This window comes from Spirosoma aerophilum (assembly GCF_054782495.1).
The window spans coordinates 1-57,671 of record NZ_BAAGSJ010000038.1 but is presented as its reverse complement, the minus strand read 5'-3'; the positions used below and the strand labels follow the sequence as shown (position 1 = coordinate 57,671).

Sequence of the window (57,671 nt, the reverse complement as noted above, 5' to 3'; positions counted from 1 at the left end):
AATGCACCCAGCAGGGTTCCCGTCATGGTGCCGGTGCCGCCCGAGGTGCTGGTGCCGCCAATAATAGCCGCAGCAATGGCATCCAGTTCGAATCCCGTTCCGGCATTGGGCTGGCCGGTTGTGATGCGCGATGTTAGCAGAATGCCCGCTAAAGCCGCCAGCCCGCCACAAAGTGTGTAAACGACCATTTTAACCTTGTTCAGTTGAATACCGGATGCGTTGGCCGCCAGTTCGTTGCCGCCAACGGCGTAGATATAGCGACCCAAAACGGTTCGTTTGAGGATAATGGAACAGACGATAAACAGCATAATCAGAATAAGGATCAGTGTTGGTACGCCCAGGATTTTACCACCCCCCAGGAAATTGAACGAGTCGGATAAGTTGGATACCGGACGGCCTTTGCTCAAAATTAACGCCAGCCCCCGGCCAATGGTCATGGTACCGAGGGTGACAATGAAAGGCGGTACTTTGCTGCGCGTGATGATGAAGCCGTTAAACGCCCCGAACAGCAGTCCGGCGGCCAGACCCGCGAGCACAGGAACCACAACCGGGTAAGTGTCCGGGTGGGCGAAGGAAGCCGCCACGACGCCCGTAACCGCCACCATGGAGCCAATGGACAAATCGATGCCGCCAGCTATGATAACGAACGTGACACCAAAGGCCAGCAGGGCATTGATGGACACCTGCGTCACGATGATCATGAGGTTCTGGACTGTCAGAAACTTAGGGGTGACGAGTGTAAGCACCAGACAGATCACTATAAACGCAATAAAAAGGCCGTACTGACCAAGGCGTCGGATGCCTGACGGGTAAGAGGTTGCGGTGTTTGGGAAAAATGGCGTACTACGCTTCTTCATCGATAGTGGGTAATGAGGTAATGTAATCAGGCTGTATTGAATACTCAGAAACTAGTGTATTGGTCAGGGTTGCATGGCATATTGCAGAATGGTTTCCTGCGTGGCATCGGCCCGTGACAGCATGGCGGTTTGCTTTCCCTTCGACAACACCATCACCCGGTCGCTCATGCCGAGTATTTCGGGTAGTTCCGATGAGATCATGATGACTGCCAGGCCTTTATCGGTCAATTGGTGAATCAATTTATAAATTTCCGCCTTAGCCCCCACGTCGATGCCCCGCGTGGGTTCATCAAGGATGATCAGGTCTGGCTGCGAAAGAAGCACTTTGCCGATAATTACTTTTTGCTGGTTGCCTCCGCTCAGAAACGTCACGGGCTGATCGGGGCTGGACGCTTTTATACGCAGGTCAGCCATCATTGTCTCGGTGGTAGCGATCTCGCTTTGAGGTTGGATAAACCCGCCTTTAACATGACGGGCTAAACTGGCCAGGGTCATGTTGTGGCTAACCGATAAGCGGGGAATAAAGCCAAACACTTTCCGGTCTTCGCTCACATACCCAATACCTTGCCGAATGGCCTCGTGCGGAGACCGGATGGCAATCTTTTTGCCTCTCAGATAGAGGTCACCCCCGCTGATCTTATCCAGACCGAAAATAGCGCGGGCGATCTCCGTTCGTCCGGCACCCATCAGCCCCGCAATGCCCAGCACTTCTCCGGCATGAACCTGGAAGGTAATGTCTGTAAATTTGCCTTCGCTGCTGAGGTTGTTAACGGAGAAGACTTCTTCTCGCATTGGGCTGGCTTTTTCCGGAAATAAGGTGTCTATTTCCCGGCCAACCATAAGCGTTATCAACGAATCGGCGTCGAGTTCGGCGGCTGGTTTGGTCACGATGTACTTGCCGTCCCGCAACACGGTAATGGTATCGGCGATGGCGAAGATCTCATCCATCTTGTGGGAGATGTAGATGATGGCGACGCCCTGAGCCGTCAGTTCGCCGATGATGCGGAACAGCGTCGCCACTTCGTGGTCGGTCAGTGCCGAAGTGGGTTCATCCATGATAATGACTCTGGCGTTGTTGGAAATGGCTTTGGCAATTTCGACCATCTGCATTTCGGCCACGCTCAGGTACTTCATTTTCAGGTTGGGCCGGATGGTGAGGCCCATTTGTTTCAGCAACTCATCGGCCTGTTGGGTAATTCGGCGGTCGTCCAGCCAGCTAAAGAGGCTACCACTGGTTTCGCGGCCCAGAAAGATGTTCTGGGCAACGGTCAGTTCGGGAACGGCCAGAATTTCCTGATGGATCATGGACAATCCTTTTTTGAGGGCATCACTAACGTTGCTGGTGTCCAGCACCTGTCCGTCAAAGATAATTTCGCCGTCGTCCGGTGTTAATAGGCCAATCAGCACTTTCATGAAAGTCGACTTCCCCGCGCCGTTTTCGCCCATCAACGCATGAACTTCGCCCGCCCGAACGCTCAGTTGGACATTATCCAGCGCTTTCACCCCCGAAAATGTTTTCGTAAGTCCAGATACCTTAAGAATGTACTCGTGATGGGTTGACATAGTGACTAATGGCGGCTCTAAAGCCTACAAGACAGTTTATGCCAAATTTTACCCGAAAAATGGGCTTTGGGGTTTTATTTCAAGCTTGTCGCTGCCGGGGGGCTACCATCGGTTAAGTCGCGGCAGGCCGATAGCGGTACTCCTTCTATGATTGCCGAATGGCTAAAACAATCCCTAAAAAGCTGTTTATTTGTAGTATTATGGAATTGTTTTTTACCTCATTAAACTCAGGCAGCAACGGTAATTGCTATTACGTTGGAAATGAACGGGAAGCTGTTTTGATCGACGCTGGAATTTCCTGCCGGGAAACCGAACGTCGGATGGAGCGGCTCGGCTTATCGCTGCAAACCGTAAAAGCCATTTTTGTTTCCCACGAACACGGCGACCATATCCGGGGTATTCCGCAACTGGCCAAAAAATACCAGATTCCTGTTTTTATCACACCGGGTACGCTGAACAATTCAGGCTTACCGCAAACCGGTTTCCCCCTTCGGCCCCTGCGCGGTTACGAGCCGGTCTGGATTGGCGAACTCTGCATTACGGCTTTCCCAAAGCTGCACGATGCCTCCGATCCGCATAGCTTTCTGGTGGCCGGACGCGATACCAAAGTGGGCGTCTTTACCGATATTGGCGCCCCCTGCGAACACCTTATTCATCATTTTAAGCAGTGTCATGCCGCTTTCCTGGAAGCGAATTATGACGAGGACATGCTGGAAAAAGGCCGGTATCCGTACTTCCTCAAAAATAGAATTCGCGGGGGGAAGGGACATCTTTCCAACCAGCAGGCGCTGGACCTCTTTCGAACGCACAAGCCCTCCTTCATGAGTCATGTGCTGTTGTCGCACTTATCGAAAGACAACAACTGCCCCCAACTCTCAAAAGATCTGTTTACCCAATATCAGGAGGGTACTGAGGTTATCGTTGCCTCCCGCTTTGAAGAAACGCCGGTGTTCTCTGTCAGTGCCACCGCCAGTCTGGCGCGGTTGAATTAGACCAATTCAGATCGTTCGCTGCCGGTAGCTGGCGCGGGTATTTACCGCACAGGGCCCCTGTCGTACCTTCTCATAATGCAAGCCGGTCCGGCGTCCCGGTTAGTTTACGCCAGTAAATACGGACGAGATAACTGGCACGGGTAAATACCCGTGCCAGTTACTCTATACCTTTTCATACTCCACAAAATCAAAGGCAGCGGCATGGCGCTCATCGGTGGGGTGCGGTTGTCGGCTGACCTCGGTCCACTCGCTTTTGTCGAAGGTTGGGAAATAGGCGTCGCCTTCGTAATTCCGGTGAATTTCAGTCAGATATAGCGTTGTGGCTATGGGCAAGGCCATTTTGTAGATCTCGGCCCCGCCAATCACGAAAATCTCGTCGGTGGCTCCATCTGCTTTTTTCGCTTCTGCAAGGGCATCCTCAAGGGTGTGTACAACGAGGGTACCCGCTGCGGTGAAGTTCGTGTTTCGGGTAATAACGATGTTGGTACGGTTGGGCAGCGGCTTGCCGAGCGCATCCAGCGATTTACGACCCATGATAATGGGGTGATGGCTGGTTTTGCGTTTGAAAAACGCGTAGTCGTCGGGCAAATGCCAGGGCATATCGTTATTACGACCGATAACGCCGTTTTGTGCAACCGCAGAGATTAGACTGATCTTCATAAATCAAAAGAGTGAAAGAGCGAATGCGCGAAAGAGTGAAAGAGTGGTTAGCCGGCGGAATCGCGCTTTCACTCTTTCATTCTTTCGCTCTTTTTTTTACGTCGTTCCATTAACTCGCGCCAAGTGGTGACGATGATGCCTTCTTTTTGAACAAAGGCTTTCAGAGCCGGGTCCATCATGGCCAGCATATCGCCTTTGCGCGATTGCCCTGAGTTACTGATTTGTTCGAATGTGGCGCTGGGGGCTGTGCAGTGCATGATAATGTACGTTAAGCCCGGTTTTGCTGAGTTCAACAGTTCGATGAACTTCTGTGTTTTATATTTCTGTAACGCTTCGTCCGTTTTTGGCGAGCCAGCCGGTAAATTCCAGCCGTAGCTTGTGCCATCAAGATCGTCCATAACGGGTAGGCCCGCATCCCAGAGTTGTTTGCCGATTTGCTGAACCATCTGCTGCATAGGAGCCGGTATGTTGTTGGCCTTGAAGATCAGCGATGCGTGCCCGGCCGGAAAAAGAATCGGGATTTTTTCTTCGATGGCTACTTTCGCATAGCGCATGATGAATTTAGGATCGAAGAGCGTTCCCATATGCGAATCCATGTGGGTGGGTTCCAGCCCAAACGACCGATAGCGAGCCAGTTGGGCCCGAACCTCGGCTTCTACCTCGTCGGCCGATGCGTGTTCAGCTACCTGAGCCACTGAGTGCCAGAATGCACCCTGCTCATCATATAAGCCGGGCGCTTTTGCCTTCCCCACCAATGGCGACCACCGGTAGCCGTTCCATTCCGACGTCAACGTCAGGTGAACACCTGCATCCATGTTTGGATGGGTTTTCAGGTAGTCGAAATAATGGGGCACCCAACTACAGGGCATCATAATGCTGGTTGAACTGGCAATGCCTTTATCCATCGCATTCATCGTCCCCACGTTCGATTCGTAGCTCATTCCGGCGTCATCGACGTGGAAAATGACAACCTTCTTCCCTTTCGGGAAGCCCAGTTTCTCGGCGTAGGTTTCATTCTGGGCGTTGGCGGTCAACTGGTTGAGCATGGTAAGCAAAAGACAGTAAAGAAGTCGTTTCATGCTGGAATGGTTTAGGAGTACGGAAGGCAAAGACATATAGCGCATAGGTCTTACTAATGGCTTACATCCTTCGCGACAATATCAAGGTTTGGCCCCTTACTAAATTCTAAACTACACGAACGCTCGATCATGCTAGTTCGATAAATCAGCCAGGTTTGGCGAAACCCCGCTTGTCAGTTTTAAGAAACTGCCAGCTCACCACCATAAAACACAGACCCTAACATTGAGCCAATCAAAGGAATCAGTAGAATCCTGCGAATTCGGTTCACAATTTATTGCCCCGCAAAAACTCTTCGGCGGTCATGCGTCGTTTGCCTTCGGCCTGGAGAGCATCGATCTGAAGCCAGCCATCTGCCGCTTTTACAAGAATAAGCTTCTTGTTATCCGAATACGCTTCGCCGACTTCAGCCGCAAAGGGTGACTCGTTGGCTATCGACGCGTCATAAATTTTGTAAACCTTTCCGTTGATCTTTGTCCAGGCCGTCGGGTAGGGCGAGAGGCCCCGCACGAAGTTTCGGATTTGGGTAGCCGGTTGGTTCCAGTTGATCTCGGTGGTTTCGCGGCTTAATTTGGGCGCGGGTTTCAGATTCTCCGCAACAGGCTGGGGCGTGCGCGGATAGCTTCCCGTTTCAATGGCCTGTACCGTTTTTACGACCAGACTGGCCCCCCGTTCCATCAGGCGGTCATGCACCGTTCCGGCCGAATCGTCGGGGTAAATAGGTTCGTAATCCTGAAAGATCATCTGACCCGTGTCGATCTCTTTTTCGATAAAAAAAGTGGTGACACCGGTTTCGGTTTCGCCGTTGATGATAGCCCAGTTGATAGGCGCGGCCCCCCGGTATTGCGGCAATAAGGAGCCATGTAAATTAAATGTCCCGATCGTAGGCATGGCCCAGACAACCTCCGGCAGCATCCGAAAGGCAACCACAACCTGAAGGTCGGCCTGGTAACTGGCCAGTTGCTCAAGAAAGAGAGGGTCTCGTAACTTTTCGGGTTGAAGGACCGGTAAATTGGCGGCTTCGGCCGCTTTCTTGACGGGCGAGGGCGTTAGTTGTAAACCCCGTCCCGAGGGGCGGTCGGGTGCCGTTACGACGGCTACAACCTGACAGCCTGCCCCCAGGAGTCGTTGCAGACTGGCAACGGCAAAGTCGGGGGTACCCATAAATATGATGCGAAGCGGTTGCGACATGGATCAGTAAATCGTTTTTTGATCAGACCACGGGCTATTTGTTGATATAGCCGTGAAGTATTTTTACTTTTGTAACACAAGACGCGTTGCGAAGAATGCGTTTTATTGGAATATGACCGGCCAATCAGTGGCTTTGCAGATGCAGCGAACAAATTATCACATCCCCAAACCGAGCGCTTCGGAAACCCGACGGCGACTCTGATGCGTCTGCAAAGAAAACCAATTTGGTTGCAGAACGGTCAGTGTACCGTTCTTTTTGTTTTTAAGGAGCTTGACAAACTAAGGCGAATAACGAGTAAGTATTAATAGATTATGGCAAAGATTTCATATTACACCGAAGAAGGACTGAATCGGCTCAAGGCCGAGCTGGTTGAACTAAAAACGAAAGGACGGACTGCTATTGCCCATCAAATTGCCGAAGCACGCGACAAAGGAGACCTCAGCGAAAATGCGGAGTACGATGCGGCAAAAGATGCGCAGGGGTTGCACGAACTGAAAATATCGAAACTCGAAGAAGTTCTGTCCAATGCCCGCGTGCTGGACGAGTCGACCATTGATACGTCGCTGGTGTCGATCCTGTCGAAGGTTAAAATAAAGAACGTTAAAAGCGGAGCCGAAATGCTCTACACACTCGTTTCTGAGGAGGAAGCCGACCTGAAAGCGGGCCGTATTTCGGTAGGTTCTCCCATTGGTAAAGGGCTGCTCGGTAAACGCGTTGGCGAAACGGCAGAGATCAAAGTGCCCGCTGGCGTTCTGGAGTTTAAAGTCATTGACATCGCCCGGTAATTTTAAGGAAGATTATAACGTGAAGAATGTAGAATAAGGGGTTGCACAAACATATTCTTCAGTCTAAAATCTTCACTCTTCATTTACGTATGGCCTCTATCTTCTCCCGAATTGTTGCTGGTGAGATACCTGCGCACAAAATCGCCGAAACCGACGACTACCTCGCTTTTCTGGACGTTATGCCTACCACCACGGGGCATACGCTTGTCATTCCCAAAAAAGAGGTCGATTACCTGTTCGATCTGGACGATGATCTGTACCTGGGCCTGATGGCATTTGCCAAGAAAATAGCCCCGGCTATCGAGAAGGCGGTTCCGTGTCTGCGCATCGGTGTGGCTGTTGTTGGACTGGAAGTGCCACATGCCCACGTTCATCTGATTCCGCTCAATTCCATGGCCGATATGAACTTTCATCACAAAATGAAGCCAACGCAAGACGAACTGGCTGCCACCGCTGAAAAAATACGTACGTTTTTATAGGTGTTTGGTGCATAAGAAAGCCGCTCCGGTACAGATTGATCTGCGCCGGAGCGGCTTTCTTATGTTTTGTCCGGAAACTAGGCAACGGCCCCTTCCAACGTCTTGACGACACCGATGGTCAGGAGCGAATTCAGGTTTTGAGCAACGGCCTCGCTGAAACCGGGCAAGGCTGTCAGGTCCGTTTGCCAGAGAGTCAGATCCGAAAGAACGCTCTTGACAAACTCCTGCACCGTTGCCGGATCGCCCTCCTTCACCGTTTTCCAGTCGCCATAGAAGTATCCGGCTTTATCGTCCCGAATAGGGTAATTGAGTTTGCCGCCACTCGCCAGAGCAATCTCGCCGAAGAACTCACCGCCTTCTTCCCGAACGACTTTCATGAACAGCAGATAGGCCGCAAATCCGAGCGCCATCAATTTCGGCACCTCGTTGAACTGCTCATAATACCGTTGCAGCGTGGCTACATTTCTAGCCTGCATTTTAGCCGTTTGCTGAAGCGAAATATTGAGCAGCAAATGGTCGAGGTGGGGGTTTCGGAATCGGTCGAGCACGTCATGGGCAAACTGCGCCACAGCGGCTTTATCCATCCCCGGAATGTCGTAGTCGGGTACTGTCGGAACAATTTCGTTCAGCATCAGCGATTCAACGAACTTGCTCATGGCAGGGTGGAGCATTTCGTCGGCTACCGTTTCGAGCCCCAGTACGTAACCCAGCGGCATGGTGAGCGTATGGGTGCCGTTCAACACCCGGAGTTTACGCTCTTTGTAGAAGTTAATGTCTTCATCAATAATGATCTGCGGAGTCGATGGGCCAGCAAAGGAAAGTGTTTCCCGAACGCGGTCATCGCCTTCAATGGCCCAAAGGTGGTAGGGCTCTGTGAAGGTAACCAGATCATCTTCATAGCCCACTTCTTCCTGCAAAGCCTGCTGAGCATCGTCGGTGGGGCGGGTAACGATCCGGTCAACCAGCGAGTTGCAGAACCGGACGTGGAATTTGAGCCACTTGGTGAACAGCTTGCCTAATTCGTTAAATTTCGCCAGCTGCTCGACCGCATCCCGTAGTTTGAGTCCATTATCGGTTACCAGCTCTGTTGGGATCACAACAAGTCCCTTTGCCTTGGAGCCGCCCACGCTCCGAAACCGCTCATATAAGAACGCCGTCAGTTTAGCGGGGAAGGATTGTGGAGGATGTTGGAAAATACTTTCTTCAACATAATTCAACCCAATCTCCGTAGTGTTGGAGATGATGATTTGTAGCTTGGGGTTCCGGGCCAGCATCAGTATCTCCTTCCACTGGGTCTGAGCCGCCATCACCCGGCTAATGGCCGAAACAATCGTGTTTTCTGCAACCTCTTCGCCCTGCTGAAGGCCCCGCACGGCAACTGTGTACAGATTATCCTGCTCTGAAAAGTCATCCGTATGATTATCCGTGGATTTTACGACAACGATAGAGCCTTCAAAACGACCTTCGTTATTTGCTTTCTGGATGAGAAAATCGGGTAAGCCTCGTAACAGAACGCCTGTGCCGAATTGAAGTACCTTTTCAGGAAAAACGGGAGCAGGGTGGGTAGAACGGGTTAATTTAGCCATGGTAGGGTGTGCATCAAACGGGTCTGCAGTCATCGGTCAGACAGGTTTACTATTAACTTAATTGGAAAGTTTGTGATGTACTGTTCATAATTCAGCAATAATACGAACTACATCTCGAACCGTAGCGGCTATTTTATCCAAAGAGACAGAATGAGGATATACCCGTCACAAAATGAGCACTGGGTAGTCTGTATACAGATCGTTTGCTATTATCGCTTCAGCTTTCCGGAACTGTCGCCATTGGCAAGCATGTCGACTTCGGCAATGGTGGCCAGGTTAACATCGCCGGCAATGGTATGTTTCAGGGCCGAAGCGGCTGCCCCGAATTCAATGGCCCGCAGCAGGTCGTTGAAGGTTAACAGACCATAAATTAACCCCGCCATGTACGCGTCACCGGTACCGATACGGTCGGTGATCGGGTTGATGTCGTGCATGCGTGATTTGTAGACCGTATCCCCATCGAATAATTTGGCCGACAACTGGTTGTGCGATGCACTGATGGATCGTCGTTTGGTGTCGGTGACGTAACGAACGTTAGGAAATCGTTTCATCAAGGCCCGGCCCGACTCCTGAAAGGTGCTGCCAACAACACCATAGAGCTCCGAAAACAGGTTTTTACTGCCCAGTACAAGGGTGCATCCTTCCGTCAGGGCGGGCATGATCTCCTGTGGAGACCGGCCATACTGCCATAAGTTGCTTCGGTACACAATATCGCTCGACACCGGAACGCCCAGCCGATTGGCGGTTTGAATACCGGCCAGCAAACAATCGGCAGCCCCCTGCGAAAGCGCTGGTGTAATGCCCGTCCAGTGAAACCAGGAAGCGCCCTGTAACACCCTATCCCAGTTGACTTCATCGGGGCGTATGCGCGAAAACGCTGAGTCGACCCGGTCGTAAATAATCTGACTGGCACGGCTTCCGGCACCTGTTTCCAGAAAATAGAGACCCATTCGTCCGTCGCCCTGGACAATGTGGCTGGTGTCAACACCATACCGGCGAAGATAGCCCGACGCTGACCGACCCAGCGCATGGTCCGGGAAGCGGGTAACATGTGCTGCTTCCATGCCAAACTGTGCCAGCGACACAGCGACATTAGCTTCTGTGCCCCCAAAGTGCATATCCAGGGTGTCTGTCTGCGCAAATCGTTGAACACCGGGGGGGCTCAGTCGAAGCATCACTTCGCCGAAGGTGACAATTTTCATAAGTAAGTTTTTCGTTTAACAGCCAGCTGATTTGTGTTATGACAGTTTACCCGATGTGCTAAAGCGGTTCATCAGCTCTTCTGTCCGTACGGGTTCCATTTTAGGTAAAACCAGATGAATAATAACCAGGGCTATCAAATACGAACAGCTGGCGATGATGAACATCGGCAAATAGCCGAAGGCGGTGATGATCCGGCCCGACAGTAATGCCAGCAGGATTCCGCCAACGGCCCCAAACATACCACCAATTCCGGTAACGGAGGCTACTACGTTTCTGGGAAATAAATCCGATGCGAAGGTGTACATATTAGCCGCCCAACCCTGGTGGGCCGCCGTAGCCAGGGCAATCAGGGCAATGGCAATCGTCAGGCTATTGGTTTGAGCGGCAAAGAAAATAGGCACTACAGACAGCGCACAAATGAGCATCGTTGTTTTACGGGCCCTGTTGGCCGACCAGCCCCAACGCATAAATTGCGTCGTTAGCCAACCGAAAAAGACACTGCCTGCATCGGAAACAACGTAGATGATGAGAAAGGGCACACCAAAACTTTTGAGGTCTAGGTTCTCATTCAGTGCATCGTTCGAATTAAAGAAATCCGGGAGCCAGGTCATATAAAACCACCAGATCGGATCAGCCATAAACTTCCCGACGGCAAACGCCCAGGTTTGTTTGTAGCCCAGTAACTGGCCCCAGGATACTTTGAGGGGCGGAATTTTTTCGTCGTCTTTCCGTATATACGCCAACTCTCTGGGGGAGAGCTGGCGACTTCGTTCGGGCTTGCTGTATATCTGCCACCAGAATATAAGCAGGAAAAACCCGAGTACGCCCGTTACTAAAAAAGAACTTCGCCAGCCAAATTGAAGAATCAGATAGGGAACGACAAGGGCTGTCAGGATAATGCCGACATTAGCACCCGCGTTAAATACACCATTGGCAAAGGAACGTTCCCGTCGGGGAAACCATTCGGCAATGGTCTTGATGGACGAGGGAAAGTTGGCCGATTCGCCCAGGCCTAAAAAGGCCCGTGCCCATCGTAGTCCGGAGATGGAATTGACAAAGGCTGTCAGTACCGCAGCAATACTCCAGACAAAAATACCCAGCGAGAAACCCCGCCGGGTTCCGATCTTGTCGATCAACCAGCCTGCCAGCAGAAAGCCGATGGTATAGGCAAATTTAAAGGCTGCATCCACATCACCATAAAGCACTTTAAACCGGTCTGTCGCTTCTTTGGTGAGTACGGCATTGGGGGCCATTTCGAGCATTTCCTTCCGAAAAAGTTCATCTGTCATCGTGAACGACAGGACCTGGCGATCTATGTAATTAATGGTCGTTGCCAGAAAGAGCAAGGCAACAATCCGCCACCGAAAGCGTCCGGAAGGGGTGGGCATGTTGAAAACAAATAGAAGTTTCGGAAAGGAAAGGCAACATAAGCACTTTTTTACCTTATTTCGTGGTAAGTCAGTCAGCGGCTTCGCCCGCTGACTGACTTACCTGATCAAAAAAAATAACTCAAAAACCGAAAGAAACCACCCGGCTTTTGCTTTAATCAACTATGTATACCCTCGCTCCCGCTCCTACGTTCCTTTCCGACGACTTTCTGCTTCAAACCGAAACAGCGCGTCGGCTTTATCATGAATATGCCCGGCAAATGCCGATAATAGACTACCATTGCCACCTGCCCCCTGACCAGATCGCGGCCGATCGGCAGTTTGAGAACATGAGTCAGCTCTGGTTGCATGGCGACCATTATAAATGGCGGGCCATGCGTACTCACGGTATTTCTGAAAAGTACTGTACCGGCGATGCCTCGGATTGGGAGAAGTTTGAAAAGTGGGCAGAAACTATTCCCTATACCCTTCGAAATCCGCTTTACCACTGGTCGCATCTGGAATTGAAAAATCCATTTGGTATCAATGAGGTTCTGAATCCTGCATCAGCCCGGTCTATTTATGATGCATGTAATGAGCAACTACCAAATTTATCTACCCGTGCGCTGCTCAACCACTTCGACGTGCGCGTGGTGTGTACAACAGATGACCCGCTCGATTCCCTGGAACACCACAGAACGATAGCCCAGAGTGGTTTTGGTGTTAAAGTCCTGCCCACGTTCCGGCCCGATAAAGCGATGGCAGCTGAAGACCCGGCTTCTTTGCGGAGCTATATTCAGAAGCTGGCTGCCGTAACGAACCATGACATTCAAAACCTGACGCATTACCTCGACGCGCTCAAATCCCGCCATGATTATTTTGGAGCGATGGGCTGCCGACTGTCAGACCACGGTCTGGAGATGGTCTATGCTGAACCGTATAAAGAAGGTGATGTGCAGCGGATTTTCGACCATTTGCTGCGTGGAGTCGATGTTTCGCCGATTGATGTGCTTAAATTCAAGTCGTTCATGCTGGTGCAGTTTGCGGAATGGGACCACGCCAAAGGCTGGACACAGCAGTTTCACCTGGGTGCCCTTCGCAATAACAATGTCCGCCGACTGCGCGATTTAGGACCGGACACCGGCTGGGATAGCATCGGCGATTTCCAACAGGCGGCATCACTATCTCGCTTCCTGGGTGGTCTTGATGATCGGAATCAACTGGCAAAAACCATTTTGTACAACCTCAATCCGGCAGATAACGAAGTGATGGCAACGATGGTTGGTAACTTCAATGATGGTTCCGTACGGGGTAAGGTACAGTTTGGTTCCGGCTGGTGGTTCCTGGATCAGAAAGACGGGATGGAAAAGCAGATCAACACCCTGTCGAACATGGGCCTCATCAGCGCTTTTGTTGGTATGCTCACCGATTCGCGCAGTTTTGTGTCCTACAGCCGTCATGAATACTTCCGGCGCATTCTCTGCAATATTTTCGGGAACGATATCGAAAATGGCGAATTGCCAAACGATGTTGATTGGGTGGGCCAGATCGTGCAGGACATTTGTTACCGCAACGCTGAGCAGTATTTTGGCTTTTAAGAATCGTCAATGACGCACACGTTTGTCGACATCAACAGTGCCTCGCCGGTCCGCCTGCATGTGGTGCAGGCCGGGCCGGACGATGGTCCGCTCATCATTCTGCTGCATGGCTTTCCGGAATTCTGGTATGGCTGGAAAAATCAGATCGATGCGCTGGCCGAAGCGGGCTACTGTGTCTGGGTACCCGACCAGCGCGGCTATAACCTGAGCGACAAACCAAACGGCATCGACGCTTACAGTCTTGATACATTAGTGGCCGATGTGATCGGTTTGATAGATGCGGCTGGACGACAAAAAGCGGTGGTTGTCGGACATGATTGGGGAGCCGCCGTGGCCTGGTGGACCGCCGTTTCGTACCCTGAGCGCGTCGAACGGCTCGTGGTGCTGAATGTGCCGCATCCTATTGTGATGAAGAAATATGCCAGCAGCAACCTCGGCCAGATGATGCGGAGCTGGTACATTGGTTTTTTTCAACTACCCTGGCTACCTGAAACGCTGTCGAGCGCCGGAAACTGGTCTATGTTTGTCCGTACCTTGCTGAGCAGCAGTCGTCCGGGAACATTCCGGCGTGCAGATCTACAGCAGTATAAAGCCGCCTGGTCGCAACCGGGAGCCGTTACGGCCATGATCAACTGGTATCGGGCCTCTCTCCGCAAACCTCCGGCCCGTCGTTCCTCCATCCGGGTCACCATCCCGACCTTGCTCATCTGGGGCACCCGCGACAAGTTCCTGAAGCGGGAAATGGCTCAACCCAGTATCGACCTTTGCGATAACGGCCGTCTGGTCTTCCTCGAAAATGCATCCCACTGGGTCCAGCACGAAGAAGCCAGGCGCGTCATTGAATTGATAATCAGTCGGTAAGTCAGTAAGCGGCTACGCCTAAGTCGGTAAGTGGCTGACGCATTATCACTTTTCTTGCGTCAGCCACTTGCCGACTTAGGCGTAGCCGCTTACTGACTTACCGACTAAAATTTCACTGCTTATACACCTTCCCGTCTTTCATGACGAACTGGACGGCTTGCAGGGTTTTGATATTCTGGATGGGGTTATCGCTAACGGCAATGATATCGGCCATTTTACCAGTTTCGATAGAGCCAATCTGTGTATCCATGCCTAACAGTTTGGCGTTGGTCATCAGGGCCGCTTTGATTGCTTCGAGTGGCGGCATACCTGCTTCAACCATGTATTCGAACTCTTTGGCGTTATAGCCGTGAATGTAAACGCCGGCATCTGTACCAAACGCAATCTTAACCCCCGCTTTGTACGCTTTGGCAAACGTGGCCTGAATTTTTGGGCCGATGGCCAGAGCTTTGGGCGTTACCAGTGCCGGGTAATAACCAAAATGCCGCGCTGAATCGGCGGCTGTTTTACCGGCAATGATAGTTGGAACGTAGTAGGTACCGTATTTTTTGAATAATTCGATTGCTTCATCATCCATGAGCGTCCCGTGCTCAATGGTCTGGACACCCGCCCGGATAGCGCGTTTCATGCCTTCGGCACCGTGGGCGTGGGCCGCTACCGGAAAGCCGTAATCCTTGGCGGCATCGACAACCGCTTTCACTTCTTCTTCGGTAAACTGAGCGCCGGAACCGTCTTTGGCATTGCTCAAAACGCCACCGGTTGCCGTAATCTTGATTAGGTCGGAGCCATCTTTGTACCGCTGCCGCACCGCTTTACGGGCATCTTCAGGACCATTGATGACGCCTTCCATTGGACCGGGATCGCCCATCAGGTCTTTGCGGTAGCCGTTCGTTGGATCGGCATGGCCACCCGTGGTAGCAATGGATTTGCCGACGGTCAATACGCGTGGGCCATCCACCAGTCCGGCATTGATGGCATTGCGAAGGGACACGTTCACGCCCGACCCACCCAGATCGCGAACAGTAGTGAAACCGGCCATTAGCGTTGTCTTGGCATATTGAGCCGCCTGATAGGCCACATCAGCCTGATTTTTGGTAAATCCATCAATAGCACCACCCCGACGGGTCTGGCTTTCGAGGTGAACGTGCATGTCGATGAGGCCGGGCAGAACGGTTTTTGATTTCATGTCCAGCACCCGATCCTGCCCGGCGGGCGTCGTGTACCCTTTCTGAACAGCCGAAATTTTGTTGCCTTCAACCACAACGGTCATTTGTGGTTGAAGGTTGTTGTTTACACCATCGAACAGGTTTCCGCAGTGGATTAAGGTGCGTTGGGCAAATAGGGGAGCGGCCAGCAGCGAGAGGCCAGCCAGCAGGTACATTTTCTTCATAAATAAGTTAGTAGGGTACAAAAAAAGCTGCAACGGTAAGTTGCAGCCCTTAAAGTACGAAAAGCCTTTGAAGAACGTCTAGATTTTTGTCACCTGAACAATGGCTGTCTGGGGCTGAGTAGACGAGGTCGTGCCCGGAAATGGATTTACCTCGCGTAAAATCACTTTATAGTTTTCACTTTTAAGTGAAACCGTTGTGGAGTCGGGCCGCTTGTTGGAACTACCGGGATCAGCTCCCAGAGACAGCCGAACCGCGGTTGAATCCGAATCCTTTTTTAGTAATAACTTAACTTTTGCCTGGCCTGCCCAGATGCAGTATGCATTTACCGGACACCGGCTATCCTGAATTGAATCAACGCGAACAATAACGTCGGAGCCTAGCCGACCGGATTGGTGTACGCCCAGCGAAACAGAATCCGTTGGGTTTGTTTCATTGGATTTGCAGGCAGCAAAGAGAATGGTTCCGGCGATGAGAAAACCGGAAAGCTGTTTCATTGAGTAAAGCATATTCCTTGTATTTTTCAACAAAGACACCCTGCTCAAAAAAAGGGTTGGAAACAGCTCCCTATTTTTTTACAATCACGCCGTCAGCTACAAATGTCAGGGCTGTTTCTGGCTCGGTGATTTTTTCGATTTCCTCTTTCGTTTTTCCGGCATCTTCGGCATAGTGACGCAGTTTGGCTACCGTGGTGGTTGTGTTCTCCGCGTTTCCTTCCACAACGACCGTCTTCCCAACGATGTCTTTGGGTACAAAGAAGCCGTAATCTTTAAAGGTCACGCGCATCGTTTGGCCATCGCCGGTTTTAACTTTCATCCAGCAACCTTTTACTTTGCAAACCGACTCGACCGTGCCTTCTACCTTGGCAGGCATCTCATTTTTGTCGGCCATTTTCGTCGCTAACTGGGTTGCCGGAATAGCGCCTGATGCGGTAATTTTCTTGCCATAATGACCGTCTCCTGTTTGAGCAAATACGCCAAAAGAGGCTGCGACAAGTAGACTGGTGAGCAGAATGTTCTTCATGGTTTGTTCGTTGGTTACGAGTGTGTTATTGATGAACGTATGTATTTGCGTTGGCCAATGGAGTTGCCTGTTCCTTATCCTTATATTTACTCTCAAAATTACCATTTATCCTTCATTTACAAACCCTGTATGAACCACAATACAAAAAAACTGCTCATGGTGCTCGCCGTTGTAGCGGTAGCCTCGTGCCAGCAAAAAGAAGAAGCCGCCAACCGAACCGAGTTTTTCGATAAGTCCGGGATGGATACAACCGTTAGCCCCGGCGATGATTTTTTTACCTATGCCAACGGTAAATGGGTCAAGGAAACCAAGATTCCAGATGATCAGACGGGTTGGGGCTCCTTCAACACCCTCTACGAAGAGAATCTGCAAAAGACCAAAACGATCCTTATCGACGCGGCTGCGTCGAAAGCCGCAGCGGGTAGCATTGAGCAGAAAGTAGGGGATTTTTATGCCAGTGGCCTCGATACAGCAACGATTGACAAACTCGGGTACGAACCACTAAAAGCTGAACTGGCCAAAATTGAGGCTCTTAAAGATTATAAAGACGTACTAACCTACCTGGCATCCAGCCCGAGCAATCCGGGGGGGAAGTTCATTGGCTACTATGTGGGTGCCGACGATCGCCAGAGTGACATGAACCGGATCAACTTTAATCAGGCCGGGCTGTCGTTGCCGGAGAAAGACTATTACACAAAAACGGATGAGTCGACAAAGAAAATTCGGTCGGCATTCGTCAGCTATGCGGCAAAACTATTTACCCTTGTGGGGGGCGATTCGCTTTCGGCCAAAACGAAAGCTAACAAAATTCTAGCCCTCGAAACGACCCTTGCCCAGTCGCATAAAGCACAGGCCGATTTGCGTGACCCGGTGGCTAACTACAACAAGGTAGCCGTTGCTGATTTGACAAAGCAAATGCCGAATCTAAATTGGCGGACACTGCTGAATGATATGAAGCTGACGGCCATTGATACGGTGCTGATGGGACAGCCCGGCTACTATAAAGCGCTGGATAAAGCCCTACCAACGCTGCCCATCAGTGAATTGAAAGACAAATTGGTTTTTGATTTACTGGACGAAAATGCCAGACTGCTCAGTCAGCCATTCGAACAGGCCCGGTACGAATTTTACGGCCGAACGCTATACGGACAGCCAAAACAGGCTGATCGCTGGAAACGGGTTACCCAATTTGTTGACCGTGGGTTGGGCGAAGCGCTGGGGCAGTTGTGGGTAAAAAAGTACTTCCCGGCCGAAGCCAAAGAGCGTATGCTGACACTGGTAAACAACCTGCAGAAAGTGTATCGGGAACGGATCGAGAAGCTGGACTGGATGGCACCGGAAACTAAAAAAGTGGCACTTGTCAAGCTGGACCGGTTTGTTAAGAAGATCGGTTACCCGGACAAATGGAAGGACTATTCTGACGTAACAATAAAGCGTGACGATTTTTATGGTAACGTCATGCAAACGTACATCCACCATGTAAAGGAAGATTTTGCCAAAATCAATAAACCCGTCGACCGGGCCGAGTGGATGATGACACCGCCAACGGTGAACGCCTACGCCAATCCAACGAATAACGAGATCGTTTTTCCGGCGGGTATTTTACAATTCCCTTTCTTCGATAAAGACGCTGATGACGCCATCAACTACGGCGCTATCGGGATGGTGATCGGCCATGAAATGACTCACCTTTTCGACGATCAGGGGCGCCAGTACGATGCCAATGGCAACTTGCGCGACTGGTGGACAAAAGCGGATGCAGAGCGATTCAATACCAAAACACAAGCTGTTGTCAATCAATACAACAACTTTACGGTGCTGGATAATCTGCACCTGAACGGCCGCCTGACGCTGGGCGAGAACCTCGCCGACCTGGGCGGCATTACGCTGGCCTATCAGGCGTTCAAACTGACAAAGCAAGGCCAGGGTACCGAAAAAATCGACGGCTTCACACCTGACCAGCGGTTCTTCCTGGGGTTTGCACAGGTCTGGCGTACCAAAGTACGTGACGAGTCATTGCGCGTCCGGGTAGCTACCGATCCGCACTCGCCGGATAAGTTTCGGGTGAATGGCCCGCTTACGAACTTTGCCCCGTTCTACGCGGCTTTCGACGTAAAGCCGGGACAGAAGTTATACAAGCCGGAAGTGCAGCAGGCCAAAGTGTGGTAAGACAGGGTAGAGGAGCTGGTTTTAGACGCCATATTTTTAAGATATGGCGTCTAAAACCAGCTCCTCTACTTTCAATAATCAGGTCCAGTACAGGATCGGTGCTTTCGGAAAGCGCTTTGTCCATTCGGCATAGAAAAAGGCTTTCATTTCCTTCATCTCTTCCGGACGATATACATACTTGGTGCCCCCGAATTTGTTGCGTTTTTCGGAGCGTGTTGCCTCGTCCATATCGAGTGAGGTGTTCGGATACCATTGCAACAGAATGTCTTTGGAGCCGGGGGTGAAGCGATGGCTGATGAACTCAACATTCATATCGACCGCTTCGCCACCCCGTGCGAAGTCCAGTACTTCGGCCATTCGGTCGAGTAGCGCGGTGTAGTGTTCACGCCAGCCCGGAATGGGCATAATGGGCGCTATGACTAACCCAATCGGGTAGCCGCCACCACCCATTTCTTTCGGCATCGCCAGCTTGCGAATACCCTGAAGCCGGGCTTCAACAGAAGCCGTGCCTCCTTCGAGACGGCGGGCAATGGCGTCGGCGTTGAGGCTGACACGGGCGCGGGTGTGGCCGTTATGGGGCAGGTTCAGTAAACTATCAACCTGGTCATATTTTGTCACAAAACGCAATTCGGCCATTTCCCGCGTACCGTAATACCGGATGCACTCGGCCATGCTCCCCGTCAGGTGTTCGATGCCTAACACGTCGGTGTAACAGCTCACCTCAAAGGTCGTCGGGCGGTTTACGCCATCGGAGCCCGTAGCTGAACTCTGCCAGGTACGATTTGGCGGATAGGTACCCTCGTACGTGGCCGTATGGGCCAGCATTTTAGGCAAATTGGCGTAGGCCCGCACAACCGGCGGCCCGGAAAGGCTGCCGGCCAGATAACAATACTGACAGTGAGCCGGACAACCCTCTGCCAGATTCATCTGCCAGTCGGCGGAGGGGGGAATGGGCTGAAGCTTGAATGCACCGGGAGGAGCGTTCACAATGGCAAGAGTATTTTTAGCGTTCCGGTAGGTCTCGCGCTCATCGGCACCGCGCAAACCCGTAATGCGATTATTTTTAGCAATCTCAATGGGTAGGTCAAGAGCAGAGATCCGCTCGTACATCGCCTGACCGAAAGGTTCATTTAGAGCATCGGCCGTGAAAATAACCCGCTTGGGCATCCAAATGCGGGCCGATTTTGTCAGCGGTTCAGGAACGGATGTTGCGGTTAGTTCAGGTATCATAACGGAGTAGAAAGGGTAAAATGGCGCGTTTTAAACAGGCTTATCCATCTGTATTTATAACACTCAAAATGGCTATATGAATCCCTGATGAGTGAAATAATGTTAACGTTAAATTACTGATTGTCAGAATGTTTATTAATTATTTTGGCGTGGTTGATAACATGTATTTGTTCGTGTTTAGACTGAACGTAACAATCGGTTCAACAAAGACCTGACCACATAGGCGTAGAGGTTTAATAGAATACTTCATTCCCAGCAGACCTCTGTGCACTTTGTGCCTATGTGGTTAAACTTATTTTATTTAACCTGCTATGCACCTTCACTATTCACGTTTTATTTAATCGTATGAAAGCACAGGAAATCAGTATTCTGGATCAATTACGACGGGATTGCCGGGAGTTTACAGAATGGTCGGATACCCGCTCCAACGAGCAGTTTATGACACAGGTGAACGGAAAATGGTCGGTGGCTGAGGTCATGCAGCACTTGTTTCTGTCGGCCCGTCCGGTCGCACGCTTGCTGGCGGGTCCGCATGATGTGCTCAAACAGTGGGGAAGGTCGGAAACACGTCCCAGGGGATATGATGAAGTTGCGTCGGCTTACAAACGTGTGTTAGGAACGGGGGTAAAAGCGCCCGCCAGTATGTCGCCACGCCCGGAAGATATACAGATCGGACGCAGTGAGATGGCGAAACGATTTGAGAACGTTTATGACGACCTTATTAACGCCGGGGCAAGCTGGTCCTCTGAGGAACTGGATACGTACTGCATCCCACACCCCGTACTTGGGAAACTATCGGTGCGCGAAATGCTTTATTTTACGAGTATTCATACGCAGCATCATCTGCGACTGCTGCAAATGGAAATGGCTAACTAAGTATGGGTTGCTCAATGTCCTGACGACAATAGCAAATCAAACTTAGTTAGCCATGCCTGACCAACTCGTAGCCGGCCGTTCGCAGCGTTACTGATGTGACTTACCGCGCAAGCCGAACGCCCTTACCACCAACCTGACCAAAGTAATAGTTGACACCAACTTTTAGTCGGCCACCCTTGCCCCGGCTAACAGTCGGGTCTATTTTGTTATAGAAGCTATTCTCGTAAGATAATTCTGCTCCCAGACGGTGCAGAATCCAGGCCATCACGCCAATTTCAAGCCCTACGCTGGTGTATTTGTATTTGGTGTCGGCAGGTACATTTTCGGAAAATTCCCGGCCACTATTTAAGCTGGCGCCTACAAAGCTGCTGATCCGGGTCCGAAATGGATAGTAGCGCGCAAAGGCACCAACCTGACGAGCGTGGTACTTATTGCCTACTAATCGGTCGGCATCATAGCGTAGACCGGCCGCAAAGCCCGGCTGAAAAAAGTAACCGATTCGGGAGTTGAAAGCCAGGTAAACCTTTCCATCGGTAGCGCCCATACCCAGGCCACCGCCCACGAACAGATTGTTTGGCTGAAACCAGCTCAACTGATTAGCCTGCTGATAACTAATGGACTTGTCAATTTCTTCTTCCATTTTGTCACTGGCTTCGGTTGCTTTCTGGCGAACTTCCTGCTTTGTTTTCTCGTCGATAAGCGGCTTGTCCTCCCTGGATGAGTCGGTTCTATTTTGAGCCATGCCTGTTATCATCAGGCTCATCAAGAGTGTTGAGGTTGTAAGTAATTTCTTCATCGTCGTTGAGTTTATGCAATAAAAACACTGTTCTATTAACCAGGAAGCCTACATAAGGTTTGTTACCAATGCCTAGTATCTGGCAACGGGTCAAAAAATAACGCCCTCCCGGGTTACGGGAAGGGCGTCGTTGACAAACGTGTATGGACGTCTTCTCTATTTCTGGAGTTGGTCGATCAGGTTACTTACCTGCTCCATCGAAACGGCCGGGAAATTGGCTATTCGAATCTGCGACTCTTTGAATTTACCATAGCCGCTACCAACGATCATATTGGCCGTCTTAGCCGCTGAGATTACATCGGCCGACGATTTTGGCTGATCCGACGAACCAACATTGGCCACGATAACCGTTTGCGAGCGGTGGCGTTCCTGTTTCACAAAAGGCGAAAAGCTTTCGGAACTGTCCAGGAACTTGTACAACATCCGGGCTTTCTCTTCGGTCTGTTTCCGAATGGTATCGATGCCAATCCGGTTGAAATCTTCTGCCAGCTTGCCCAATATGTAAATGTAAAGAACGTTAGGGGTAGCGGGTGTTTCAAACGTTTTATAGTGTTTCCAGAGTGTTGGCAGGGTGTGATGCGCACCAATGGTCAGCGTATCGTTTTTGGCTAACCGCTCGGCTTTGGCGAGGCAGGCTTGATTGGCAATCCAAACCCCCAGACCAGCGGGCATGCCAAAGGCCTTCTGGACGGAGAAAAATGCCGAATCAATCAAACTGAAGTCGAGGTCAGGGTAGGGCGACGAGGAGACGGTATCAACACAAAACAGCTTTTTGGGGTATTTGCGCTTAAGCTTATGCATTTCGCCGGGCTTCATCTGCACGCCCGACGAGGTTTCGTTATGGGTCAGGCAGACCAGTTCAGCATAAGCGGGGACCTCAATGTCGGCGGCATCGAATCCTTCACCAAATGGCTTTTCGAGCACATGAGCATGCTTGCCAAGTGCATTGGCATAATCATAAAATTTTTGGGAGAATGAGCCATTGACCAGGTGGAAGCTCTCGTGTTCTACGCAGTTGAGCAAAACGCGTTCCCACACTTCTGACGCCGAGCCCGTAAAAAATATGCCGTGTGTCGCCGGAATATTCAGCAATGTTCGCAGCTGCTCGTCGGCAAATTTATAAATATCCCTGAAGCGTTGGCTCCGGTGCGAAATAGAGCCAATCTGCTCGTCTAAAGCCTGCTGTAAATGTTGATAAAACGTTGGGTAAAGTTCGGCCGGGCCGGGCGTAAAGTAGGTGTTTTTCATTATTGAAAGAGCGAAAGAGCGAAAGAGTGAAAGAGTGAAAGAGTGAAAAAGGGTTTGTTAACTCTTTCGCTCTTTCACTCTTTCGCTCTTTTAGTATAATAGTCGGAACTTAATTGTGTTATCAATGTCCTTTAATTCTTCTACCACCTCATCAGCATACTCCTTGGCAACATCGGTAATCACATAACCGATTTTCTCATTGGTCTTAAGATATTGCCCATGAATGTTAATATGATATTTAGCAAAAATGTTATTCATTTTCGCCAAAATACCCGGTACGTTCGCATGAATATGCAGCAGCCGGTGGGCACCTTTCAGCAGAGGCAACTGTAGCTCCGGGAAGTTTACGCTACCGTATGTACTGCCATTGTTGATGTATTCGAGGAGTTTGCTGGGTACGAAGTTGCCAATGTTGGCCTGTGCTTCTTCGGTACTACCGCCAATATGGGGTGTTAAAATCACGTTGGGCAGGTTACGAAGAGCGCTCATGAACTCTTCGTTGTTAGTCTTGGGCTCCTGCGGAAATACATCGAGTCCGGCACCGGCCACCTTACCGCGTTCAATAGCGTCGACCAGCGCTGGTATGTCTACAATGTGGCCCCGCGACAGGTTCAGGAAGATAACGCCGTTTTTCATCAGGCCAAATTCCCGGTAGCTGATCAAATTTTTGTTTTCTTTCCGGCCATCGGTGTGCAGACTGATAATATCAGACAGGGCCAGCAGTTCGTCCAGCGATTTGCATTTACGGGCGTTGCCAAGGGCCAGTTTATCGACAGCATCGTAGAAGTAGACTTCCATACCCAGAGCCTCAGCCACCACCGATAGCTGCGTGCCGATATTACCGTACCCGACCAGACCGAGTTTTTTGCCCCGTACTTCAAAGCTGTTTTTGGCCGACTTGTCCCAGCCGCCCTTGTGCATCATGTTGCTCTTGGGCACAATGCTGCGGATCAGCATGATGATCTCGCCAATAGCCAGCTCAACTACTGAGCGGGTGTTGCTGTATGGCGCGTTGAAAACCGCAATCCCTCTGTCGGTACAGGCGTCGAGGTCAATCTGGTTGGTGCCAATGCAAAAGGCACCAACGGTCATTAGTTTATTGGCATGTTCGAGAACCCGGGCGGTAACGTTCGTTTTTGAGCGGATACCCAGGATGGATACGTCGCGGATGGCTTCGATCAGCTCATCTTCATCCAGGGCCCCTTTCCGAATCTCGACGTTAAAGCCTTCCTGCTCGAATAACTGAACCGCTATGGGGTGAACATTTTCGAGGAGCAGCACTTTAATCCGACTCTTCGGATACGACTGGCTGCGGCTCAGGTTGTTGTGGTACAAAAACTCATCGAGTGAGGGAGCTACGTGGTCGGCGCGTTCAACAACACGCGGGCGAAGCACATTTTCCGTAAAGGCATAGAAACGATTGGCCAGACCGGACGCTCTGATTTCGTAGTCGGTATACCCGTCGCCAATTACGTACACTTCGCCATCGAGGTTCAACTCCCGAATCACCTGCGATTTGCCGCCGTTAGCCGACAGAGGGTTCTCGGGGTCGAAGCCAGTGATCGCACCACTTTCGTCGAACACAAAGGTATTGGCGAACACATTTTCGGCCCGAACGCCCAGGGAGGTAACGATAGGCACAATGAATTCTTTGAATCCATTTGACACAATATAAATAGCGTCGGCGTTCTCGGTCAGGAACTGCTTGTTGCGCTGGAACGAATCCGATATTTTGCCCATCAGTGTTTCAATGAGGGCAGGCAACTGACTCTTGTGCGCTTTTAGCAGGTTAAGGCGAAGGATGAGCGAATCCGTAAACGATATCTCACCCGACATACCCCGGTCGGTGATGATTTTGATTTCATTCAATACATCATCGCGGTCAGGACGACCTGTCAGCGAGATTTCACCCAGTACATCAAGCGCTTCGACCTTCGTAAAGGTGCTGTCGAAATCAATGATGTAGTAGGTCTGTTCGAGTGGTTTGGTGAGCATGATTTAGATTTGTTCAACTTCCGCATCTTCCAGCGGGTCACTGTCTAGAATTTGTTTAATTGCTTGCCGGAGAGCTAGTAGATGAAGGGTTATAATCTGCCATATAATCTCATAATCCAGTCCGAAGTAGCATGCACCAGAATATGGCGAGTTCGAATAATACGCATCCATTCGATGGTTGTGTGCTGTTCGCGAAAGGATTTGTCAATGCGGTTGGCCGCTTTGCCTAGTACCTGAATATGGCGAACCACTGCATCACCTGCCATCCTGTATTTAAGAAAAGACTCGTAGTCTAAACCAACAATATATTCCTGTCTGGCATCGGCTGTGTCCAGCATATCCGTTAAGAGAATACAGTTCTTTTATAGGCTCACTATCCATCTCATCTTTCGTTTATTGGTTCATAATAAACTGCAAGGCCCGCTCTTCTGACCAGTAGGTGCCCTGAATACCTCCCTTTTTTGATGGGAAACCACAGTGGCCACCTTGCTCTGGAAACTCCATCCAGACATTAGGGAGTTCCCGCCCTAACGTTTCCGGGAAACATTCGGGAGACAAAAAGGGATCATTTTTAGCATTCACCAGCAAGGTCGGAATGGCAATTGTGGGTATAAATTGCAGTGAGCTGCTACGCGTATAATAGTCGGTCACATCACGAAAGCCATTCATAGGTGCAGTAAACAGGTTGTCGAACTCCCGGATGTTCCGGGCTTTCAGTAACGCTTCTGTCGGGAAAATACCCGGCATAACCGCTGCCTTCTGCATTATTTTTCGCTTGAGCGTTCGGTTAAACCGGTAATTGTACACCAAACTGTCCCATTGTTCCAGCCGCCGGGCAGATCCCATCAGATGGACAGGAACAGAAAAAACGACAGCCTTCCTAATCGCCGGATGCAACGCTTGTGCCTGTTCCCCAATGTATTTTAGGGTGACATTCCCGCCAGCACTAAACCCCATGAGGTATATAGTCTGGTAACCTTTTAAGAGGGCGTGTTGAATGATGAAGTGTAAATCGCCCGTTTCGCCAATGTGATAAAACCGTTGTTGCCGGTTCAACTCACCGCTACAGGAACGGTAGTGCCAGGCCAGACAATCGAACCCGTGCTGTGTCAGGTGCCGAACCATCCCCGCTAAATAGGAACTTGTCGAACTACCTTCCAGCCCGTGGGTGAGCACGACGAGGGGGCGGTCACCTACTCCTTGCTGCTCACTCCTAACTCCTGCATACCCCCAATCCAGATCCAGAAAATCATCATCCGGTGTCTCGATGCGTTCGCGGACGTAGGTAACCTGTACCTTGCGAAACAGCGAGGGAATAATGGTTTGCAGGTGGCCATTCCACAATTGTGGGGGTGGCACATAACTAGACGGGGCAATCAGCGGCATCAGGAACGCGGTCGATTGAAGCCGCAAAGGTAAAGCTTCTCAAACTTAGAAGTTTAATAAAGCGTAAAAAACATAGTTTTGCTTCATATTATTATAAATGCTCAGGGCCGGGTGCCAGGAGGGGCAGTCTTTACCCTTTCTGGCACCCGGCCCTGAGCGTAACCAGGCAAATAACCTATAAGGCCAGCTCCTTTTCTGATATAATCGTCAGCACCTCCGTGTCTTTCAGCCGAACGGCCAGACCCAGTGTCTTGGGGACTTCGTAGTGGAAGTAAAATTTCATGGTGTGAATTTTACCTTCATAAAAAGCCAGATCGTCGCCCTGTGGGTTTTGGGTCAGCAGTGCCTGCTTGGCGATAATCGCCTGCTTCAGCCATTGCCAGGCAACTACAACAATACCAAACATCTCCAGAAACAGAGTGGCATCGGACAGGTAGCGTTCCACATCGCCTTTTTGGGCATGAGGTAACAGGCTCATCATAACGTCCTGTACTCGCTTAAGCTCGGCCGTTAACTGACTGGCGTAGGGAGCCAGATCATCCAGCGTGCTGGCTTCAGAGATCGTCTTGTTTATTTCGGCAAATAACAACTGGGGTGCTTTGCCGCCTTTCATGGTCATCTTCCGGCCCAGTAGATCCTGCGCCTGAATACCCGTGGTGCCCTCATATATAGGCGTAATCCGAATGTCGCGGTACAGTTGCTCGACCGGGAAATCTTCCGTAAATCCATAGCCGCCAAATGTCTGCAAGCTCTGGCTGACCGATTGAACCCCCATCTCCGATGGAAACGATTTGGCGACGGGCATGAGCAGGTCGAGTAGTAAAAAGGCATTTTCTTTCTCGTCCCCTTCCGCCACTTCGCTGATGTCATACAACCGGGCCGCTTCGATCAATAAAGCCAGAGAGCCTTCTGTAATGGCTTTCTGAAAGAGCAGCATCCGGCGAACATCCGGGTGGTTGATGATGGCCGTTTGAGGGGCATCCAACTGATTTTTCTCATTAAGTCGCCGACTTTGCGGACGTTCGCGGGCATATTGTAAGGCTGCATGGTAGGCCGCCGTGGCAATACCAGCGGCCGTCATGCCCACGCCGATGCGTGCCTCATTCATCATCTGGAACATGTAGCGCAACCCCTGATGCGGCTCGCCAACCAGATACCCAATCGTGTTGTCGACTGAGCCCATGGTGAGGTGCATTGCCGGTACACCTTTCTGCCCCATTTTGTGGTACACGCCCGTCGAAACAACGTCATTGTCGACAAAGCCACCCTGATCATCGGGTCGGTATTTGGGCACAACGAACAGTGAAATTCCTTTTGTCCCTTTAGGAGCACCATCAATTCGGGCGAGCATCAGGTGAATAATGTTGTCGCAGGCATCATGGTCACCGGCCGAAATAAACACTTTTTGACCCCGAATCCTGTAGGTGCCTGGTTTGGCATCGGGCACGGGGGTAGCGGCTGTTGTTACGTCGGAAAGCGACGAACCTGCCTGGGGTTCTGTCAGGGCCATGGTTCCCTGCCAAACGCCCGCTAATAGATTTGGTACGTAAAATTCACTCAGTTCAGGCGTGCCGAATGATGTAATCAGATGGGCCGCTCCCGACGAAAGCCCTGTATACATCATACCATTGTTGGCGGCCATCAAAATAAAGCCGATACACGAACTGATCATCTCGGGTAGTTGCTGCCCGCCATGTTCAAACGGAAACCCCGCGCCAATCAGACCGGCTTCGCCGACGGCTTTCAAATACTCTTTTATTTTGGGATGAACCGTAACCTGCCCATTTTTGAGTTCCGGCTGGTTTTTATCAACTTCCTTTACATAAGGATACATAAGCGTATCGGCAATGTAAATAGCTGAGTCAAGAGCCAGATTAAAGGTTTCGCGGTCATGGGCACTGAAGTACTCGTATTTTGTCAGGCCTTCGGCATTAAAGACCTCATGGAGGAGAAACTGAATGTTGCGTTTGCTGAAATAGGTCGTTGCCATATAGGGCTAGTTGATTAGGAACTGTATGTATGCATACGGCTGTAAAGTTAAAACTACTACTCTTTAACATCAACTGAATAGTTGGGCACTGATATTTATGATTTTTAAGAGAAATTAGGATTTTTCTTTGGAAATCAGGTTGAATCCGATAAACCATTAAAACCAGCCTTCTGTCAAACTTTATATACTTCTCAGAAAAACTATCGTTTACTTTGTGTCGTTTAGACAGAGATCATCAAAAAACCAATCATTAACACATGAAAAATCTAGTGGCAGTTTTGGCTTTCTTTTTGGGTATGGTATCGCTGGTACAGGCGCAGGATAAAGCACCCGCCAGCCCGAAGGTAACCGCAGAGAGTCCAGACAAAAACATTAAAATTGTTTATGGTCAACCCTCGAAGAAAGGTCGGGTTATATTTGGCGCAGACAATTCCAATAGTCTGGAAAAATACGGTAAAGTTTGGCGCACTGGTGCCAATAACGCTACCGAAGTTACGTTCAAGAACGATGTAATGTTTGGCGGTAAAATGGTGAAAGCCGGTACGTATACCCTGTTCACGATTCCCGGTGAAAAAGAGTGGAGTGTCATTCTCAACGGCACGCTGGGGCAGTGGGGTGCTTACGATTACGAAAAAGTTAAAGGTACTGACGTAGCCATGGTTAAAGTGCCCGCTTCGACGAATAAAACACCCGTAGAAAAATTGACCATCACGCCTGCTAACAACAGCATTTCAATTGCGTGGGATACCGCAATGATCTCTGTGCCTGTTATGAAGCATTAATGAGAAAATGGGCTGACAGAGCCAGAAATTTACCTGATACAAAAAAGAAAACTCAATCCTGTGGTTGAGTTTTCTTTTTTGTATAAAAGATTGTTATTTAGGCCGTTAGTCTATGTTTAGAGTACTTCTAATAGCCAACAGGCTGATTGATTCGTCTAAATGTTACGATTTAGGACCGTTTACAAATTAATTTAATTGTAAGTGGTTAACAAACAAACGTTTATAGCGTTATTTGTAAAACGCTCAAACCAATACCAGATGATGAAACGCTACTTGCTGTATATACTACTCGGACTAGCCGTATTGCCTGCCTGTGGACAGGGAATCTCGGACTATTACCGGTTGCCGGAGCGGAGCCATCAGTATGATCGGCTGCTCACCCGATACGGTGGTCCTTCGATCAGGAATCGCTGGTATGTGGCTCTCGACGGGTTTATCAAAACCGATCGGGCCAAGCTTGATAATTCATTCGACGGTCTGATCAAGAACGATCTCGTCGGGAAAGCCGGGTGGGGGGCGACTGTCGGCTGGGCATATCGCGAACGATGGGCTGTTGAAGCAGGGTATGCCCGCATGCCTATTCATACACAGGTATCCGTTACCAATGCCAGTTCACCGCTGGTGTTTCGCTATAGCAATGACCGCAACGCGTTTGTTCTGCGGGGCAAGCGGCTTATCGTTTCGACCAGTAAGCCCTGGTTGCGGTCGGGTTTTTGGCTGAGCGGAGGCATGTGGCTTGTTCCCAACAGCGGCCAGCAAGAGGGGCGGTTCTCTTTACTTGGCTACCGCTACACCGGACGCAGAGAAACCCCCGATACATTACGCCTGACCAGCGAAACCCGCGCTAATGCCGGCATGACGACCTTGGCTGAACTGGGGGCAGAATACAACGTTCGCTTGAGCAACTCGATTGATCTGGGCTTTTCGGTTCGCAAATTCTGGGGATTGGGCAATGCCCTGACGACCAATGTAACGTACGCCGTTAATTATCCGAATACGCCAAACGGCAATATTGCTGATGTGGGTAGTCGTACATCCGTGCAAAATGCTCAATTACTGGGTGATGGAACAGGTATGAGCTACGGCTTTACCCTCCGCTACACCTATGCTATCCGTCGGCATTTGTCTAACGCGCTCGATGTGCGGGGAAAAACACCACATATACGATAGTTGATAAGAGCCTCGTTCTGTGAACCGGGATTAAGTTTTCAGAAGTTTTTGCCGGTCATCGGCTTTTTAGTTGGGTGTTCGCCATACTGTCTGCTACGGTATGCGTGAAACACCCTTTATTTTTTTCGTACCTCTTAGACAGTACTGTGTGTTGATCGCTCATTTTTAGCTAGCCCAAATGCTGTTCATTAAGGTGTGCGACCGAACTTGCTGAGTTGCAGCACGGTGATCCGGGTTGAACAATAAGGATAAAATCAGAAATTTGACTTTTGATTAAACGACCCTTTCTGCGGGTGGACGAACTACAATTTAAATACTGATTACGCATGAAATGCCTGAAATGGGGACTGTTGCTCCTGAATTTAAGTGCCGGTCAGAGTGTATTTGCCGATGTACGGCTGCCGAACGTTTTTGGTTCACACATGGTCTTGCAGCGCCGTAAACCGGTACCCGTTTGGGGGTGGGCTGATCCCGGCGAGAAAGTAACCGTTGCCCTGACTAGTGGTGGAACTGCCGCACAAACCAAAACGATAAAAGCGGGAAAGGATGGGAAGTGGCGCGTAGCCCTCGACGCCATGGAAGCTGGCGGGCCTTATCAGCTCCTGGTAAAAGGAAAGAAAAATACCGTAACGTTCGAGGATGTATTGACGGGAGAGGTATGGGTCTGTTCCGGGCAGTCGAATATGGAGTGGCCGCTGGCTGCGGCAGCCAACGCAAAAACTGAAATTCCGGTAGCCAATTTTCCGAATATCCGGCAGCTACTGGTGAAAAAAGACTTGAGTCTAACGCCTAAGGATAATATCGAAGGCAGCTGGAGCGTCTGTACGCCAGCAACGGCTCCGCAATTCACGGCTGTCGGGTACTTCTTTGCCAAACAGTTACAAAAGGAGCTCAACGTGCCCATCGGACTGATCAACACAAGCTGGGGCGGTACGCACTCCGAAACCTGGACCAGCCGGGAGGCTATGAATCAAGATGACGAACTTCGGCAGGTAGCGGCCAAATTACCGGCTACTACAGAAGAGGTCATTCAGCGTGGCGCTGCCCGTACGCAGGCGCTGCTCAAAGCACAGCAGGGCGGCCTGCCTACAGCAGCTGAAGAGCAGACATGGGCTGGCCTTACAATGGATGACAGGGGTTGGAAAACGATGAATCAGCCCGGCGATTGGGAGTGGAGCGGACTGCCAACGCTGGACGGCGTGGTCTGGTTCAGGCAGGATGTTGTGATACCCGAAGGGGCGACTCCGCAGAAGATAACGCTCTATATCGACTCGGTTGATGACAATGACTCGACCTTTGTAAATGGGCAATTAATAGGCAGTACCAAAGGGGGTAAACCACGGGCCTATGTCCTTCCGGACGGTTTGCTAAAGCCCGGTCGTAATGTGGTGGCCATCCGGGTAACAGATACGGGGGGGAGCGGGGGGCTTATGGGCCGACCGGAGCAGCTCAAACTCGCGGGCGAAGGGCTAAACATGCCGCTGGCTGGTCAATGGAAGTATAGAGTAGCCAATGTGTTTTCGTCGTCGTTTAAGCCGGGCCCCAATACATTCGCTACTCAACTGTTCAACGCGATGTTGAATCCGCTGATTCCCTACGCTATTGAGGGGGCTATCTGGTACCAGGGTGAATCGAATGCCGGACGGGCCTTTCAGTATCGACGAACGTTTCCGCTCATGATCCAGGATTGGCGTCGGCATTGGGGGTATGATTTTCCTTTCCTGTTTGTTCAACTGGCTAGCTTCAATGCGTCCAATGGCGACAGTCGGCACGGAAGTAACTGGGCTGAACTGCGCGAAGCACAGACAATGACCCTTCAGCTCCCGAACACGGGCATGGCCGTTACGTCGGACATTGGCGAGCGAACGGATATTCACCCCAAGAATAAACTGGATGTGGGCAATCGATTAGCCGCCGAGGCCATGCGGGTAGCTTATCAGAAGGGGGGCGAAAATACCAACGAACCCTCGCGCGGACCTATGTTCGACAAGATGACGGTGATGGGTAATAAAGCAGCGATAACCTTCCGAAACGTTGGCAGCGGGTTGATGGCGAAGGACAAATATGGCTACCTCAAAGGCTTTGAGTTGGCGGGTGCTGATAAGAAGTTCTATTATGCCAAAGCTGAGATTCAGGGAAATTCAGTGGTCGTCTACGCTGATTCCGTAACCACGCCATTAGCGGTGCGGTACGGCTGGGCCGATGATAATAGCGATGTAAACCTGTACAATCAGGAGAACTTTCCCGCAGTACCTTTTCGTACTGACACCTGGAAAGGCATCACAGAAGCCGCAAAGTTTGGGGAGCAATAAGAGCCGCACAGGCGGCTCCTCGAAAATTTAGCCAGATCTGAAGGATAAGACGAGATTGCCGCAAAACGAAAGTTAGTGTAGCAACAATCTTGTTTAATGCTTCAAATCTGGCTAAGACCTTACGGGGCCACCCGTACTGTTATTGTTTGCTCTCCTGTTTCCGCATCGGCATGCTGTCAATGGTCTGAAATAAGTCTTTTACGGCAACAGGTTTTTTGTAGGTCTGTTTGACTCCGCCATCTTTCCCGATTAGCCAGGCCGCAAAATCGTCGGCAGGATTAAGCTTGTAATCGTGCATCAAAAACTGGCGATCGGGTTCCATAACCAGTGATGCGACAAGGACAATAACATCCAGATCCCGTTCGGCGATACCGGCTTTTTCTTCATTAAGGGCTTCCTGTTGTTCAAGAATATAATGTTGGGCATCATCGCGTCCGTAGATTAGCAGTACGCGTCGGTGGTCTTTTTTCTCGGTTAACATCGCCTTAAGCGACTTTTGCTGATTCGCTACACTTTCCATAGTAAGGGTAAATCCAATTAGCAGGATTGTCAGGAATATCAACCAATATCGTCGCATAGTGTTTACCGTAATGAAGTTGTAAAGCCGCTTATGTAGGGTTGAAACAATGACTCGACTGTCACTCGGATTACAGATCCTCCAGCCGTTCCAGCATCAGAATCGAACCTTGTGGCACAATGACATATTGCTCTCCTTCGTATTGTAACTCAATAGCATTGCGTTGCAGATACAGAGCCACATCACCTTCCTGTGCCTGTAGCGGCATGTATTTTACTTTCTCTTCGGTCTCTTTCCAGGGTTCATCTTCCGTTGGCGACGGAATCGGATAGCCGGGACCTACCTTAATAACATACCCAGACTGAACTTGTTCTTTTTCCTGAACGGTGGGTGGTAGATACAGTCCACTGGAGGTTCGGTCAGAAGGGTCTTTTGGCTTAATCAATACCCGGTCGCCTACAACAATCAGGCGTTTGAGTTTATTATCGGCAGTAATTCCAACCATAGCAGGGTGTAGTATAGAGTGACAAAGTTGACAGGTTTGTTAAAACAGATTCACCCGGGTTCCAAGGGGGACACGTCTGTTTCTATTTACTTGGCGTTCGTCAAAAATCAGGCAAGTTTATCGAATAAGCCAAAATGTCATAATTTCCTAGGGAACCGGATCATACCCATGTCCGCCCCAGGGGTGGCATCGTCCAATACGTTTCAGGCCCATCCACCCGCCCCGCAAAGCACCATGCTTTTTAATAGCCTCGACTGTATATTGCGAACAGGTTGGCGTGTAACGGCAGGCATTCGGGAAGTAAGGCGACACAATAGCCTGATATCCTCTAACAAGTCCAATTAAAATCGACTTCATCATACGTGGGTAAACACGAAAACGCCCAAAAACTTTCCCGCAATCTGTATCTTTGCCCGCTATCTCTAGTGTAGGTTTCAAATTTCAGGATTCAACGTTGGGCGTGTCTCAGGCGAATCCGTCATCTGAAGCCTGATACGTGAACCCCGAAAAATTTGAAACTTTAAATAATTATGCTTCAATACGTTATTTGGGAAGTTAATCCCGAAATATTTCACATCGGCTCATTTTCTGTACGCTGGTATGGGTTGCTCTTCGCACTGGGTTTCCTGATTGGCATGCAGATCATGGGATATATTTTCAAAAAAGAAGATAAACCCCTCGCCGAAACCGACAGCCTGCTCATATACATGGTGATTTCTACCATTCTGGGGGCGCGTATTGGCCATTTTCTGTTTTATGAGCCTGAGGTGCTGTTTCGTCATCCGTTAACGGTCATTACACCACCTTTCGCCGGGCTGGCCAGTCACGGGGCTATTATCGGTATTTTAACGGGCCTCTGGCTGTATTCGCGACGGAAAGAGAGCATCCGGACAGGGCAGACATTTTTGTGGGTAACCGACCGGATCGCTATTGTGGTGGCACTGGCTGGTGCCTGTATTCGTTTCGGAAACCTGATGAATTCAGAAATTGTGGGGCGCCCGACGGATGTACCCTGGGCATTTGTTTTCATGAACAACAATGAATACGCTAAAATACCGCGTCACCCGGCTCAGCTATATGAGTCGATTTCCTGCCTGGTGCTATTTTTTATCCTGCTCTGGTTCTGGAATCGACGGAGAGCGCTGACACCGCGTGGCAGTATGTTGGGAATATTTCTGATTTACATCTTTGGGCTCCGGTTTTTCTATGAATACCTGAAAGAAAATCAGGTGCCTTTCGAAGATAGCTTACCGTTAAATGTGGGGCAGATGCTCAGCATTCCAGCGGTATTGCTGGGCATCTATTTCCTGGTACGAAGCTACCGCACACCGGTAGCGTTGGTCACACCCAGAGAATCGAAAACCATTGAATCATAACCATCAGACTGGTCGGGGGAAGTTTGGACCGACTGGGCGGATCTTTGTGAAAATTCTGCGTATCTGGATAAAGCCTCTGCTTTTTCCTGTAGTGCTGCTTAATGTGATCGTTTACAAGACGGGTTCACGGAAAATGATGTATTTTTGACGGTAGCTTACCTCAATCATACACTTCATTCTGTGAGCCCGTCTTCGTTTATATCACACAAATTCCTGCCGGCACTTCTGGCAGGCTTCGTTACTTATGTTGCCTCGGCTCAGGTGCCCGGTCGGCAAATGCACTGGACAGCCGACGGCAATGGTTTAGCCGCCGTCGAGCAGGGAGAGGTTGTTAAAACAGACATCCGTTCCGGTCGTAAAACCGTCCTTTTAGGGAAAGATAAACTCCAGCGGCCCGGCAGTAGCCAGCCTATGCCGGTCGCTGATTTTACCTTCACACCTGATAGTGCCACTGTCCTGATTTTTACCAATACCGCCCGCGTCTGGCGGTATAACACCCGTGGTGATTATTACCTCGTTAACCGGGCCAGCGGGCAAGCTCGACAAGTTGGTCAATCGGGCGGTACGAAACGACCAGCTCAGTCGCTGATGTATGCCAAACTGTCGCCCGATGGACGAAGCGTCGGTTATGTGAGCGAACATAATCTGTTTGTTGAAGAGGTTGCAACGGGCAAAACAACGCAGTTAACAACAGACGGCACCCGAAAGCGGATCAATGGCACCTTCGACTGGGTGTATGAAGAAGAGTTTGGTTGTCGCGATGGCTTTCGCTGGAGCCCCGATAGTAAACAGATCGCCTACTGGCAGGTCGATGCTACGAACATCCGCGACTACCTGATGTTGAATACTACGGATTCGAGCTATTCACATGTTATACCGGTGGAGTACCCTAAAGTAGGGGAAAGTCCGTCGCCAACGCGTATTGGGGTTGTTTCCATCACGGGTGGGCCGACTTCCTGGCTAAATATACCCGGCGATTCCCAGCAGCATTACCTGACTCGTTTGGAGTGGCTTCCTACTGGTGGCAACGTGATTGTGCAGCAGCTAAATCGTAAACAGAACGAGAGTAAGCTGTTTATCTGTAATCCGCAGAGCCGGGCTGCCAATCTGATCTATACCGAAAATGACAAAGCCTGGATTGATGGCAAAGCACGCTGGAGCCGCGATGATCCAAGTGGCTGGGAGTGGCTGGAAGGTGGTAAATCGTTTGTCTGGGTATCTGAAAAGGACGGATGGCGCCACTTGTATCGGGTTAGTGCCGACGGTAAGAAAGAGATCAGCTTAACGCCGGGGTCGTATGATATTGCCACCATCAGCCACATTGATGAGGCTACCAATCAAATCTACTTTATCGCATCGCCCGAGAATACGAACCAGCGGTATTTGTATCGTACCCGGTTGGATGGCAAAGGGAAAGCCGAACGGGTAACCCCCGCCGGACAGGCCGGGACGCACGGATATACGATTTCGTCCAATGGCCGTTTTGCCCAGCATACCTTCACCAACTACCAGACACCACCCGCCCGCGAATGGATCAGCCTGCCCGATCATAAAGCGGTTAAAGAATCGGAAAGTATAGCGGCCCGCATAAAGCCCGTTACTAAATCGAACGTAAACTTCTTTACGCTCACTACCGAAGATGGCGTAAATCTGGATGGCTGGATGGCCAAACCAACCGATTTTGATAGTACCAAAAAGTACCCGGTTGTTTTTTACGTGTATGGCGAACCCGCCGGAAGCACGGTAAATGACGACTTCTCTATCGGCCAGAATCGCCTGTTTACCGGCGACATGGCCAAAGCGGGGTACATCTATGTGGCTCTCGACAATAGAGGAACGCCTAATTTGAAGGGAGCTGCCTGGCGTAAGTCGATCTATCGTCAGATTGGCCGACTAAACATTCGTGATCAGGCAATGGGTGCCCGGAAGTTATTTGCTCAACACGCCTACATCGACACCAGCCGGGTAGCCGTTTGGGGCTGGAGTGGGGGAGGGTCTACGACCTTGCATTTGCTTTTTCAATACCCGGATATTTATAAAACCGGCATTTCTATTGCGGCCGTCGGCAACCAGCTTTTCTACGACAATATCTACCAGGAGCGCTACATGGGCCTTCCGCAGGAAAATCGTGACGATTTCGTGGCGGGTTCTCCCATTACGTATGCGAAGAACCTGCGGGGAAATCTGCTCTATATTCACGGCACCGGCGACGATAACGTGCATTACGACAATGCAGAAGTACTGATCAACGAATTGATTAAATATAACAAACAGTTTCAGGTGATGCCCTATCCCAACCGCTCGCACGGAATCAATGAAGGAGAAGGAACCACGCAGCACCTGCGTACACTTTACACAAATTACCTGCTGAAATACTGCCCACCCGGTCCGCGTTAAGTCTGCAAACAGTCCATGAATCGACTCTTATTCTTGTTTTTTTTATTGATCTCGCCTGTTTTGGCGCAGGCTCAGAAGCCTACATTTACCCACGACGATACCCTTCGGGGTTCTATTACCCCCGAGCGGGCCTGGTGGGATTTGGCTTTTTATCACCTAAACGTGCGTGTTCAGCCAAAAGACAGCACCTTGAGCGGCTCAACCCTCATTCGGTATCGGGTGCTTAAGCCGGGGCAAACCCTGCAAGTTGACCTACAGCGCCCGTTGCGGGTGCTGCGGGTTGAGCAGGATGGTAAACCACTGGCGGTACGGCAGGATGGCAACGCCTATTTTGTGACGTTGACAAAGCCGCAGAAGACAGGCCAGACCGAGACTGTAACCGTTCATTATGCCGGGAAACCCCGTGTCGCCAAACGTCCGCCCTGGGATGGTGGCCTGGTGTGGTCGCGGGATAAGTCGGGTAACTGGTTTATTGCCACGGCCTGTCAGGGGTTAGGGGCCAGTGCCTGGTGGCCCTGTAAAGACCATATGTACGACGAGCCTGACTCTATGGCCATCAGCGTTACCGTGCCGGAAGACCTTATGGATGTCTCGAACGGCCGACTGCGCCGGGTAACCACCAACAACGACCATACCCGCACTTTTGACTGGTATGTTGTTAATCCGATCAATAACTATGGGGTTAACCTCAACATTGGCCGCTACGAGCATTGGTCGGAGGTGTATAAAGGCGAAAAGGGCCCCCTGTCTGTTAACTATTATGCATTGACCGATCATGTCGATTCGGCACGGGTCCAGTTTCGGCAGGTGCCTAAGATGTTGAAGGCATTTGAGTACTGGTTTGGGCCGTATCCGTTTTATGAAGATGGCTACAAATTAGTTGAAACACCCTACCTCGGTATGGAACACCAAAGCTCGGTCACCTATGGCAACCGCTTCCGGAATGGCTATCTGGGGCGCGACCTTTCCCGAACTGGCTGGGGATTACTCTGGGATTTCATCATTGTTCACGAGTCGGGACATGAGTGGTTTGCCAACAACATTACCTACAAAGATGTGGCCGATATGTGGATTCACGAGAGCTTTACCAACTATTCCGAGAATCTGTTTACGGAGTATTATTATGGTAAAGAAGCGGGTGCCCAGTACGTGATCGGTTGCCGGGCCAACATCCGGAATGATAGCCCAATTATTGGTATATATAACGTCAACCACGAAGGGTCGGGCGATATGTACTACAAAGGGGGAAACATGCTGCACACGATCCGGCAACTGGTGGGCAATGACACAATCTGGCGGCAGGTTTTGCGGGGTATGAATAAAACGTTCTATCACCAGACCGTCACGACCAGTCAGATAGAGAATTTTATGAGTCAGAAAACGGGTATTAACCTGAAGCCTGTGTTTGATCAATACCTGCGCGATGTTAGAATTCCGGTGCTGGAATATCGTGCGGTGGCTGGCGGATTTCAATACCGTTGGGCAAACTGCGTGAATGGTTTTGCCATGCCCGTTCGGGTGTGCTTGGGCGATTCGGGACCTTATGTCAACGTGCAGCCAACCGCTCAGTGGAAAACGCTTAAAGCCGGTAATGAGAGCGTTTTATCCGTTGATGCAAATTATTATGTGCTTAGTAAAAAAGTCGATTAATAGCCTGTCATCAAATAGTTAAGTTTTAGGTATTTGTGCAGTAATTGGCAAAAAGATAGAGAAGGTTACGTTTAATCAAAACTCTTGCTCAGCTATTGGCATAAATAATTAACTTTCTGAAGATTAATTATTTATGCCATTCAAAGTTTTAACAACGACCATGCGTACAAACCTTAACCTGCTTTGGGCTGGATTGCTGCCCGTTATGATTCTTGCCGGTTGCGGAGGCAGTAAAGAAGAAGAGAAAAAAGAAGAAGAATCTGTGTCAGCTTTGGGTGCAATGAGCGCCGTAAAAGAGATGGCGGCCCAAGCCGAGGAAATGCAGAAAAAAGGACCTGTAGCAACGGTTGATTTTCGTTCTTTAAAAGAATTATTACCCGCCGATGCTGACGGCTTGCCCCGGAAAGAAGCGACGGGCGAGAAGAATGGAGCGGCTGGCTTTACCATCTCGACCGCAAATGGTAAATACGCAAATGCCGATGGCAGCGAAAGCATAGAACTTTCTATTATTGATGGGGGCGGTTCGGCTATGATGATGGGGCTGGCCGCCTGGTCAATGATGGAGGTAGACAAAGAAACCGAAGATGGATATGAAAAGACCACCAAGATCGGTGATAATAAGGCCTATGAAAAATATGATAACAGCGATAAAGACGGCGAGGTAGCTGTGTTAGTCAACAAGCGGTTTGTCGTATCGGTAAAAGGCCGGGGCGTGAGTATGGACAAGATTAAAGCCGCTCTTGAGGATGTTGACCTCGGTAAACTGGCTGAATTGAAATAGCCTCGTTTCGTTAAAACAACAAGAGCCGGAGGACATCCTCCGGCTCTTGTTGTTTTAACGAAGATGAAAACCTTTATTTCGATAAAGCTGCGTTAGCATCTAACCGCCCTTTCGTAACGGTTTTACCATCTAGTGAGGGTGTATAAACAGCACTCGATAAAATAGCGTTCTTGATTTGGGCCGCTGTAGTAGTAGACTTGACAGACGCATAAAGTGCAACGGCACCGGTTACGTGGGGTGTCGCCATGGATGTCCCACTATAAGACGAGTACGTATTAAAAGCGGTTGTCGAATTAATAGCTACGCCTGGGGCACCAATGTCAACGGTGTTCGCTCCATACTGAGAGAAACTGGCCAGTGCGCCGGTTTTATCAATGGCCGCAACCGCAATGATGTTTGGCGACGTATAATTTGAGGGGTAGCTGGCCGTAACATCATTGTTGGTGCCACTGTTTCCGGCGGCTGCTACAAACAGGATATTCCCGGCATTTGCTCTATCAATGGCATCTTTAAGTGCCTGCGAAAAACCACCACCGCCCCAGGAGTTATTGCTGGCAACGATATTTAATCCGTGACGAGTTTTCAAGTCATTCAAATAGTCAACGGCTTTAACGGCATTGGCTGAAGTACCTCCCCGTTTACCCAAAAACTTGCAGGAAATGATTGTGATGTTCCAGTTCAACCCCGCGACACCCTGACCATTGTTTGCTTTACCGCCAATCGTTCCCGAAACGTGGGTACCATGGTCATCGGAGCTACCCCGTGTTCCGCCATCATAAATCGTGTTATTATTTCCATCAAAGTCCCAGCCGTGGATATCATCCACGTAGCCGTTGCCATCATTATCTCTCCCATCTACCAGGTCGAATGGATTTGTCCATATCTGACCAGCTAAATCCGGGTGCTCAAACTGGATGCCTTCATCAATAACACCAACTACTACAGATGCTGAACCAGTATTGCCGGCAGCCCAGGCAGTAGAGGCTTTACTGCTGTATGGATTAGCCGCGTCCATACCCCAAAGTGAACCATTCGTAAAATAAGGATCAGTTGACGTGGCTGCGTGGTTATAAATAAAATTAGGCTCGGCAAAGGCTACACCGGGTGCACTGCTGAGGTCAGCAATGGCTTCGAGCACGTTTTTATTCACTTTCAACAGATAGAGCCCACCCTTTTTGTTGGCGCGCTCCATCGCTTTGGTCAGGATTTTCTCAGCCGGTATACCTTTGACTTTGTCAAAAGCCTTTTGCTTTACATCATCGCTGGCATCATCATTAAACTGTACTAACACCTCACCGTCGACATAATCCTGTCCGGCACCAAGTCTGGCGTTTGCTGATGAAGATGATTGGGTTGCAGAAGAGTCAACGTCTACCGGTTGACACCCTACGATTGATAAGGATGCGAAAAGCGCTAAGGCTGCCGCTCTGACAGCCCAAGTAGTGGTGATTTTTTTCATGTATGATAATAGCTAGAAATGTGTCTACAATGTAAGTAACATTGTTTAAAGTTGTATGCCTTTTTGTAATAATAATAACTTAAAGTTTTTATTAGTTAGGCAACGGCCGGATACATACTTAACGGCGGTTATATGCCGGTAAGCAAAATGACCGCCGTAAAATAATACTAGTTGTATAGGCCACAACAAAGGGACCTAAGCCCGAAATGTGAGCTTTTCACACGAGAAGGAAGTACAATGCTTAAGCTTACTTGTTATTCAAATTGGTCATAAAGCCGTTTTCGATCGACTTTGTCAGGAAGCGGCCCTTGCCGGGTCAATTTCATTTTGGCTAAGGCAGCCCCGGCATGGGCACAATTACCGGGTGCATAACCATCCAGATAGGCTGTCAGAAACCCTGCCCAATAGGCATCGCCTGCACCCGTAACATCGACTACGTCAATTTTTTTACCCGGAATGCGCGATTGTTTCGAGCCGCCATCATACGACACAATGCTTCCATTCGGGCCTAACGTCAAACAGATCATTGTTGCGCCCATTTGATGGAAATCGCCTAAAATGCGCTCCGGCGTTTGGGTTTCCCCATAGAGTCGCTCGGCATCGTCTTCGCTGATTTTTACCAGCGCACCCGCCGAACAGTAATCGCTGATCACCCGCCAAGCCTGTTGTCGATCTGGCCAGATGCTGGGAGCGTAGTTGGTGTCGATTGTAACCTGACAACCGGCTGCCTGTGCCCGCTTGGCAGCATCGACAATGGTATCTTGCGCGGGCTGCCGACTCAGGGCAAAACAGGTGGTATGAAATAACTGAACCTGCGACAGAAGAGAATCCGGTAACTGTTCGGGTTTGAGCTGACAGTCGGCGTGCCGGTAAGCCACAAAATCGGGGGTGCCCGCTGTTCGTGAAACGAGTACAATGCTGGTTGGCTCCAGCGGGTCGGATGAGATAAATTGGATGTCTACGCCCGACTCTTCAATCTGCCGGGTCAGATAGGTGCCTATGTTGTCATTGCCAACGCAGGCTACCAGCGCCGTTGAATTTCCCAGGCGAGCCATGTTGGTGGCCATGTTGGCCGGACTGCCGCCCTGATACCGCCGAAAATCCTGGGCATCCAGCAAACTGGACGAAACGTGGTGGCCAATCAAATCGGCTAAAAGTTCACCCACAGAGAGTAGGGCGTAAGGGCGGGGGGGATTTGTCATGTATAAAAAGTTCTTCTGATTAAATTTCGGGATGGTTCGTTAACACCGGAAAAGTAGTCAGAAGAACAGAAAGAGAAAACAAGATTGTACTTAATTTCAGCCGAGTTCAACCGGGATGGTTGCTTCGCCAGTGTTTCTGACTTCTTTTACCAGGAAGCAGGAAGCGGCTGCCAACAGCAGGCAGACACCCGCCAGCACCAGCGCGTTGCGAGGGTCGTCGCCCAACACGGATTTATAAAAGAGAGGAACGGTAAGCATCCCAATAAACTGCGGTACACAGATAAAACCATTGAAAATGCCCATGTAAACACCCATCCGTTCTTTGGGGACCGCACTGGCCAGCATCAGATAGGGCATCGACATGATAGAACCCCAGGCAAGCCCTATAATAGACATGCCCACAAGATAGACCAACTTATCATTTGACGTAAGCGTCAGGAAAAAGCCCATGGCGCCAATGGTCAGGAACAGGGCGTGGGTAGCCCGTGCACTACCAATGGCTTTGGCTATGCGCGGAATGAAGATCGAGATGACAGCGCAGGAGATGCTGAACATCGCAAAGCAAAGGCCACCCCATTTGGTGCCTTCTTCAAAACCCGCTTTGTTGGATACCGCATCGGGGGCATTGAACGCGTATTTTGCCGCTGCCAGCGATAGAAACTGCCACATAAGCGGAAGCCCGTACCAGGTGAAAAACTTGACCCACCAGAGCTGTTTCATCACCGTTGGCATGGCCGAAAGCGAAGCTAATATTTCTTTGAAAATAGGAAGCATCAGAAACAGGTAGCTACCAACAAATACGCCTGCTCCCCATAGTAATCCTGTTATCCAGCCACCAATTCGGGCAGCAAAAAAGAACGCCAGAATTGCTCCTCCCGAGGCTAACGCCAGGTGCCAGAAGGAGATTGATTTCTTCTCTTCATCGGTAAAAATGTGGGGCTCTTTGTAGCGTTCATTGACAGGTGGATATTCTTTTGTGGTGCGGATGGTCCATAATACCGAGATCACAATAGCCGCAGCGCCAATATAAAACGGATAACGCACGGAGTTCGGAATACCATTGGCCAGCTGATCTTCCGACAAGACCATGGAAACACCCAGCAGCGGTAATATATAGGGCATCAGATTAGCTAGAGTTTGTCCGAAGCCAACCATAAACGATTGTATGGCGAAACCGGTAGGCCGTTGTTTGTCGTTGAGCATATCGCCTACGAAAGCCCGGAAAGGCTCCATGGCGGAATTTAGTCCCGCGTCGAGCATCCACATCAGCCCTGCTGCCATCCAGACATAAGATGAATTTGGCATAAATACCATAGCGATACTTCCCGCCAAGGCCCCAATCAGGATAAACGGCTTCCGTCGACCCCAGCGTGGCGACCAGCTTTTATCCGAAACAGCCCCAATAATTGGCTGGAGCAACAACCCCGTTAGCGGCCCCGCCAGCCAAAGCCCTGGAATGGAGGCTTCATCGGCACCCAGGTACCGGTAGATCGGGCTCATATTGGCCTGCTGTAGACCAAACCCATATTGGATACCTAAAAAACCGAAACTCATATTCCAGATTTGCCAGAAGCTTAAACTGGGCTTGACGGAAGTAGTGGGTTTCTCAATGTTTCCCGTTTGCATGTATTATCGTATATTTAAGTAGTCATCATAGGTTTTGCTAACTAGCTAACAATAATACGTACGGATTTGCAGGATACGGAGATATACTTGTCTTATTTTTTTGAAAAGACGTACTTTTGAGAATGATTCCGAAAAGGTGGCTAATCCTGATTCCGGCACTAACGGTTGTTCTTTTATCGTCTTTCCCCGTTCTTGCGTCTGCTCCGGCGGACTCCGCTCAGAAAGTTATTGTCCGGTCCGTTCTTCTCAAAGGAAACTACCGCACCCGCGACCGAATCATCCTCAGGGAAATGACGCTCCATGTCGGTGACTCCGTTCGGCTTGCTGATTTGCCGGGTCGTGTTGCCTGGGATCAGCGAAACATCAACAATACGACGCTCTTCATTACGGTTGATGCAACCACTGAATTCACCCCCGCCCTCGATTCCACAACTCTGGCTCAGGTAGACCTGACCATAACGATGAAGGAGCGATGGTATATTATGGCCTATCCTGTTTTTGATCTGGCCGACCGTAACTTAAACGAATGGTGGTACGACAGAGGACGTGATTTCCGGCGGGTTATTTACGGAGGGCATCTTAGCTATCGTAACGTAACGGGGAATAATGACCGGCTTCAGGTAGTTATAGAGCGCGGCTTCCTGCAACGAACGATCCTTTCCTACTCCAAACCCTATATTGATCTGGCACAGAAAATTGGTTTGCGCGTCGATCTGGGTTACATCACCAATAAAGAAATTCCGTACCGCACCCAGTTCGATAAATGGGTGTATGTGAAGTCGGAAGATGTACTGCGTGAACGCGCCTATGCGGCCGTGACCCTCACCCACAGGCGAGGGCTCTATCACTATCATACGCTCGACACCCGCTATACCCGGAATACGATTGCCGATACCATTGTCCGGCTGAATCCAAACTATTTTATGGATGGCAATACCAATCAGCACTTTCTGGCGATGACTTATAATTACCGATACGACCGTCGGGATAACATCGTCTATCCCTTGCAGGGGACGCTGTTCACGGCTGCGGTAGGCGTATCGGGGCTTTTACCCCAGGACAACTTCCGTTTCCTGGATCTGTCAACATCGGCGACGCGCTATTGGTCGCTGGGTAAGAAGTTTTATTTGGCCACCAATGGCCGGGTTCGGACCACCTGGCCTACCCGTCAGCCGTATTTCAATTTGCGCGGCCTGGGCAGCTCCATTGACATGGTTCGGGGTTACGAACTTTATGTGGTTGATGGCCAGCGGACGTTTATCTGGCGAAACAGCCTCCGGTATCAGCTCTTTAACGTTCGCAAACAACTCAACTGGCTGCATGTACGGCAGTTCAATACGGTACCCGTTGCTGCCTACCTCACATTCTTCGGCGATGCGGGTTACGTGAGCAGCACATTTGCCGAGCAATACCAGAGCCAGCTGGCTAACAAATTACTTGCCGGAACGGGTATGAGCCTGGATATAGTGAGTTTTTATAACCTGGTGATGCGCTTCAGCGGTACGATCAATGCGCAGGGTAAAGCCGGGTTTTTCTTTAATCTGGCGCAGGAAATATAGGCAGGCCACTCATCAATACCCCTGCACGATTTGGCTGTCAGATAACCGGTTGTACAAAAATCTGTACCCGGCAACAGGACAAATTATACATTTGACCCGTCAATCTGACAAACTTATCCCTACGCCAATGTAGACGTACCGTCTTCATTTTCCGACACCTTGTCGGACAAGTTTTCCCATATCATTTCTTAACCGTCAAAACCCTGTTTCATTCATGGAATTTTTATCCCTGATGTCGGCCTGGTCATGGCTGATTGTGTTCGTTCTCATGGTTGTACTCTACAAATGGGTACTTCGCTTTTTGTTCGGGATGGTGATCGTTCCCGAAGACAAGATTGGTCTGGTAACCAAAAAATATGTATTGGTAGGTGCAGATCGGGGGTTGCCCGATGGCCGTATCATCGCTACCAAAGGAGAGGCCGGTTACCAGGCGCAAACGCTGGCGCCCGGTCTGTACTGGTGGCTATGGCCGTGGCAGTATGGCATTACGATGCAGCCGTTTACCGTCGTGCCGGAAGGAAAAATAGGGTTGGTGTTGTCGAATGATGGTGCCGAACTGCCTACCGGTAATATACTGGCCCGTCGTGTGGAGTCCGATAATTTTCAGGATACCGAACGGTTTCTGAACGGTGGCGGACAAAAAGGTCGACAAACGTCGGTTCTTACGCCGGGAACCTACCGGATCAATCCGTATGCCTTTACGGTCACTATTGCCGATATGACCGTGATTCGGGAGAATATGGTTGGTATTATAACTACGCTCGATGGTGCCCCTTTGCAACCGGGGCAAATTGCCGGCCGGAATGTTGAGGGGCACAACAATTTTCAGAATGTGGATTTCTTCCTGCAAAATGGTGGTAACCGGGGCCTTCAGCCACAGGTTGTACTGGCGGGTTCGTATTATATCAATCCCTGGGCCGTTCAGATCGAAGAGATACCCATGACCGAAGTCCCTATTGGTCATGTTGGCGTTGTGATCTCGTACATTGGCGAAGATGGCGAAGACCAGTCGGGTGTGGCGTTCAAACATGGGAATATTGTACAGAAAGGTTTTCGGGGAGTCTGGATGGAGCCGGTCGGACCGGGCAAATACCCAATCAATACCTTTACGATGAAGGTAGAAGTCGTGCCTACAACGAACCTTGTTCTGAACTGGGCCAACGCCCGAACGGAAGCCCACGCCCTGGACCGCAACTTGTCGACCATAACCGTACGCTCAAAAGACGGCTTCCCGTTCAACCTGGATGTGGCCCAGATCATCCACATTCCGTCGGTCGAAGCGCCGAAAGTGATTGCTCGGTTTGGCAGCATGACGAACTTGGTTTCGCAGGTGCTGGAGCCCACCATTGGTAACTATTTCCGGAACTCAGCGCAAGACTCAGACGTGATTGCGTTCCTGAGTACCCGTAAAGAACGGCAGGAAGCGGCTCGCGAACACATCCGGACAGTGCTTGAAATATATAACGTGAATGCCGTTGATACGCTTATCGGCGATATTGTACCGCCCGATAGCCTGATGAAAACCCTGACCGATCGAAAAATTGCGCAGGAAGAGGAAAAGACCTACGAAACGCAGCGGATGGCGCAGGAAAAGCGGCAGGGTATGGAGCGCGAAACGGCCCTGGCTGATATTCAGCGGGAGGTGGTAAAGGCCCAGCAAAGCGTTGAGATTGCCCAGCGCACAGCCGATGCCGCCGTTAAAAAATCGGAAGGGGAGGCCCGCAGCCTGAAATTGCAGGTCGGTGCTGAATCGGAAGCCACCAAAGTTCGTGCCGAGGCCAATGCCGAAGCACGCCGTCGTCAGGCTGCTGCCGATGCCGAAGCGACCAAACTAACCGCCGATGCGGAAGCCGAACGCATTGCCAAAACCGGTTCCGCCGAAGCTGAGAAAATTCTGGCAATTGGTCGTTCAACCGCCGAAGCCTATGAGTTGCAGGTGAAGGCGATGGGCGAAGAGAACTTTACACGGTTCAAGATTACCGAAGAGATTGGCAAAGGCCATATTCGTGTGATTCCCGATATTGTCATCAACGGTTCTGGCACAGGCACCGAAGGCTCCATGAATGGCCTGATGGGACTTAAGTTGCTCGAACAGATTGAGGAACGAAAAACGGGCGTAGCCACGAAGATCGTGGATGTGTCGAAGCCAGTCGAAAAAGAATAAGGTATAAGTAAGGTCGCTGAAACGCCAGCCCGGTGGAACGCTGCGTAGTTGAAGGGTAAAGAGTTCGTCTCTTTTTTAACCTCCGGCTACGCGGCTTTCACATGACGTTACCATTATCTTTGAGTTCTTCACCACCCGAATCGAATATGGACAAGACCATTCCCAAAAAAGAAGCGTCCTCTAAAAAGTCGTCCCCTTTAGTAAGTCTGCTAAAGCCGTACTCGGGAATGATCATGTTGCTCATTCTGTTTGCCTTGATCAGTAATGGGGTCAACTTACTTCTCCCGATACTGATCGCTCGTGGCATCGACACTTATACTACGGGGACGTTTATCCTGCGAACGGTGCTCATTGAATTTCTGGTGGCTGCGCTGTTTATTTTCATCTTCACATACCTGCAAAGTATCATACAGACGTATGCATCGGAGCGCGTGGCGCGCGACCTGCGAACCCAACTGGCCGGTAAACTATCCCGTCAGAGTTTTGCCTATATCCAGCAGACAAATCCCTCCCGGTTGCTGACAAACCTGACCTCCGATATCGATTCGGTCAAGTTGTTTGTTTCTCAGGCGATCGTGTCCATTGTGTCATCGCTCTGCATCATCATCGGTGCCAGTATTCTGATGATTAACATCAACTGGCAACTGGGGCTGGCCGTGCTGACCATTGTGCCCATTATTGGCATAACCTTTTACCTGATTCTGAAAAAAGTCCGGGTTTTGTTTAAACGGACTCGGGAGGTGATCGACTGGCTGAATCGGGTTATCAACGAGAGTATTCTTGGCTCGGCTATTATCCGGGTGCTTAACTCACAACAGTTGGAATATGATAAATTTATCGCGGCTAACACAGAAGCGAAAGATTTAGGAGTGGCTATTTTACGTCTGTTTGCTGCCCTCATTCCCATCATAAGTTTTACGGCGAATATGGCCGCCCTGACTATTCTGGTCCTTGGCGGGCATTTTGTCATTACGGGCTCTATGTCGCTGGGGGAGTTTACGGCCTTTAACAGCTACCTCGCGCTGCTCATCTTCCCGATTATCGTAATTGGTTTTATGAGTAACGTCATTGCGCAGGCATCGGCTTCGTACGAACGTGTCAATGAGGTATTGCAGGCCGGTGAGCCCGCCAACACCGGAATGATAAATACGTCACTGACGGGGGATATTCATCTCAGCGATGTGTCAGTTTCGTACGGTGAAAAATCTGTGCTGAAGGCTGTTTCTTTCTCTGTGAAAGCAGGCAGTCGGACGGCTATTGTTGGCCCGACAGCGGCTGGCAAAAGTCAATTGCTTTATCTGTTAACAGGCCTTATCAAAGCAAACTCAGGTAGTATAGTCTATGATGGCGAACCGATAGAGAATTACGACCAGGATGTCTTCTACCAACAGGTCGGCTTTGTATTTCAGGATAGTATCCTGTTCAATGCGAGCCTCCGGGAAAACATCGCCTTTAATGATACCGTAACGGATAAACAGCTGGAGAAAGCCATTGCAACAGCTGAACTGGATGGGTTCATTGACGCTCTGCCTGATAAAGGCCAAACGATGGTTTCGGAACGGGGCAATAGCCTATCGGGCGGTCAAAAACAACGAATTATGCTGGCCCGTGCCCTGGCGCTTAACCCCAAAGTACTGTTGCTCGACGATTTTACGGCTCGTGTGGACGCTAGTACGGAACAGAAAATCCTGGCCAACATACAGCAAAATTACCCCGGCCTGACACTGATCTCGGTGACCCAGAAAATAGCCCCTGTAGAGGACTATGAGCAGATCATCCTGCTTATGGAAGGCGAAGTTCTGGCAAAAGGTACGCATCCTGAACTGATGGCTACCAGTCCCGAGTACGTTCAGATCTATCAATCCCAGCGAAGCACCAGCCAATATGAAATACGATCTTAGTCAGGTTTCCGGGCAGAAGGAGGAGAAATACACGACTTACAAAGCGCTTCGAAAACTGCTGACGCTCATTAGCGATGAACGCCGGATTCTTGTTCTGGCGTTTCTGGCTATTCTCGTTAATTCGGTACTTACACTGGTGAGCCCCATGCTGATTGGGTACACGATTGATAAGTACGTTCAGACAAAGCAATTTGATGGTATTATAAGAAACGCAGGTATCCTGCTTGGGCTCTCCAGCATTGCCTTCACAACCAATTACCTGCAAACGCGGCTGATGGGCGGTATAGGGCAGCGTACGTTGTTTAAACTGCGAAATGCAGTATTCAATAAACTGCAGGAGCTGCCCGTTTCGTTTTTCAACCAAAATAAAGCGGGCGATCTTATCTCCCGGATCAATAACGATACCGATAAGCTGAATCAGTTTTTTTCGCAGTCATTGATGCAGTTTATCGGAAGCATTGTCACGCTGACCGGTGCTGCTCTGTTTCTGCTGTTTTTGAATCCACCTTTGGGCGCTGCAGCACTAACGCCCGCTGTCTTGATGTGGGTTTTTACAAAAGCAACGTCGGCTTGGGTGAAACAGAAAAATGCGATCAACCTGAGAAGCGTAGGCAACCTGAGTGCCGAGATTCAGGAGAACCTGAACAATTTTAAGGTAATCATTGCTTTCAACCGACGCGATTATTTCCGAAAACGATTTGATGAAGCTAACCAGCAAAGCTACCGGACATCCATCAGTGCCGGGCTGGCTAACAACGTGTTTACGCCTGTTATCGGCATGGCCGCCAACCTGGGTCAACTCATTATACTGACCTTTGGGATTTACCTGATCTCGACGGGGAATTTTACGATTGGCTTGCTGATTAGCTTTTTCTCCTATGTCAATAATGTGTACAATCCGCTTCGGCAACTGGCCGCCCTGTGGGCAAACTTTCAGGTAGCGCTGGCGGGCTGGGATCGTATAGCTCATTTACTCACGTTACAAACAGACCTGCTTACTCTTGATGAGCACACGGTAACTAGCCCAAAATCAGCCCTGCTTTCCTTTCAGGAGGTTTCGTTCAGCTATCCGAATGGCCAGCAGGTGTTGCATAATATCAGTTTTGACCTGGCCAGAGGCAAGACCTATGCGCTGGTTGGGCCAACGGGGGGCGGTAAGACCACAACGGCATCGCTGATTGCCCGTTTATATGACCCAACGAGCGGAACGGTATGGCTGGATGGCAAAGACATACGAACCTATACCCCCGAAGAGCGCACCCGTAAAATCGGCTTCATCCTTCAGGAGCCCTTTCTTTTCACCGGCACCGTTCGGGAGAATATACTCTACGGCAATGAGCGCTATCAACAGTATACGAATGACCAACTGGCGGAGGTTATTCGACAGGAGAATCTGAACGGGTTAGTGGAGCGGTTCGATAAAGGGCTGGACACCCCTATTCAAACAAGTGGCGATGGGATTAGTCTTGGCCAGAAACAACTGATCGCTTTCATGCGGGCCGTCTTGCGCGATCCTGACATGCTTATTCTGGACGAAGCCACTGCCAATATCGACACCGTTACGGAACAATTCCTGGAGGAAATTCTTCGAAACCTTCCCGAAAAGACAACCCGTATCATCATTGCTCACCGACTGAATACGATTGAAAATGCAGATGAAATATTCTTCATCAACGGTGGTCAGGTAACCCCGGCCGGTTCGTTCGGCGATGCCGTCGATATGTTGCTGCAGGGTAAACGAGTGAGCTAAAAAAGGTGCCATGGTGACGGCAATCGTAAATAATAACTGTAGCCTGGCTTTTTCAGAAGGCGGTTGCCGTGTAAATCGACCGGTAGACTCTACCTTTGCCGGTAGATTAACACGTTATAGAGCGAATGAAACGAATAGGTTTACTACTTATACTTCTTCCAATTTTTCACTACCAACAGGCTTGCCGGAGTCGCCAGCAGGATAGCGCGCAGGTAAAAGATTCTACGGTCACTGATTCCTCAGCTGCAGCAACCTCTACGCTGGCTATACAAGGGCACCTGACTGATTTAGGGCTCACGGCCGACAGCCACTGGCGGGGTATCAACCTTGGCGACGACTTTGCCAATGTAAAAACTATGGAGAAAGGGGAGTCGTTCGAGAGCGATGCCAACCATATCGGCTATACGATTGAACTACCAAACCTCGAATCGTCTGACATTCTTTATTACCAAAAAAACAATAAGGTTTCGTCGATCGACGTCGACTTGTTTCTGAACAGCCGTCAATCGGTGAGCGATTACCAGAAAGAGTTAAGCACCTACTTCAACGCCCGCTACGGAACCTCGAAACCCGAGTCGGGCGGTTCTCGCTGGTCGGGGTCAGCCGGTGAATCCGTTGTCCTGAAAGACGTATCTAAAGGCAAAGATTTCGGATTGAAAATTAAGATCGGTCCCGGAGCCAATGTACCAACAGCTTCGACTAAATAGATCTCAGGACTATTTAAATTAACGTGAATAATGGCTAAATGCAGGTTAGCATTCGTTTAACTGAAGATCAGAATCCAGGCTATATATTTTTGATATAATCGCTGTATAACGTGGGTGATAACTGCGTTTAAGCTAGATTTTAAGCTAATCAACCCATTATTCACGTTAAATTAATCTACCAGACATAGCGGATCCTGAAGCTTACTGATTACAAATAAGAAAGCCCCGACCGAATGGCCGGGGCTTTCTGGCAAAGCTTACATAAAACTAAACCTGGTGCATCCAGCCAAAGGTATCTTCTACCTTACCGGTACGCAGGTCTGACAGGTAATTTTTAATCCGAACAGCGAACGACTCTTCGGGTGCAAATTCAGGCAGCATATAATCTTTACCATTGTAGCCGATGAGCGAATATGGCGAAGAACCCACGGCAGTGCCAGCACCAAATGCTTCGGTTAACCGACCCGCTTCGATCGCGCCAATCACTTCGTCGATGGAAACCAGCCGCTCTTCGACTTCAATACCCCAGCTACGGGCAATCTGGATGATCGAGTCGCGGGTAACACCTTTCAGGATGGAATCAGACGTGGCCGGGGTTACTAACTTACCATCGATCATGAACATGATGTTCATCGTACCCGATTCTTCAATGTATTTGTGCTCACGAGCGTCAGTCCAGATCAATTGATCATACCCTTGTTGCTGCGCCATCAATGTCGGATACAACGAACCGCCGTAGTTACCGGCACATTTCGCATACCCAACCCCACCCGGTGCCGAACGGATGTATTCCGTTTCAACCTTGAGTTTGGGCGGGTTCGAATAATAAGCACCTACCGGACAGGTGAAAATGCAGAAGCGGTAGGTTTTCGACGGAGCGACACCCAGGAACGTGTCTGTGGCGAACATGTAAGGCCGAACATAAAGCGAACTTTCCGGAGTACTTGGTACCCAGTCGGCATCAACACGCAGCAGTGCTTCCAGGCCCCCAATGAATACTTCTTCGGGTAGCGTAGCCATACACATCCGTCGGGCCGACTCGTTCATACGCTCAAAGTTGGCATAAGGGCGGAACAGCGATACCTGACCTTCCTCATTTTTGAACGCCTTCATACCTTCAAAAATAGACTGGCCATAATGCAGCGACGACAGAGCAGGGCTTAGCGTGAAGTTGTCGAACGGCACAATCATCTGATTCTGCCACTGACCATCTATGAAATCGGCCACAAACATGTGGTCCGAGAAGTGTTTGCCGAAAGGCAGATGATTGAAATCGACCTCCTGAATGCGTGAGCGTTCCGCTTTTCGCAATTCAATTTGTAATACGTCCGTCGTCATAACAGCTTGTGGTTAATGAGTTAGCCCGCTTATAGACAGGCTGTGGCAAAGCTAAAAAATTAGATTGACTAAGTTTAGTTGTCAAGACAACTTTTTTTTCTTCCTGTCATCAGGAACGACAGAAAGAGTCTCAAAGTCTTGTTAAAGTCAATTATTTCAACCCCTCTTATCATAGACCGAGAAGAAGGGTCAGGCTCTTGGTTTCCAGGCTACCTCCTCTGCGTTCAATTCCTGTGCCATTTTTCGGCTCAGCACAAAAAGGTAGTCAGACAGGCGATTGATATATTGTATGACTAATTCATCCACGACTGATTCGTCGTTTAGGGTTATAATCAATCGTTCGGCCCGGCGGCAAACCGTTCGGGCGAGGTGACAGAACGAAACCGACTCATGACCACCCGGTAGCACAAAGGCCCGCAGTTCGGGCAATTCAGCATCCATAGTGTCCATAGCCTGTTCCAGTAGGCTAACATCATCGGGGATGATGGCGGGCATGGCTCGTTGAGGAGCCTTTTCCGGATCGGTGGCGAGTTCGGAACCGATTGTAAAAAGCCGATCCTGAATCTCTTTTAATAGATCCCGACGTTCGAGATTCACCGGCTGGTCACGAACAAGTCCAATCCACGAATTAAGTTCATCGACCGTGCCATAGGCATCAATTCGTAAATCGCTTTTGCTCACGCGTCGTCCGCCAATCAGCGCTGTTTGGCCTTTATCGCCCGTTTTTGTGTAAATCTTCATACAATACCTAAACCAAAATGCTCAACAAATGGCTAAGCTAAGGGATTTCCCCCGTTCGGGCCTTACCTTTGCGCCCTGATTTGAAAAAGCCAAACGTAAATTTCATAAAGTGTTTGTGAGTAAATTGCACTACCCACCGAAGTAATTCACTCATTTACTCATTAACTCACTCATTCATTCATTTAAATGAAAGCAGGTCCTTTTTTCGTCCGGGTATGGCGTATCGTCTCGATTGCCGGATTTTTATTCGCTCTTTTCAGTAGTTATATTTCCTATCCTGATGAGGTAGTAGTTCGATTTGACGAGCAGAATCACCCAGTTCAAACCATGAATCGGGAAGTGATTTTTTACATGGCCATTGCCATCTTCCTGATTAGTAACACCGTCATCAACCTGATTGCCCGGTTGTTTGTTAAGGTGCCTACAGATAAAATTCCGGTGCCGAACCAGTCGGTATGGGCAGCTCACAGGCCCAAACTGAACATCATTTTCAAGAACTGGTTCAGCCTGCTTATGTCGGCCATTAACACAATACTTGGGTTGGGCCTTTTGGTATTGTCGTTTCTAAACCGGTCAGACCGACCCATCCGGGCAGTTGAATATGCCTGGTTGCTACCGCTTAGTACGGTCATTCTAATTGTGGTGATCGCGTCACTGCCCATACGTTTATCCATGAAACCGGGAGATGATGAGTGACAACAGTGAATTGTTATTGAGCCAGTTTCAATACGACTTGCCCGATGAGCGTATTGCCCGTTATCCATTGGCCCAACGGGATGCCTCGAAACTACTGGTTTATAAGCGTGGTCTGATCAGCCATCAACAGTTCTCGGACCTGCCCGGTCTGTTGCCCGAAAAAAGCTTTCTGGTCTTTAATAATACGAAGGTCATTCCGGCACGGCTGCACTTCACCAAGCTGACCGGCGCTGTCATTGAACTGTTTCTGTTGAATCCATTTCCATCCGATCTGCCAATCGTGCAGGCTATGGAAGCTACTGGTTCAGCTATCTGGCAGGGAATGATTGGCAATCGCAAGCGCTGGAAGCCAGGTGAAAGGCTGGAAACGGTTGTTCCAACACCAGACGGCCATAGCCTGCTCACTGTCGAGTGGCATGATTATGACCAGTCCGTGGTGAAGCTAAGCTGGCAACCGGCAGAGTTGACATTTGCTCAGATTATACAGTATGTTGGGGAAATCCCATTACCGCCCTACCTCAAACGGGAGGCAACCGATGCCGACCGGGATTCGTATCAAACCGTCTATTCGAAACAGGAAGGCGCCGTAGCCGCTCCCACAGCCGGACTGCATTTTACCCCGGCCGTATTCGACGCGCTAACTAAGAATGGTATTGAGTATGACTATCTGACTCTACATGTTGGTGCCGGAACCTTTCAGCCCATAAAAACGGAAGATGTTCGCCAGCATCACATGCACACCGAGCAGGTTGTTTATACGCAGTCAAATCTTCGTCAGTTGCTTGAGCGCTCAGAGTCTGTTATAGCCGTTGGCACAACGTCGATGAGGGCATTGGAAAGTCTATACTGGATAGGAGCCCAGTTGATCGAAGGTGAAGCAAACCCATTCCTGCTCGACCAGGAGTATGCATACCAACTGCCGACCACCCGACAACCCAGTGTGAAAGATGCTCTTAAAGCTGTTCTGCACTATATGGAGACTGCCAATAAGGTGTCGGTCGTAGCACACACAGGTATTTATATTACGCCGGGCTATCAACTGAAAATGTGTAAAGGTATTATTACCAATTTTCATCAACCTGGCTCAACATTAATTCTGCTCATCGCTACGTTGATCGGCGACGACTGGAAACGCGTGTATAAAGAAGCGCTTGACAATGACTACCGGTTTCTGAGTTACGGTGATTCGTCCCTTCTTTTGCCATAAACCGTTAATTTTGCAACTTATCAAAAGAGCTGGGGAGTAGACGATTGCCCGCAAGCCGCCTTCGTTTGCCATGCCTCACTCTTTCTCTTTATTACACATATGAATTTTATTGAAGAACTCCGCTGGCGTGGCATGTTGCATGACATGACTCCTGGCACCGAAGAACAACTCCAGAAAGAAATTACGGCTGGTTATATAGGCTTCGATCCGACGGCGGCATCGCTTCATATTGGTAATCTGGCTACAGTAATGCTGCTGGTTCATCTGCAGCGGGCGGGTCACAAGCCTTTCGCCCTGGTAGGAGGGGCCACGGGTATGATCGGTGACCCTTCGGGTAAAGCTGCTGAGCGGGAATTCCTTTCTGAAGAAACACTGCGACGTAACCAGGATGGTGTTCGTCAGCAACTAACCAAGTTTCTCGATTTCGACTGCGGGGCCAACTCCGCTGAGATGGTCAATAATTACGACTGGTTCAAAGAAATCACCTTCCTGGGTTTTCTGCGAGAGGCCGGAAAACATATTAGTGTCAATTACATGATGGCCAAGGATTCAGTCAAAAAGCGTCTTGAAACCGGCATTTCTTTCACAGAGTTCTCCTACCAGTTATTACAGGGGTATGATTTCTACTGGTTATACAAAAATAAGAATGTACGCTTACAGATGGGTGGCTCCGATCAGTGGGGGAACATCACAACCGGAACAGAACTGATACGGCGTAAGGAAGGCCGTGAAGAATACCAGGCATTTGCGCTGACAACTCCATTGGTGACAAAAGCTGATGGAACGAAGTTTGGTAAATCAGAGAGCGGTAACGTTTGGCTCGATCCTGCGCTGACGTCTCCCTACCAGTTCTACCAATTCTGGTTAAACACAACCGATGCGGATTGCCCCCGGCTTATTCGAGTATTTACGCTGCTGTCTAAAGAGGACATCGAAGAATTAGAGCGTCAGCATGCAGAAGCTCCGCACCTTCGGATATTACAGAAAGCCATTGCTAAAGAAGTAACAATCCGTATACATTCACAGGCAGGCTACGAATTAGCCGTAAAGGCATCGGAGGTGCTGTTTGGAAAGGCTACGCTCGAAACACTACGGTCAATTCAGGTCGATGAGTTCGAGGTTATCTTTGAAGGCGTGCCCCAGACGGAGGTCTCTGCTGACGAATTGGCCAATAGTAAAGACATTACAGATCTTTTATCCGTAGCCAGCAGGGGAGAAGTCTATGCATCGAAGGGAGAGGCTCGTCGGGCAATTACCCAAAATGCAGTCAGCATCAATAAAACGAAAGTCGCTGATCCGGCCGCTCCGGTTGACTTGGAATGGCTCCAGGAGCGATATATACTGGTGTCGAAAGGCAAGAAGAACCACTTGCTGAAAAAAGTTTAAACATTTTTGACGCGCTAACTCACTGACATACGGGCCTTTGCCAAATTATCTTTGGCGAGGGCCTATTTATTTTAGGAGCAAGTCTTGACACGGGGCCAAAATCCCCCTACCTTTGCACTCCCAA

General features: G+C 49.9%; 48 protein-coding genes (1 of these 48 running past the window's edge). 22 read left to right on the top strand and 26 right to left on the bottom strand.

Annotation, left to right across the window (positions count from 1 at the left end):
• Positions 1–857, bottom strand: partial view of an ABC transporter permease gene (locus tag ACYVK4_RS30095; RefSeq protein WP_461131296.1) — the 5' portion only. The gene continues 130 nt to the left of window position 1, outside the view; 857 of the gene's 987 nt are visible here — the first part of the coding sequence; its start codon is at positions 855–857; the stop codon falls past the left edge of the window.
• A gap of 63 nt (positions 858–920) precedes the next feature.
• A complete protein-coding gene (locus tag ACYVK4_RS30090) occupies positions 921–2,420 on the bottom strand; it encodes a sugar ABC transporter ATP-binding protein (protein ID WP_461131295.1) in 1,500 nt (499 codons plus the stop codon).
• A 200-nt stretch (positions 2,421–2,620) separates the two neighbouring features.
• Between ACYVK4_RS30090 and ACYVK4_RS30085 the strand changes: the two genes are divergently transcribed.
• A complete protein-coding gene (locus ACYVK4_RS30085; protein WP_461131294.1) occupies positions 2,621–3,412 on the top strand; it encodes an MBL fold metallo-hydrolase in 792 nt (263 codons plus the stop codon).
• A gap of 162 nt (positions 3,413–3,574) precedes the next feature.
• Here ACYVK4_RS30085 and ACYVK4_RS30080 read toward each other — a convergent pair whose 3' ends face one another.
• The 3 genes from ACYVK4_RS30080 to fmt form a co-directional block, all read right to left on the bottom strand.
• Complete coding sequence (locus tag ACYVK4_RS30080) at positions 3,575–4,072, bottom strand: dihydrofolate reductase (RefSeq protein WP_461131293.1); 498 nt, start codon at positions 4,070–4,072, stop codon at positions 3,575–3,577.
• Between the two features lie 68 nt (positions 4,073–4,140).
• Entirely contained in the window at positions 4,141–5,151 is a 1,011-nt protein-coding gene (locus ACYVK4_RS30075) for a polysaccharide deacetylase family protein (RefSeq protein ID WP_461131292.1), read from the bottom strand.
• A gap of 265 nt (positions 5,152–5,416) precedes the next feature.
• Positions 5,417–6,340: a methionyl-tRNA formyltransferase gene (gene fmt, locus ACYVK4_RS30070; RefSeq protein WP_461131291.1), complete on the bottom strand. Its 924-nt coding sequence runs from the start codon at positions 6,338–6,340 to the stop codon at positions 5,417–5,419.
• 312 nt (positions 6,341–6,652) lie between these two features.
• Between fmt and greA the strand changes: the two genes are divergently transcribed.
• Together greA and ACYVK4_RS30060 are read left to right on the top strand one after the other, a co-directional pair.
• Positions 6,653–7,126 carry a transcription elongation factor GreA gene (gene greA, locus ACYVK4_RS30065; protein ID WP_461131290.1) on the top strand — a complete coding sequence of 158 codons (474 nt, stop codon included), beginning with the start codon at positions 6,653–6,655 and terminating at the stop codon, positions 7,124–7,126.
• An 89-nt stretch (positions 7,127–7,215) separates the two neighbouring features.
• Positions 7,216–7,605 carry an HIT family protein gene (locus ACYVK4_RS30060; RefSeq protein WP_461131289.1) on the top strand — a complete coding sequence of 130 codons (390 nt, stop codon included), beginning with the start codon at positions 7,216–7,218 and terminating at the stop codon, positions 7,603–7,605.
• A gap of 77 nt (positions 7,606–7,682) precedes the next feature.
• On the opposite strand, the gene ACYVK4_RS30055 is transcribed toward ACYVK4_RS30060, so the two are convergent.
• From ACYVK4_RS30055 to ACYVK4_RS30045, 3 genes are all read right to left on the bottom strand, one after another.
• Positions 7,683–9,224, bottom strand: a complete 1,542-nt coding sequence (locus ACYVK4_RS30055) for a tagaturonate reductase (protein WP_461131288.1) — start codon at positions 9,222–9,224, stop codon at positions 7,683–7,685.
• A 176-nt stretch (positions 9,225–9,400) separates the two neighbouring features.
• The gene (locus ACYVK4_RS30050; protein ID WP_461131287.1) at positions 9,401–10,393 is read right to left on the bottom strand and encodes a PfkB family carbohydrate kinase; all 993 of its coding nucleotides are present in this window, start codon (positions 10,391–10,393) and stop codon (positions 9,401–9,403) included.
• A 36-nt stretch (positions 10,394–10,429) separates the two neighbouring features.
• Positions 10,430–11,782 carry an MFS transporter gene (locus ACYVK4_RS30045; protein ID WP_461131286.1) on the bottom strand — a complete coding sequence of 451 codons (1,353 nt, stop codon included), beginning with the start codon at positions 11,780–11,782 and terminating at the stop codon, positions 10,430–10,432.
• A gap of 164 nt (positions 11,783–11,946) precedes the next feature.
• On the opposite strand from ACYVK4_RS30045, the gene uxaC reads away from it, so the two are divergent.
• Complete coding sequence (gene uxaC, locus ACYVK4_RS30040; RefSeq protein WP_461131285.1) at positions 11,947–13,359, top strand: glucuronate isomerase; 1,413 nt, start codon at positions 11,947–11,949, stop codon at positions 13,357–13,359.
• A gap of 9 nt (positions 13,360–13,368) precedes the next feature.
• The gene (locus ACYVK4_RS30035) at positions 13,369–14,220 is read left to right on the top strand and encodes an alpha/beta fold hydrolase (RefSeq protein WP_461131284.1); all 852 of its coding nucleotides are present in this window, start codon (positions 13,369–13,371) and stop codon (positions 14,218–14,220) included.
• Between the two features lie 112 nt (positions 14,221–14,332).
• Here ACYVK4_RS30035 and ACYVK4_RS30030 read toward each other — a convergent pair whose 3' ends face one another.
• The 3 genes from ACYVK4_RS30030 to ACYVK4_RS30020 all read right to left on the bottom strand — a co-directional run bounded on the left by ACYVK4_RS30030 (position 14,333) and on the right by ACYVK4_RS30020 (position 16,631).
• The gene (locus tag ACYVK4_RS30030) at positions 14,333–15,610 is read right to left on the bottom strand and encodes a metal-dependent hydrolase family protein (protein ID WP_461131283.1); all 1,278 of its coding nucleotides are present in this window, start codon (positions 15,608–15,610) and stop codon (positions 14,333–14,335) included.
• Positions 15,611–15,688: 78 nt separating this feature from the next.
• Positions 15,689–16,105 (bottom strand): hypothetical protein, encoded by a 417-nt coding sequence (locus tag ACYVK4_RS30025; protein ID WP_461131282.1) that lies wholly within the window; start codon positions 16,103–16,105, stop codon positions 15,689–15,691.
• Positions 16,106–16,175: 70 nt separating this feature from the next.
• Positions 16,176–16,631 carry a DUF4920 domain-containing protein gene (locus tag ACYVK4_RS30020; RefSeq protein WP_461131281.1) on the bottom strand — a complete coding sequence of 152 codons (456 nt, stop codon included), beginning with the start codon at positions 16,629–16,631 and terminating at the stop codon, positions 16,176–16,178.
• A 129-nt stretch (positions 16,632–16,760) separates the two neighbouring features.
• On the opposite strand from ACYVK4_RS30020, the gene ACYVK4_RS30015 reads away from it, so the two are divergent.
• A complete protein-coding gene (locus ACYVK4_RS30015) occupies positions 16,761–18,800 on the top strand; it encodes a M13 family metallopeptidase (protein WP_461131280.1) in 2,040 nt (679 codons plus the stop codon).
• Between the two features lie 78 nt (positions 18,801–18,878).
• On the opposite strand, the gene ACYVK4_RS30010 is transcribed toward ACYVK4_RS30015, so the two are convergent.
• Positions 18,879–20,030 (bottom strand): spore photoproduct lyase family protein, encoded by a 1,152-nt coding sequence (locus tag ACYVK4_RS30010; protein WP_461131279.1) that lies wholly within the window; start codon positions 20,028–20,030, stop codon positions 18,879–18,881.
• Between the two features lie 345 nt (positions 20,031–20,375).
• On the opposite strand from ACYVK4_RS30010, the gene ACYVK4_RS30005 reads away from it, so the two are divergent.
• On the top strand, positions 20,376–20,906 hold the full coding sequence (locus tag ACYVK4_RS30005) for a DinB family protein (RefSeq protein WP_461131278.1): 531 nt from the start codon (positions 20,376–20,378) through the stop codon (positions 20,904–20,906).
• A gap of 100 nt (positions 20,907–21,006) precedes the next feature.
• Here ACYVK4_RS30005 and ACYVK4_RS30000 read toward each other — a convergent pair whose 3' ends face one another.
• The 6 genes from ACYVK4_RS30000 to ACYVK4_RS29975 form a co-directional block, all read right to left on the bottom strand.
• The gene (locus ACYVK4_RS30000) at positions 21,007–21,702 is read right to left on the bottom strand and encodes a hypothetical protein (RefSeq protein ID WP_461131277.1); all 696 of its coding nucleotides are present in this window, start codon (positions 21,700–21,702) and stop codon (positions 21,007–21,009) included.
• A 156-nt stretch (positions 21,703–21,858) separates the two neighbouring features.
• Complete coding sequence (locus ACYVK4_RS29995; protein ID WP_461131276.1) at positions 21,859–22,950, bottom strand: aminotransferase class V-fold PLP-dependent enzyme; 1,092 nt, start codon at positions 22,948–22,950, stop codon at positions 21,859–21,861.
• Between the two features lie 90 nt (positions 22,951–23,040).
• Positions 23,041–24,945 carry a phosphoglycerate dehydrogenase gene (gene serA / locus ACYVK4_RS29990; protein WP_461131275.1) on the bottom strand — a complete coding sequence of 635 codons (1,905 nt, stop codon included), beginning with the start codon at positions 24,943–24,945 and terminating at the stop codon, positions 23,041–23,043.
• A gap of 89 nt (positions 24,946–25,034) precedes the next feature.
• Positions 25,035–25,283, bottom strand: a complete 249-nt coding sequence (locus ACYVK4_RS29985; protein WP_461131274.1) for a HepT-like ribonuclease domain-containing protein — start codon at positions 25,281–25,283, stop codon at positions 25,035–25,037.
• 55 nt (positions 25,284–25,338) lie between these two features.
• Positions 25,339–26,331 (bottom strand): YheT family hydrolase, encoded by a 993-nt coding sequence (locus ACYVK4_RS29980; protein ID WP_461131544.1) that lies wholly within the window; start codon positions 26,329–26,331, stop codon positions 25,339–25,341.
• Positions 26,332–26,506: 175 nt separating this feature from the next.
• On the bottom strand, positions 26,507–28,321 hold the full coding sequence (locus tag ACYVK4_RS29975; RefSeq protein WP_461131273.1) for an acyl-CoA dehydrogenase: 1,815 nt from the start codon (positions 28,319–28,321) through the stop codon (positions 26,507–26,509).
• 257 nt (positions 28,322–28,578) lie between these two features.
• Between ACYVK4_RS29975 and ACYVK4_RS29970 the strand changes: the two genes are divergently transcribed.
• From ACYVK4_RS29970 to ACYVK4_RS29960, 3 genes are all read left to right on the top strand, one after another.
• A complete protein-coding gene (locus ACYVK4_RS29970) occupies positions 28,579–29,103 on the top strand; it encodes a DUF2911 domain-containing protein (RefSeq protein WP_461131272.1) in 525 nt (174 codons plus the stop codon).
• 258 nt (positions 29,104–29,361) lie between these two features.
• Positions 29,362–30,273, top strand: coding sequence for a hypothetical protein (locus ACYVK4_RS29965; protein WP_461131271.1), 912 nt, complete (start codon positions 29,362–29,364; stop codon positions 30,271–30,273).
• 326 nt (positions 30,274–30,599) lie between these two features.
• A complete protein-coding gene (locus ACYVK4_RS29960; RefSeq protein WP_461131270.1) occupies positions 30,600–32,585 on the top strand; it encodes a sialate O-acetylesterase in 1,986 nt (661 codons plus the stop codon).
• A gap of 139 nt (positions 32,586–32,724) precedes the next feature.
• On the opposite strand, the gene ACYVK4_RS29955 is transcribed toward ACYVK4_RS29960, so the two are convergent.
• The 3 genes from ACYVK4_RS29955 to yidD form a co-directional block, all read right to left on the bottom strand.
• Positions 32,725–33,162, bottom strand: coding sequence for a DUF4174 domain-containing protein (locus tag ACYVK4_RS29955; RefSeq protein ID WP_461131269.1), 438 nt, complete (start codon positions 33,160–33,162; stop codon positions 32,725–32,727).
• Between the two features lie 70 nt (positions 33,163–33,232).
• On the bottom strand, positions 33,233–33,607 hold the full coding sequence (locus ACYVK4_RS29950; protein WP_461131268.1) for a co-chaperone GroES: 375 nt from the start codon (positions 33,605–33,607) through the stop codon (positions 33,233–33,235).
• A gap of 147 nt (positions 33,608–33,754) precedes the next feature.
• Complete coding sequence (yidD, locus tag ACYVK4_RS29945; RefSeq protein ID WP_461131543.1) at positions 33,755–33,964, bottom strand: membrane protein insertion efficiency factor YidD; 210 nt, start codon at positions 33,962–33,964, stop codon at positions 33,755–33,757.
• Between the two features lie 173 nt (positions 33,965–34,137).
• Between yidD and lgt the strand changes: the two genes are divergently transcribed.
• From lgt to ACYVK4_RS29925, 4 genes are all read left to right on the top strand, one after another.
• Positions 34,138–34,983 (top strand): prolipoprotein diacylglyceryl transferase, encoded by an 846-nt coding sequence (lgt, locus tag ACYVK4_RS29940; RefSeq protein ID WP_461131267.1) that lies wholly within the window; start codon positions 34,138–34,140, stop codon positions 34,981–34,983.
• Positions 34,984–35,259: 276 nt separating this feature from the next.
• A complete protein-coding gene (locus ACYVK4_RS29935) occupies positions 35,260–37,380 on the top strand; it encodes a S9 family peptidase (RefSeq protein ID WP_461131542.1) in 2,121 nt (706 codons plus the stop codon).
• A gap of 15 nt (positions 37,381–37,395) precedes the next feature.
• Positions 37,396–39,030 carry a M1 family metallopeptidase gene (locus ACYVK4_RS29930; RefSeq protein WP_461131266.1) on the top strand — a complete coding sequence of 545 codons (1,635 nt, stop codon included), beginning with the start codon at positions 37,396–37,398 and terminating at the stop codon, positions 39,028–39,030.
• Between the two features lie 160 nt (positions 39,031–39,190).
• Entirely contained in the window at positions 39,191–39,811 is a 621-nt protein-coding gene (locus ACYVK4_RS29925) for a transposase (RefSeq protein WP_461131265.1), read from the top strand.
• Positions 39,812–39,884: 73 nt separating this feature from the next.
• Here the strand turns inward: ACYVK4_RS29925 and ACYVK4_RS29920 are convergent, their stop codons facing one another.
• The 3 genes from ACYVK4_RS29920 to ACYVK4_RS29910 form a co-directional block, all read right to left on the bottom strand.
• Positions 39,885–41,270 (bottom strand): S8 family peptidase, encoded by a 1,386-nt coding sequence (locus ACYVK4_RS29920; RefSeq protein ID WP_461131264.1) that lies wholly within the window; start codon positions 41,268–41,270, stop codon positions 39,885–39,887.
• Between the two features lie 254 nt (positions 41,271–41,524).
• Positions 41,525–42,472 (bottom strand): carbohydrate kinase family protein, encoded by a 948-nt coding sequence (locus ACYVK4_RS29915; RefSeq protein ID WP_461131263.1) that lies wholly within the window; start codon positions 42,470–42,472, stop codon positions 41,525–41,527.
• A 96-nt stretch (positions 42,473–42,568) separates the two neighbouring features.
• Positions 42,569–44,098, bottom strand: coding sequence for an MFS transporter (locus ACYVK4_RS29910; protein ID WP_461131262.1), 1,530 nt, complete (start codon positions 44,096–44,098; stop codon positions 42,569–42,571).
• A gap of 122 nt (positions 44,099–44,220) precedes the next feature.
• Between ACYVK4_RS29910 and ACYVK4_RS29905 the strand changes: the two genes are divergently transcribed.
• From ACYVK4_RS29905 to ACYVK4_RS29885, 5 genes are all read left to right on the top strand, one after another.
• Positions 44,221–45,657: a BamA/TamA family outer membrane protein gene (locus ACYVK4_RS29905; RefSeq protein WP_461131261.1), complete on the top strand. Its 1,437-nt coding sequence runs from the start codon at positions 44,221–44,223 to the stop codon at positions 45,655–45,657.
• Positions 45,658–45,871: 214 nt separating this feature from the next.
• Complete coding sequence (locus ACYVK4_RS29900; protein WP_461131260.1) at positions 45,872–47,821, top strand: SPFH domain-containing protein; 1,950 nt, start codon at positions 45,872–45,874, stop codon at positions 47,819–47,821.
• Positions 47,822–47,967: 146 nt separating this feature from the next.
• Positions 47,968–49,722, top strand: a complete 1,755-nt coding sequence (locus tag ACYVK4_RS29895) for an ABC transporter ATP-binding protein (RefSeq protein WP_461131259.1) — start codon at positions 47,968–47,970, stop codon at positions 49,720–49,722.
• On the top strand, positions 49,706–51,472 hold the full coding sequence (locus ACYVK4_RS29890; RefSeq protein WP_461131258.1) for an ABC transporter ATP-binding protein: 1,767 nt from the start codon (positions 49,706–49,708) through the stop codon (positions 51,470–51,472). The genes ACYVK4_RS29895 and ACYVK4_RS29890 overlap by 17 nt, the downstream gene beginning before the upstream one ends.
• Before the next feature lie 125 nt (positions 51,473–51,597).
• Positions 51,598–52,179 (top strand): hypothetical protein, encoded by a 582-nt coding sequence (locus ACYVK4_RS29885; protein ID WP_461131257.1) that lies wholly within the window; start codon positions 51,598–51,600, stop codon positions 52,177–52,179.
• A gap of 267 nt (positions 52,180–52,446) precedes the next feature.
• On the opposite strand, the gene ACYVK4_RS29880 is transcribed toward ACYVK4_RS29885, so the two are convergent.
• Entirely contained in the window at positions 52,447–53,517 is a 1,071-nt protein-coding gene (locus ACYVK4_RS29880) for a branched-chain amino acid aminotransferase (RefSeq protein WP_461131256.1), read from the bottom strand.
• 189 nt (positions 53,518–53,706) lie between these two features.
• Positions 53,707–54,258 carry a cob(I)yrinic acid a,c-diamide adenosyltransferase gene (locus tag ACYVK4_RS29875; protein WP_461131255.1) on the bottom strand — a complete coding sequence of 184 codons (552 nt, stop codon included), beginning with the start codon at positions 54,256–54,258 and terminating at the stop codon, positions 53,707–53,709.
• 186 nt (positions 54,259–54,444) lie between these two features.
• Between ACYVK4_RS29875 and ACYVK4_RS29870 the strand changes: the two genes are divergently transcribed.
• The 3 genes from ACYVK4_RS29870 (at position 54,445) to tyrS (ending at position 57,547) form a co-directional block, all read left to right on the top strand.
• The gene (locus ACYVK4_RS29870; RefSeq protein ID WP_461131254.1) at positions 54,445–54,954 is read left to right on the top strand and encodes a hypothetical protein; all 510 of its coding nucleotides are present in this window, start codon (positions 54,445–54,447) and stop codon (positions 54,952–54,954) included.
• Positions 54,947–56,161: an S-adenosylmethionine:tRNA ribosyltransferase-isomerase gene (locus tag ACYVK4_RS29865; protein WP_461131541.1), complete on the top strand. Its 1,215-nt coding sequence runs from the start codon at positions 54,947–54,949 to the stop codon at positions 56,159–56,161. Before ACYVK4_RS29870 ends, ACYVK4_RS29865 begins: the two co-directional genes overlap by 8 nt.
• A gap of 99 nt (positions 56,162–56,260) precedes the next feature.
• Positions 56,261–57,547, top strand: a complete 1,287-nt coding sequence (gene tyrS, locus ACYVK4_RS29860) for a tyrosine--tRNA ligase (RefSeq protein WP_461131253.1) — start codon at positions 56,261–56,263, stop codon at positions 57,545–57,547.
• Positions 57,548–57,671 lie beyond the last annotated feature (124 nt).

Excerpts from the sequence above, each read along its gene's own strand:
- ACYVK4_RS29985 (WP_461131274.1), bottom strand. The coding sequence starts at position 25,283 with ATGCTGGACACAGCCGATGCCAGACAGGAATATATTGTTGGTTTAGAC.
- ACYVK4_RS29890 (WP_461131258.1), top strand. The coding sequence starts at position 49,706 with ATGAAATACGATCTTAGTCAGGTTTCCGGGCAGAAGGAGGAGAAATAC.
- greA (WP_461131290.1), top strand. The coding sequence starts at position 6,653 with ATGGCAAAGATTTCATATTACACCGAAGAAGGACTGAATCGGCTCAAG.
- ACYVK4_RS29965 (WP_461131271.1), top strand. The coding sequence starts at position 29,362 with ATGATGAAACGCTACTTGCTGTATATACTACTCGGACTAGCCGTATTG.
- ACYVK4_RS30090 (WP_461131295.1), bottom strand. The coding sequence starts at position 2,420 with ATGTCAACCCATCACGAGTACATTCTTAAGGTATCTGGACTTACGAAA.
- ACYVK4_RS29865 (WP_461131541.1), top strand. The coding sequence starts at position 54,947 with ATGAGTGACAACAGTGAATTGTTATTGAGCCAGTTTCAATACGACTTG.
- ACYVK4_RS29980 (WP_461131544.1), bottom strand. The coding sequence starts at position 26,331 with ATGCCGCTGATTGCCCCGTCTAGTTATGTGCCACCCCCACAATTGTGG.
- ACYVK4_RS30025 (WP_461131282.1), bottom strand. The coding sequence starts at position 16,105 with ATGAAACAGCTTTCCGGTTTTCTCATCGCCGGAACCATTCTCTTTGCT.
- ACYVK4_RS30020 (WP_461131281.1), bottom strand. The coding sequence starts at position 16,631 with ATGAAGAACATTCTGCTCACCAGTCTACTTGTCGCAGCCTCTTTTGGC.
- ACYVK4_RS29970 (WP_461131272.1), top strand. The coding sequence starts at position 28,579 with ATGAAAAATCTAGTGGCAGTTTTGGCTTTCTTTTTGGGTATGGTATCG.
- ACYVK4_RS30015 (WP_461131280.1), top strand. The coding sequence starts at position 16,761 with ATGAACCACAATACAAAAAAACTGCTCATGGTGCTCGCCGTTGTAGCG.
- serA (WP_461131275.1), bottom strand. The coding sequence starts at position 24,945 with ATGCTCACCAAACCACTCGAACAGACCTACTACATCATTGATTTCGAC.
- ACYVK4_RS29910 (WP_461131262.1), bottom strand. The coding sequence starts at position 44,098 with ATGCAAACGGGAAACATTGAGAAACCCACTACTTCCGTCAAGCCCAGT.
- ACYVK4_RS29950 (WP_461131268.1), bottom strand. The coding sequence starts at position 33,607 with ATGGTTGGAATTACTGCCGATAATAAACTCAAACGCCTGATTGTTGTA.
- ACYVK4_RS29905 (WP_461131261.1), top strand. The coding sequence starts at position 44,221 with ATGATTCCGAAAAGGTGGCTAATCCTGATTCCGGCACTAACGGTTGTT.
- ACYVK4_RS30005 (WP_461131278.1), top strand. The coding sequence starts at position 20,376 with ATGAAAGCACAGGAAATCAGTATTCTGGATCAATTACGACGGGATTGC.
- tyrS (WP_461131253.1), top strand. The coding sequence starts at position 56,261 with ATGAATTTTATTGAAGAACTCCGCTGGCGTGGCATGTTGCATGACATG.
- uxaC (WP_461131285.1), top strand. The coding sequence starts at position 11,947 with ATGTATACCCTCGCTCCCGCTCCTACGTTCCTTTCCGACGACTTTCTG.
- ACYVK4_RS29900 (WP_461131260.1), top strand. The coding sequence starts at position 45,872 with ATGGAATTTTTATCCCTGATGTCGGCCTGGTCATGGCTGATTGTGTTC.
- ACYVK4_RS29915 (WP_461131263.1), bottom strand. The coding sequence starts at position 42,472 with ATGACAAATCCCCCCCGCCCTTACGCCCTACTCTCTGTGGGTGAACTT.
- ACYVK4_RS29875 (WP_461131255.1), bottom strand. The coding sequence starts at position 54,258 with ATGAAGATTTACACAAAAACGGGCGATAAAGGCCAAACAGCGCTGATT.
- ACYVK4_RS29885 (WP_461131257.1), top strand. The coding sequence starts at position 51,598 with ATGAAACGAATAGGTTTACTACTTATACTTCTTCCAATTTTTCACTAC.
- ACYVK4_RS29925 (WP_461131265.1), top strand. The coding sequence starts at position 39,191 with ATGCGTACAAACCTTAACCTGCTTTGGGCTGGATTGCTGCCCGTTATG.
- ACYVK4_RS29880 (WP_461131256.1), bottom strand. The coding sequence starts at position 53,517 with ATGACGACGGACGTATTACAAATTGAATTGCGAAAAGCGGAACGCTCA.
- ACYVK4_RS30010 (WP_461131279.1), bottom strand. The coding sequence starts at position 20,030 with ATGATACCTGAACTAACCGCAACATCCGTTCCTGAACCGCTGACAAAA.
- ACYVK4_RS30035 (WP_461131284.1), top strand. The coding sequence starts at position 13,369 with ATGACGCACACGTTTGTCGACATCAACAGTGCCTCGCCGGTCCGCCTG.
- ACYVK4_RS29935 (WP_461131542.1), top strand. The coding sequence starts at position 35,260 with ATGCACTGGACAGCCGACGGCAATGGTTTAGCCGCCGTCGAGCAGGGA.
- ACYVK4_RS30045 (WP_461131286.1), bottom strand. The coding sequence starts at position 11,782 with ATGCCCACCCCTTCCGGACGCTTTCGGTGGCGGATTGTTGCCTTGCTC.
- lgt (WP_461131267.1), top strand. The coding sequence starts at position 34,138 with ATGCTTCAATACGTTATTTGGGAAGTTAATCCCGAAATATTTCACATC.
- ACYVK4_RS30075 (WP_461131292.1), bottom strand. The coding sequence starts at position 5,151 with ATGAAACGACTTCTTTACTGTCTTTTGCTTACCATGCTCAACCAGTTG.
- ACYVK4_RS29995 (WP_461131276.1), bottom strand. The coding sequence starts at position 22,950 with ATGAAAAACACCTACTTTACGCCCGGCCCGGCCGAACTTTACCCAACG.
- ACYVK4_RS30060 (WP_461131289.1), top strand. The coding sequence starts at position 7,216 with ATGGCCTCTATCTTCTCCCGAATTGTTGCTGGTGAGATACCTGCGCAC.
- yidD (WP_461131543.1), bottom strand. The coding sequence starts at position 33,964 with ATGAAGTCGATTTTAATTGGACTTGTTAGAGGATATCAGGCTATTGTG.
- ACYVK4_RS29920 (WP_461131264.1), bottom strand. The coding sequence starts at position 41,270 with ATGAAAAAAATCACCACTACTTGGGCTGTCAGAGCGGCAGCCTTAGCG.
- ACYVK4_RS30080 (WP_461131293.1), bottom strand. The coding sequence starts at position 4,072 with ATGAAGATCAGTCTAATCTCTGCGGTTGCACAAAACGGCGTTATCGGT.
- ACYVK4_RS30055 (WP_461131288.1), bottom strand. The coding sequence starts at position 9,224 with ATGACTGCAGACCCGTTTGATGCACACCCTACCATGGCTAAATTAACC.
- ACYVK4_RS30030 (WP_461131283.1), bottom strand. The coding sequence starts at position 15,610 with ATGAAGAAAATGTACCTGCTGGCTGGCCTCTCGCTGCTGGCCGCTCCC.
- ACYVK4_RS30085 (WP_461131294.1), top strand. The coding sequence starts at position 2,621 with ATGGAATTGTTTTTTACCTCATTAAACTCAGGCAGCAACGGTAATTGC.
- ACYVK4_RS29895 (WP_461131259.1), top strand. The coding sequence starts at position 47,968 with ATGGACAAGACCATTCCCAAAAAAGAAGCGTCCTCTAAAAAGTCGTCC.
- ACYVK4_RS29955 (WP_461131269.1), bottom strand. The coding sequence starts at position 33,162 with ATGCGACGATATTGGTTGATATTCCTGACAATCCTGCTAATTGGATTT.
- ACYVK4_RS29960 (WP_461131270.1), top strand. The coding sequence starts at position 30,600 with ATGAAATGCCTGAAATGGGGACTGTTGCTCCTGAATTTAAGTGCCGGT.
- ACYVK4_RS29870 (WP_461131254.1), top strand. The coding sequence starts at position 54,445 with ATGAAAGCAGGTCCTTTTTTCGTCCGGGTATGGCGTATCGTCTCGATT.
- ACYVK4_RS29975 (WP_461131273.1), bottom strand. The coding sequence starts at position 28,321 with ATGGCAACGACCTATTTCAGCAAACGCAACATTCAGTTTCTCCTCCAT.
- ACYVK4_RS30050 (WP_461131287.1), bottom strand. The coding sequence starts at position 10,393 with ATGAAAATTGTCACCTTCGGCGAAGTGATGCTTCGACTGAGCCCCCCC.
- fmt (WP_461131291.1), bottom strand. The coding sequence starts at position 6,340 with ATGTCGCAACCGCTTCGCATCATATTTATGGGTACCCCCGACTTTGCC.
- ACYVK4_RS30000 (WP_461131277.1), bottom strand. The coding sequence starts at position 21,702 with ATGAAGAAATTACTTACAACCTCAACACTCTTGATGAGCCTGATGATA.
- ACYVK4_RS29930 (WP_461131266.1), top strand. The coding sequence starts at position 37,396 with ATGAATCGACTCTTATTCTTGTTTTTTTTATTGATCTCGCCTGTTTTG.